The sequence below is a fragment of the Corynebacterium sp. TAE3-ERU16 genome, from assembly GCF_019209935.1.
In the GTDB taxonomy this organism is placed as follows: domain Bacteria; phylum Actinomycetota; class Actinomycetes; order Mycobacteriales; family Mycobacteriaceae; genus Corynebacterium; species Corynebacterium antarcticum.
Genome location: NZ_JAHUTN010000007.1, coordinates 1 through 57,671, shown reverse-complemented (window position 1 = coordinate 57,671; position 57,671 = coordinate 1). Strand labels below are relative to the sequence as shown.

At 68.1% G+C, this 57,671-nt stretch carries 53 protein-coding genes (1 of these 53 running past the window's edge); 33 read left to right on the top strand and 20 right to left on the bottom strand.

Translation table 11 applies throughout. From position 1 onward, the window contains the following. The 9 genes from pyrE to KRX55_RS08430 all read left to right on the top strand — a co-directional run. On the top strand, positions 1-43 hold the 3' end of the coding sequence (gene pyrE, locus KRX55_RS08470) for an orotate phosphoribosyltransferase (RefSeq protein WP_218407318.1). 506 nt of this gene lie to the left of the window's left edge; 43 of the gene's 549 nt are visible here — the last part of the coding sequence; its start codon lies off the left edge, out of view; it ends in the stop codon at positions 41-43. Further along, positions 36-734 carry a TrmH family RNA methyltransferase gene (locus tag KRX55_RS08465; RefSeq protein WP_255567696.1) on the top strand — a complete coding sequence of 233 codons (699 nt, stop codon included), beginning with the start codon at positions 36-38 and terminating at the stop codon, positions 732-734. The genes pyrE and KRX55_RS08465 overlap by 8 nt, the downstream gene beginning before the upstream one ends. A 90-nt stretch (positions 735-824) precedes the next feature. Beyond that, entirely contained in the window at positions 825-2,024 is a 1,200-nt protein-coding gene (locus tag KRX55_RS08460; RefSeq protein ID WP_218407381.1) for a glycoside hydrolase family 76 protein, read from the top strand. A 335-nt stretch (positions 2,025-2,359) separates the two neighbouring features. Continuing rightward, positions 2,360-3,394 (top strand): class II fructose-bisphosphate aldolase, encoded by a 1,035-nt coding sequence (gene fbaA, locus KRX55_RS08455; protein ID WP_200256416.1) that lies wholly within the window; start codon positions 2,360-2,362, stop codon positions 3,392-3,394. Between the two features lie 228 nt (positions 3,395-3,622). Next, complete coding sequence (locus tag KRX55_RS08450; protein ID WP_218407317.1) at positions 3,623-4,300, top strand: ABC transporter ATP-binding protein; 678 nt, start codon at positions 3,623-3,625, stop codon at positions 4,298-4,300. Beyond that, a complete protein-coding gene (locus KRX55_RS08445; RefSeq protein WP_218407316.1) occupies positions 4,297-5,367 on the top strand; it encodes an ABC transporter substrate-binding protein in 1,071 nt (356 codons plus the stop codon). The genes KRX55_RS08450 and KRX55_RS08445 overlap by 4 nt, the downstream gene beginning before the upstream one ends. Positions 5,368-5,382: 15 nt before the next feature. Continuing rightward, a complete protein-coding gene (locus tag KRX55_RS08440) occupies positions 5,383-6,162 on the top strand; it encodes an ABC transporter permease (protein WP_218407315.1) in 780 nt (259 codons plus the stop codon). 166 nt (positions 6,163-6,328) lie between these two features. After that, the gene (locus KRX55_RS08435; RefSeq protein ID WP_218407314.1) at positions 6,329-7,483 is read left to right on the top strand and encodes an FUSC family protein; all 1,155 of its coding nucleotides are present in this window, start codon (positions 6,329-6,331) and stop codon (positions 7,481-7,483) included. 213 nt (positions 7,484-7,696) lie between these two features. Further along, positions 7,697-7,888: a hypothetical protein gene (locus KRX55_RS08430; protein WP_218407313.1), complete on the top strand. Its 192-nt coding sequence runs from the start codon at positions 7,697-7,699 to the stop codon at positions 7,886-7,888. A 116-nt stretch (positions 7,889-8,004) separates the two neighbouring features. Here the strand turns inward: KRX55_RS08430 and KRX55_RS08425 are convergent, their stop codons facing one another. Further along, positions 8,005-8,907, bottom strand: coding sequence for a hypothetical protein (locus KRX55_RS08425; RefSeq protein ID WP_218407312.1), 903 nt, complete (start codon positions 8,905-8,907; stop codon positions 8,005-8,007). A gap of 106 nt (positions 8,908-9,013) precedes the next feature. Here KRX55_RS08425 and KRX55_RS08420 point away from each other — a divergent pair, with 106 nt between their 5' ends. Both KRX55_RS08420 and KRX55_RS08415 read left to right on the top strand, forming a co-directional pair. After that, positions 9,014-10,303, top strand: a complete 1,290-nt coding sequence (locus tag KRX55_RS08420) for an adenylosuccinate synthase (RefSeq protein WP_218407311.1) — start codon at positions 9,014-9,016, stop codon at positions 10,301-10,303. 213 nt (positions 10,304-10,516) lie between these two features. Further along, positions 10,517-10,951 carry a DoxX family protein gene (locus KRX55_RS08415; protein ID WP_218407310.1) on the top strand — a complete coding sequence of 145 codons (435 nt, stop codon included), beginning with the start codon at positions 10,517-10,519 and terminating at the stop codon, positions 10,949-10,951. Between the two features lie 61 nt (positions 10,952-11,012). Here the strand turns inward: KRX55_RS08415 and KRX55_RS08410 are convergent, their stop codons facing one another. The 3 genes from KRX55_RS08410 to KRX55_RS08400 form a co-directional block, all read right to left on the bottom strand. Continuing rightward, positions 11,013-12,590: a hypothetical protein gene (locus KRX55_RS08410; protein ID WP_218407309.1), complete on the bottom strand. Its 1,578-nt coding sequence runs from the start codon at positions 12,588-12,590 to the stop codon at positions 11,013-11,015. Beyond that, positions 12,587-13,438, bottom strand: coding sequence for an ABC transporter ATP-binding protein (locus KRX55_RS08405; RefSeq protein WP_218407308.1), 852 nt, complete (start codon positions 13,436-13,438; stop codon positions 12,587-12,589). The genes KRX55_RS08410 and KRX55_RS08405 overlap by 4 nt, the downstream gene beginning before the upstream one ends. A gap of 97 nt (positions 13,439-13,535) precedes the next feature. After that, complete coding sequence (locus KRX55_RS08400) at positions 13,536-14,048, bottom strand: phosphoribosyltransferase (RefSeq protein ID WP_218407307.1); 513 nt, start codon at positions 14,046-14,048, stop codon at positions 13,536-13,538. A 158-nt stretch (positions 14,049-14,206) separates the two neighbouring features. Here KRX55_RS08400 and purT point away from each other — a divergent pair, with 158 nt between their 5' ends. After that, positions 14,207-15,433 (top strand): formate-dependent phosphoribosylglycinamide formyltransferase, encoded by a 1,227-nt coding sequence (gene purT, locus KRX55_RS08395; RefSeq protein ID WP_218407306.1) that lies wholly within the window; start codon positions 14,207-14,209, stop codon positions 15,431-15,433. 126 nt (positions 15,434-15,559) lie between these two features. Then, positions 15,560-16,930 carry a glutamate decarboxylase gene (locus KRX55_RS08390; protein ID WP_218407305.1) on the top strand — a complete coding sequence of 457 codons (1,371 nt, stop codon included), beginning with the start codon at positions 15,560-15,562 and terminating at the stop codon, positions 16,928-16,930. A gap of 136 nt (positions 16,931-17,066) precedes the next feature. Here KRX55_RS08390 and KRX55_RS08385 read toward each other — a convergent pair whose 3' ends face one another. Both KRX55_RS08385 and KRX55_RS08380 read right to left on the bottom strand, forming a co-directional pair. Further along, positions 17,067-17,573 (bottom strand): GNAT family N-acetyltransferase, encoded by a 507-nt coding sequence (locus KRX55_RS08385; RefSeq protein ID WP_200256439.1) that lies wholly within the window; start codon positions 17,571-17,573, stop codon positions 17,067-17,069. A gap of 128 nt (positions 17,574-17,701) precedes the next feature. Continuing rightward, positions 17,702-19,066, bottom strand: a complete 1,365-nt coding sequence (locus tag KRX55_RS08380; protein WP_218407304.1) for an FAD-dependent oxidoreductase — start codon at positions 19,064-19,066, stop codon at positions 17,702-17,704. A gap of 479 nt (positions 19,067-19,545) precedes the next feature. Here KRX55_RS08380 and pta point away from each other — a divergent pair, with 479 nt between their 5' ends. Together pta and KRX55_RS08370 are read left to right on the top strand one after the other, a co-directional pair. Next, entirely contained in the window at positions 19,546-20,925 is a 1,380-nt protein-coding gene (gene pta / locus KRX55_RS08375; protein WP_370625800.1) for a phosphate acetyltransferase, read from the top strand. After that, positions 20,925-22,133, top strand: a complete 1,209-nt coding sequence (locus KRX55_RS08370) for an acetate kinase (protein WP_218407302.1) — start codon at positions 20,925-20,927, stop codon at positions 22,131-22,133. The genes pta and KRX55_RS08370 overlap by 1 nt, the downstream gene beginning before the upstream one ends. A gap of 204 nt (positions 22,134-22,337) precedes the next feature. Here the strand turns inward: KRX55_RS08370 and KRX55_RS08365 are convergent, their stop codons facing one another. From KRX55_RS08365 to fepB, 5 genes are all read right to left on the bottom strand, one after another. Next, complete coding sequence (locus KRX55_RS08365) at positions 22,338-23,246, bottom strand: siderophore-interacting protein (protein ID WP_218407301.1); 909 nt, start codon at positions 23,244-23,246, stop codon at positions 22,338-22,340. 63 nt (positions 23,247-23,309) lie between these two features. Continuing rightward, positions 23,310-24,194 (bottom strand): ABC transporter ATP-binding protein, encoded by an 885-nt coding sequence (locus KRX55_RS08360; RefSeq protein WP_218407300.1) that lies wholly within the window; start codon positions 24,192-24,194, stop codon positions 23,310-23,312. 4 nt (positions 24,195-24,198) lie between these two features. Further along, on the bottom strand, positions 24,199-25,257 hold the full coding sequence (locus KRX55_RS08355) for a FecCD family ABC transporter permease (protein WP_218407299.1): 1,059 nt from the start codon (positions 25,255-25,257) through the stop codon (positions 24,199-24,201). Next, positions 25,254-26,288, bottom strand: a complete 1,035-nt coding sequence (locus tag KRX55_RS08350; RefSeq protein ID WP_218407298.1) for a FecCD family ABC transporter permease — start codon at positions 26,286-26,288, stop codon at positions 25,254-25,256. Before KRX55_RS08350 ends, KRX55_RS08355 begins: the two co-directional genes overlap by 4 nt. 16 nt (positions 26,289-26,304) lie before the next feature. Then, entirely contained in the window at positions 26,305-27,333 is a 1,029-nt protein-coding gene (gene fepB, locus KRX55_RS08345; RefSeq protein ID WP_218407297.1) for a Fe2+-enterobactin ABC transporter substrate-binding protein, read from the bottom strand. 246 nt (positions 27,334-27,579) lie between these two features. On the opposite strand from fepB, the gene KRX55_RS08340 reads away from it, so the two are divergent. From KRX55_RS08340 to KRX55_RS08325, 4 genes are all read left to right on the top strand, one after another. Then, the gene (locus tag KRX55_RS08340) at positions 27,580-29,052 is read left to right on the top strand and encodes a helix-turn-helix transcriptional regulator (RefSeq protein WP_218407296.1); all 1,473 of its coding nucleotides are present in this window, start codon (positions 27,580-27,582) and stop codon (positions 29,050-29,052) included. A 296-nt stretch (positions 29,053-29,348) separates the two neighbouring features. Beyond that, entirely contained in the window at positions 29,349-32,612 is a 3,264-nt protein-coding gene (phoA, locus tag KRX55_RS08335) for an alkaline phosphatase (protein WP_218407295.1), read from the top strand. 12 nt (positions 32,613-32,624) lie between these two features. Beyond that, positions 32,625-33,470, top strand: a complete 846-nt coding sequence (locus tag KRX55_RS08330; protein ID WP_218407294.1) for a TIGR03943 family putative permease subunit — start codon at positions 32,625-32,627, stop codon at positions 33,468-33,470. Further along, a complete protein-coding gene (locus KRX55_RS08325; RefSeq protein ID WP_370625799.1) occupies positions 33,467-34,558 on the top strand; it encodes a permease in 1,092 nt (363 codons plus the stop codon). The genes KRX55_RS08330 and KRX55_RS08325 overlap by 4 nt, the downstream gene beginning before the upstream one ends. Before the next feature lie 365 nt (positions 34,559-34,923). On the opposite strand, the gene KRX55_RS08320 is transcribed toward KRX55_RS08325, so the two are convergent. From KRX55_RS08320 to KRX55_RS08310, 3 genes are read right to left on the bottom strand one after another with little or no spacing between them, the layout of a single operon-like run. Beyond that, positions 34,924-37,308 carry a serine/threonine protein kinase gene (locus KRX55_RS08320; RefSeq protein ID WP_218407293.1) on the bottom strand — a complete coding sequence of 795 codons (2,385 nt, stop codon included), beginning with the start codon at positions 37,306-37,308 and terminating at the stop codon, positions 34,924-34,926. Between the two features lie 2 nt (positions 37,309-37,310). Continuing rightward, positions 37,311-38,339 (bottom strand): glutamate ABC transporter substrate-binding protein, encoded by a 1,029-nt coding sequence (locus tag KRX55_RS08315; RefSeq protein ID WP_370625798.1) that lies wholly within the window; start codon positions 38,337-38,339, stop codon positions 37,311-37,313. Then, positions 38,336-39,772, bottom strand: coding sequence for a hypothetical protein (locus KRX55_RS08310; protein WP_218407291.1), 1,437 nt, complete (start codon positions 39,770-39,772; stop codon positions 38,336-38,338). Before KRX55_RS08310 ends, KRX55_RS08315 begins: the two co-directional genes overlap by 4 nt. A gap of 99 nt (positions 39,773-39,871) precedes the next feature. On the opposite strand from KRX55_RS08310, the gene KRX55_RS08305 reads away from it, so the two are divergent. The 8 genes from KRX55_RS08305 (at position 39,872) to KRX55_RS08270 (ending at position 45,690) form a co-directional block, all read left to right on the top strand. Further along, the gene (locus KRX55_RS08305; protein WP_218407290.1) at positions 39,872-40,408 is read left to right on the top strand and encodes an NUDIX hydrolase; all 537 of its coding nucleotides are present in this window, start codon (positions 39,872-39,874) and stop codon (positions 40,406-40,408) included. Then, positions 40,405-41,052 (top strand): thiamine phosphate synthase, encoded by a 648-nt coding sequence (gene thiE, locus KRX55_RS08300; protein ID WP_370625797.1) that lies wholly within the window; start codon positions 40,405-40,407, stop codon positions 41,050-41,052. Before KRX55_RS08305 ends, thiE begins: the two co-directional genes overlap by 4 nt. Further along, positions 41,049-42,128, top strand: a complete 1,080-nt coding sequence (thiO, locus tag KRX55_RS08295) for a glycine oxidase ThiO (RefSeq protein WP_218407289.1) — start codon at positions 41,049-41,051, stop codon at positions 42,126-42,128. The genes thiE and thiO overlap by 4 nt, the downstream gene beginning before the upstream one ends. Positions 42,129-42,137: 9 nt before the next feature. Further along, complete coding sequence (gene thiS, locus KRX55_RS08290; RefSeq protein WP_218407288.1) at positions 42,138-42,383, top strand: sulfur carrier protein ThiS; 246 nt, start codon at positions 42,138-42,140, stop codon at positions 42,381-42,383. A 2-nt stretch (positions 42,384-42,385) separates the two neighbouring features. Next, positions 42,386-43,150 (top strand): thiazole synthase, encoded by a 765-nt coding sequence (locus KRX55_RS08285; RefSeq protein ID WP_218407287.1) that lies wholly within the window; start codon positions 42,386-42,388, stop codon positions 43,148-43,150. Between the two features lie 447 nt (positions 43,151-43,597). Beyond that, positions 43,598-44,584 carry an ABC transporter ATP-binding protein gene (locus KRX55_RS08280; RefSeq protein WP_218407286.1) on the top strand — a complete coding sequence of 329 codons (987 nt, stop codon included), beginning with the start codon at positions 43,598-43,600 and terminating at the stop codon, positions 44,582-44,584. Positions 44,585-44,587: 3 nt separating this feature from the next. Beyond that, the gene (locus tag KRX55_RS08275; RefSeq protein ID WP_218407285.1) at positions 44,588-45,352 is read left to right on the top strand and encodes a multidrug ABC transporter permease; all 765 of its coding nucleotides are present in this window, start codon (positions 44,588-44,590) and stop codon (positions 45,350-45,352) included. Positions 45,353-45,489: 137 nt separating this feature from the next. Next, positions 45,490-45,690, top strand: coding sequence for a hypothetical protein (locus KRX55_RS08270; protein WP_218407284.1), 201 nt, complete (start codon positions 45,490-45,492; stop codon positions 45,688-45,690). Positions 45,691-46,397: 707 nt separating this feature from the next. Here KRX55_RS08270 and KRX55_RS08265 read toward each other — a convergent pair. Together KRX55_RS08265 and thiC are read right to left on the bottom strand one after the other, a co-directional pair. After that, the gene (locus KRX55_RS08265) at positions 46,398-46,598 is read right to left on the bottom strand and encodes a hypothetical protein (RefSeq protein ID WP_218407283.1); all 201 of its coding nucleotides are present in this window, start codon (positions 46,596-46,598) and stop codon (positions 46,398-46,400) included. A 134-nt stretch (positions 46,599-46,732) separates the two neighbouring features. Beyond that, on the bottom strand, positions 46,733-48,436 hold the full coding sequence (gene thiC, locus KRX55_RS08260) for a phosphomethylpyrimidine synthase ThiC (RefSeq protein ID WP_218407282.1): 1,704 nt from the start codon (positions 48,434-48,436) through the stop codon (positions 46,733-46,735). Between the two features lie 574 nt (positions 48,437-49,010). Here thiC and KRX55_RS08255 point away from each other — a divergent pair. After that, the gene (locus KRX55_RS08255; protein ID WP_218407281.1) at positions 49,011-50,231 is read left to right on the top strand and encodes a multidrug effflux MFS transporter; all 1,221 of its coding nucleotides are present in this window, start codon (positions 49,011-49,013) and stop codon (positions 50,229-50,231) included. Here KRX55_RS08255 and KRX55_RS08250 read toward each other — a convergent pair. Together KRX55_RS08250 and KRX55_RS08245 are read right to left on the bottom strand one after the other, a co-directional pair. After that, on the bottom strand, positions 50,212-51,693 hold the full coding sequence (locus KRX55_RS08250) for a phospholipase D-like domain-containing protein (RefSeq protein ID WP_218407280.1): 1,482 nt from the start codon (positions 51,691-51,693) through the stop codon (positions 50,212-50,214). The two genes, KRX55_RS08255 and KRX55_RS08250, sit on opposite strands and share 20 nt — an antisense overlap. Positions 51,694-51,698: 5 nt before the next feature. After that, positions 51,699-52,505, bottom strand: coding sequence for an exodeoxyribonuclease III (locus tag KRX55_RS08245; protein WP_218407279.1), 807 nt, complete (start codon positions 52,503-52,505; stop codon positions 51,699-51,701). Positions 52,506-52,590: 85 nt separating this feature from the next. Between KRX55_RS08245 and KRX55_RS08240 the strand changes: the two genes are divergently transcribed. After that, entirely contained in the window at positions 52,591-53,217 is a 627-nt protein-coding gene (locus KRX55_RS08240; protein ID WP_218407278.1) for an RDD family protein, read from the top strand. On the opposite strand, the gene KRX55_RS08235 is transcribed toward KRX55_RS08240, so the two are convergent. Together KRX55_RS08235 and KRX55_RS08230 are read right to left on the bottom strand one after the other, a co-directional pair. Then, positions 53,201-54,202 (bottom strand): N-acetylglutamate synthase, CG3035 family, encoded by a 1,002-nt coding sequence (locus tag KRX55_RS08235; protein WP_370625796.1) that lies wholly within the window; start codon positions 54,200-54,202, stop codon positions 53,201-53,203. The genes KRX55_RS08240 and KRX55_RS08235 overlap by 17 nt on opposite strands. 2 nt (positions 54,203-54,204) lie before the next feature. Continuing rightward, positions 54,205-54,888, bottom strand: coding sequence for a peptide deformylase (locus KRX55_RS08230; protein WP_218407277.1), 684 nt, complete (start codon positions 54,886-54,888; stop codon positions 54,205-54,207). Positions 54,889-54,922: 34 nt separating this feature from the next. Here KRX55_RS08230 and KRX55_RS08225 point away from each other — a divergent pair, with 34 nt between their 5' ends. From KRX55_RS08225 to KRX55_RS08210, 4 genes are all read left to right on the top strand, one after another. Further along, the gene (locus KRX55_RS08225; protein ID WP_218407276.1) at positions 54,923-55,177 is read left to right on the top strand and encodes a DUF3263 domain-containing protein; all 255 of its coding nucleotides are present in this window, start codon (positions 54,923-54,925) and stop codon (positions 55,175-55,177) included. An 11-nt stretch (positions 55,178-55,188) separates the two neighbouring features. Beyond that, a complete protein-coding gene (locus KRX55_RS08220) occupies positions 55,189-55,866 on the top strand; it encodes a LytR C-terminal domain-containing protein (RefSeq protein WP_218407275.1) in 678 nt (225 codons plus the stop codon). Between the two features lie 41 nt (positions 55,867-55,907). Further along, positions 55,908-57,038: a glutamate--cysteine ligase gene (locus KRX55_RS08215; RefSeq protein WP_218407274.1), complete on the top strand. Its 1,131-nt coding sequence runs from the start codon at positions 55,908-55,910 to the stop codon at positions 57,036-57,038. A gap of 245 nt (positions 57,039-57,283) precedes the next feature. After that, positions 57,284-57,487, top strand: a complete 204-nt coding sequence (locus tag KRX55_RS08210) for a hypothetical protein (protein WP_218407273.1) — start codon at positions 57,284-57,286, stop codon at positions 57,485-57,487. Positions 57,488-57,671 lie beyond the last annotated feature (184 nt).

Here is a 57,671-nt window from a genome sequence, read left to right as displayed (position 1 = left end):
GTACCGCTACCTGCTCGGCCTGTCGGATCTCGGCCTTGAGTGAGGGGCTGACCGACCCGCGGGGAGAACACGACGACGAGCGACCCGGCCCGACCGAGTGGGGGGCCGGGCGGGTCGGCGTAGGCCCCTGGGCCGAGGAGCATCCGGGTGAACCGGTGCCGGATGATCCACGATTCGATCAGGAACTCCTCGCGGAGGGCGACCGCCGCAACGTCGTCGACGCCTACCGGTACCTGACCCGGGATGCGATCGTCGCGGACATCGACACGCGCAGGCACCCACTGCACGTCGCGATCGAGAACTTCGAGAACGACGCGAACATCGGGACCGTCGTGCGCACCGCCAACGCCTTCGCCGTGGACACGGTCCACATCGTCGGTCGGCGCCGGTGGAACCGGCGGGGTGCGATGGTGACCGACCGGTACCAGCACCTGCTGCACCACCCGGACGTCGACACCCTCCTGAAGTGGGCCGCGGCCCGGGCCATCACCGTCGTCGCCGTCGACAACACACCCGGATCGGTGCCGCTCGAAACCGCCCGGCTGCCGGAGCGGTGTCTGCTGTTGTTCGGGCAGGAGGGCCCGGGTGTCACCGAGGCCGCGCGGAGGGGCGCGGTCATGACCTGTTCCATCGCGCAGTTCGGGTCGACACGCTCGATCAATGCGGGGGTCGCGGCGGGTATCGCGATGCACAGGTGGGTCACTCAGCACGCTGATCTGCGCCGGGCCTGGTAGGCGCACGGGCCCGGTGGAAGCACCGGTGCGGGTACGGTTGCTGAGGTGGGATAAGTAACATCCCGCTGACCGGGAGAGATGAACCTGAACGTGCAAGAAAAATGGGCCCACCGTGCTGATCTCGCTGAAGCCGCGATCGATGAACGGCACGCGAGTCGGCTGTGGCTGCTTCCCCGCACCAACCTGGCCGTGGTCGCGTGGCCTCCGACCACGCGCGACAAGGTCTTCCTCCGGTGGCACTACTGGTGGCAGGCGCACTACCTGGACTGCCTCGTCGATGCCGCCGTCCGGCGCCCCACCCCGGCCCGGCAACAGCGGATCCGGCGGACCCTGCGCGGTATAAGGATCCGGAATCTCCGCGGGCTCACCGCGAACCGGTACTACGACGACAAGGCGTGGCTCGCGTTGGCCGGTGCGCGTGTGAAGGAGGTGAAGAAGTTCCGCGTGCCGAAGTCGATCAGGCCGCTGGAGAGCAACATCATCGCCGGTGCGGACAATCTCACCGGCGTCCTGCCGTGGCGGACGAATGAGACCTTCTACAACGTCCCCACCAACGGCCCGGCCGCGATCATGATGGCCCGGACGGATCGCCTCGAGCGGGCGATCGGCCTCACCGACTGGATCTTCGACAACCTCATCAACGAGCAGGGCCTGGTCATGGACGGGGTCCGGTTGCGGATGCACGGACCGGAGATCGTCCGCGACATCCATCCCTACTGCCAGGGTGTCACCCTGGGGGCGTGTCTCGAGATCTCCGAGAAGCTGCGCGAACGTGCGGGCCTCGAACCCGGGCAGCCGATCACCGGGATCGATGACGCGGAGAAGGTGGAGCACCTCATGCTCTGGGTCACGCGCCTGCGGGAGCTGGTGCACGCGGTGGCCAAGGACATGGCGACGCCCGCCGGGGTGATCGACGCCCACACGGGTGGCGGGGACGGCGGCCTGTTCAAGGGCATACTGGTGCGCTACCTCGCGGAGGTCGCCCTCCGCCTGTCGGAGGACACCCCGCTGAATAGGGCGACCCGCAAGATCGCCGCGCGCCTGGTGCTCGCGTCCGCGGAGTCGGTGTGGAGGCACCGGCTCGAGATCGACGGATTACCTGTGTTCGGGGCGGACTGGACGACGGACGCGAACCTGCCCCGCAACGCAGGCGTGGTGGGTACCTCGATCGCCGGCGCGGTCCGCAGTTCCGAGATCCCGGAGCGGGATCTGTCCGTGCAGCTGTCCGGGTGGATGCTCATGGAGGCCGCGGCGAGGGTGTCGGCGGCCGGGTACACGTACAACGGCTGAGGTGCGCCGGGGCCGATGGAGGGGCATGATCTGCCCGCGGGATACCGGAGGGCGTGCCCGCCCGGTCGCCTGTTCGGACAGTGGTCGATCTCACGTCCCGGACGGGGGGTGGGCGTCAGTCTCACTACCTGCGAATTTACCTGAAACACACGACCGAAAACAGGCAAACGGGCATGAAAACACAAAATCGGGCACGGAGGGGCGGCGAGAAATCGCGGGTGGGGGCATAATTGAGGGCAGGACGACCGCACCGGCGGTCGCGGACCGCGGCACCGCGGTCGTGGCCCCACGGTGCGGTCGACACAGAGAACGTCGCACCACGTAAAGGAGAGCACATGCCCATCGCAACCCCAGAGGTCTACGCCCAGATGCTGGACAAGGCCAAGAAGGAAGGCTTCGCCTTCCCGGCCATCAACTGCACCTCCTCGGAGACCATCAACGCAGCGCTCAAGGGCTTCGCCGAGGCGGAGTCCGACGGCATCATCCAGTTCTCCACCGGTGGTGCGGAGTTCGGTTCCGGCCTGGCCGTCAAGAACATGGTCAAGGGCGCCGTCGGCCTCGCGGCCTACGCCCACGAGGCCGCCAAGAACTACGGCATCAACGTCGCCCTGCACACCGACCACTGCCAGAAGGAGAAGCTGGACACCTACGTGCGTCCGCTGATCGCCATCTCGCAGGAGCGCGTCGACCGCGGCGAGGCCCCGCTGTTCCAGTCCCACATGTGGGACGGCTCCGCCATCCCGATCGACGAGAACCTCGAGATCGCCCAGGAGCTGCTGGAGAAGGCCCGCAAGGCCCACATCATCCTGGAGCTGGAGATCGGTGTCGTCGGCGGTGAAGAGGACGGTATCGAGGCCAAGGCCGGTGCGCAGCTCTACACCTCGCCCGAGGACTTCGCCAAGACCGTCGACGCCATCGGCACCGGTGAAAAGGGTCGCTACCTGCTCGCCGCCACCTTCGGAAACGTTCACGGCGTGTACAAGCCCGGCAACGTGAAGCTGCGTCCGGAGGTGCTGCTGGAGGGTCAGCGCACCGCCGCGAAGAAGCTCGGTCTGGACGAGAACGCCATGCCCTTCGACTTCGTCTTCCACGGCGGCTCCGGCTCCGAGAAGGAGAAGATCGAGGAGGCCCTGCGTTACGGTGTCATCAAGATGAACGTCGACACCGACACGCAGTACGCGTTCACCCGCCCGATCGTCGGCCACATGTTCGGCAACTACGACGGTGTGCTGAAGATCGACGGCGAGGTCGGAAACAAGAAGGTCTACGATCCCCGCTCCTACCTGAAGAAGGCCGAGCAGGGCATGTCCGAGCGTGTCATCGAGACCTGCCAGGACCTGCACTCCGTCGGCACCACCGTCTCCAAGTGACACTTCTGAGGTAACGCCCGGACGGGCGTTCTGAACCCGTCTCCGTGAAACCCCGCCCGAACGGCGACATTCGTCCGGGCGGGGTTTCGCGCGTTTCCGTGGTCGACCACGCATGCGGGTGATTCGGCTCACGCCCGCGTCAGTTCGGTGACCCTACCCTTACATACTCGCCGTCCCCCGGGTAGCGTCTGAGGGGTGAACCCGGCCACGGACGGAAGGGGACGAGCGTTGAGTGCACCGACCCGCACCCGACCCCGCGGCAGCTGCCTGCGCCTGTCCGGGGTGACGGTGGCCCGCCGCGGCAGCGTCCTCATCGACGATCTGAGCCTGACCGTGCGCCCCGGGGAGGTGCTCGGGGTCTCGGGCCCCTCGGGATGCGGGAAGACCACCCTCCTGCGCATCATCTCCGGACTCACCACGGACTTCTCCGGCGACGTCATCCGACCGGAGGGGCGGATCGGGATGGTGTTCCAGGAGCCGCGTCTGTTGCCGTGGCTGACGGCCCGGGCCAACATCGAGCTCGTGCTACCGGGCCTGCCACGCGGGGAACGGACCGCGACGGCCGACTCCTGGCTCGACCGGGTCGGCCTCGGCGACGCGGCGGAGCTGCCGCCGGGTGCGATGTCGGGCGGGATGCGGCAGCGGGTCTCCGTGGCACGTGCGATGGCGACCGAACCCGCACTCCTGCTCGTCGACGAACCGTTCGCGGCACTCGACAAGCCGCTCGCCCGACGCCTGCGCCGACTGCTGCTCGACGTGATCACCCGGGACACCGTCACCGTCTGGGTGACCCACGACCCCGACGAGATCGCCGAGGTGTCCACCGCGCGCCTGGCCTTCGATCCTCCGGGGGAGATCTCCGTACAACCTCATCCACCGACCGCAGAAGGAAGCGGAACACCATGAGCCACACAATCAGGACACGCGTCACGGCGGTCGCCGCACTGGCCGCGCTCACGCTCGCCGGCTGCTCGTCGGAGCCGGAACCCACGACGGACGCCGGAGCCGCAACCGCATCCGCGGCCGCCGCGGCATCCGGGGGCGCCACGGACACCGACCGGGAGAAGATCCCGCGCCTGCGCGCCTACCTGCACAGCACCATGGCGTTCGGCGCACCGATGATCAACTTCGACAGGGACGGTGAACTTCAGGAGTACGCCGACGAGGTCGACGTCGACTACTGGGACAGCGTCGACCAGCTGCGCGCCGCGATGATGCAGGGCGACGCCCAGGTGGCGGCCACCCCCGCGTACACCGCCGCGAACCTCTACAACAAGGGGGTCGACGTCCGACTCATCGGTCAGGTCGTGTGGGGGATGCTCTACGTCCTCGGGCCCGACACCGCCGAGGAGGGCAACTGGGACGGCCTGAAGGGACAGAAGGTGGCGGTCGTCATGCCGGGGGAGATGGTCGACCTCGTGTTCAGCTACCTCCTGGCGGAGAACGGCCTGGACAAGGAAACCGACATCACCTACGTGCCGGTGAACGATCCGCGTCAGGCGGTCGGCATGCTCGCCAAGGGAGAGGTCGACTGGGCCGTGCTGCCGGAGCACCTCGCCACCGTCGCGTTGAAGAAGACCGCGGATTCCGGGAAGAACCTCAAGCGGGTATTCAACCTCCAGGAGGAGTACGGCAAGGCCACCGGCGGGCCGGCCCGGTTCCCCATGGCCGGCCTGATCATGCCCGGCGAGCTCGTCGACGCCCACCCGGAGCTCCCGGCCGCGGTCCTCGAGGAGGTAGCCGACACCACCGCCAAGGTCAACGACGGTGACGATGCCACGATCAGGGCGATCGCCGAACAGTACGAGATGCCCGAGCCGCTCGTCCGGGACATCATCCCGCGCCTCAACCTCGAGGTCGTCCCCGCGTCGGAGTCGCGGAAGCAGTACGAGGAGTTCCTGGAGGTCCTCGCCACCGTCAACCCGGACGTCTACGGCGGGACCCTGCCGGACGACCGCTTCTACGCCGAGTAGGCGATGAGCCCGGACATGACCCCGCCGACAGGTGCGCGTCACGCGGCCGCCTGGATCCTCGCGGGTGCCGTCGCACTGCTCCTCTGCTGGTACGCCGTGAGCATCGGTCAGCTCGAGTACGTTCTGCCGGGTCCGGTACGCACCGCCCGGGCGCTGGGCGGGCTCATCGCGGACGCAGATTTCTGGGCGGCACTCGGCCTGACCATGGCGCGGGCCGCGGGAGGACTCCTCTGCGGCGTCGTCGCCGGTCTCGTGTGGGGTGTTCTGGGAGGGGTGTGGATCCGGGCCTCCTGGTTCGGCCAGCCCCTGCTCCAGGTGCTCCTGGCCACCCCGCCGATCATTCTCGTGATCCTGGGACTCACCTGGTTGGGCGCCAACGGGTGGGTCGCGGTGCTCGTCGTCGCGCTCGTGACGACACCGCTGATCGCCGCGACGACGGAGGAGGCGATCCGGGGCATCGACCACGATCTCGTCGAGATGGCCCGCGTCTTCGGTCTCACCCGCGCGGAGGTCGTCACCCGGGTGATCCACCCGATGGTCGCGCCCCCGGTTCTGGCGGCGACGACGGTGGCGCTGGGGCAGGGGATCCGGGTCACGGTCATGGCGGAACTCCTCTCCACCGCATCCGGTGTCGGCGGTGCCGTGCGCATGGCGCAGATCAACATCGACACACCGATCATCTTCGCCTACGCGGTGGTGCTCACGGCCGTCACCTTCGTCCTCGACAGGTCGGTGGTCCAGCCGTTGCGGGAGCGGGCCAACAGTTACCGCGCCGCGTACGGGGTGGCGGTCTGACGGCGCGGGCACCGGTGCCCGGTCAGCGGTCGTGCGGCCGACGGCTGTGGTGGCGTAGAGTACAACCGGCCGTTCCACGACCGATCCCGTCGCCCGCCCCGCAGTCGCCGCATCGGACGGGATCCGACCGAGACACCGTCGACCCGAAAGAAACTATCCTGAACAGATGGCCAGGCGAACATCCTCCGTGCCCAATCCGGCAGCCGCGGTGAAGGAACTGCTGCGCCCCGGTGTCCAACGACTGCGACTCAGCTGGGTCTCGATCCTGCAGGGCGGCATAGCCGCGGGCCTGTCCTGGTGGGTCGCGGTGAATCTCTTCGGCCACGAGTCGGTGTTCTTCGCGCCGATGGCCGCGATCATCGTCATCGGGCTCACCGGCGGTGACCGGCTACGGCGCGCGGTGGAACTCAACATCGGCGTGCCCCTCGGCGTCGGGATCGGCGACCTCCTGGTCACCTGGCTCGGCACCGGGACCTGGCAGATGACGCTCATCGTGCTCCTCGCGCTGACGGTGGCCGTGCTCGTGGACAAATCGCCCCTCGTGTCCACGCAGGCGGCCATCGGCGTCGTGCTCATCGCCACGATCTTCCCGCCCGGGACCTCGGGCGGTATCGACAGGATGCTCGACGCTTTCATCGGCGGCACCGTCGGCATCATCGTCATCGCGCTGATCCCGAACTCCCCGCTGCGCGGGGGACGGCAGGAGATCGCCACCATCCTCACCATCGCCGGACACGTCCTCAAACAGGTCGCCGTCGACCTGGCCGACGGCAACACGAAGGGGATCAACGCCGCACTGCAGGAGGCGCGCGGCACCCAGGCGAACATCAACAACCTGATCGCCGCCGCGAAGACCGGCCGGGAGGCGGCGACTGTCTCCCCGCTGCACTGGCGGAACCGGCGCCGGGTGAAGTCACTCATGAGGATCCTCAATCCGGTGGACAACGCCATGCGGAACACGCGGGTGCTCGCGCGCCGGGCGCTCGTGCTCACCGAGGACGGGGACGACGTCAGTGCCCGGCAGATCGCGGTCCTCGAGGAGATCGCGGACGTCATGACGGCCCTCGGGGACCTGTTCGACCGCGGCGAGCGGGTCGGCACATCCGAGCGGATCCCGCAGCTCGTCCGGCGGCTCCGCGTACTGGGGGCGATGACCGGCCCGGAGGTCGCCGACCGGAAGGTGCTGTCCGCGCAGATGATCCTCGGCCAGTCGCGCTCGATCATCGTCGACCTTCTCCAGATCTGCGGCATGTCCCGTAAGTCGGCGCAGGCCGCGCTGGCGCCTACCAGCGCGCACCCGCACGTCGATCCCGAGGTGTAGCTCCATCCGGCTGCGCGGGGCACCGGGAGAGTCCGGCCGCCGTCCGGGGCCGACCGGACGGCGGCCGCACAGGGTTCCGGAGCGCGATACCCCGACATCGGTCATTTGGCGGCGGGAATGAAACCCTCGAAAGCCGGGTATGGCCCGATTATTATCGGTGTCAGAAATATCTCACCGTGCCCCGTGCAGGGGAGAGAGGCAAGTGGAACGATCATGGACCGAAGTGTCCTCCAGTCACGTCCCGTGTGGGCGGCCTCCGCCGCTCTGGTGCTCGTCCTCATCACCAACCTGCTGGTCAACGGCTGGCAGCTCACCGGCGGATTCGCCGTCCTGGCGGTCAGTACGGCGATCGTGCTCGTCGCCGTCATCGCCCGTGCGAAAAAGCAGGGGGATCCGGCCTCCTGAGTGTCGACGGGGTGCCGCCGCGAGGCCCGGACTCCGGGTTGTCGGCGGTGTCCCCGGGTCACGGCGGTTCCGGGACCGGGGTGACGGTGCAACCCCGCCGCCGAGTGTGGTGCAGGTCAGGGCTGCCGGACGATCTGCAGGTCCCGCAGGTGCCGGTAGAACGTCACCCGTTCCGCGGGGCGGGGACGGGAGACTCCGTCCACCGTGATCCGCAGGTCCGGTCCGCCGGCCTGCAGCGCCCGACCCGTACGCAGGGTGGAGGGATCCACTGTCCCCGACGGCCGCGCCCGCCGGAGGATCCGGTCGGTGAGGCCGCCGGACACCGGCTCGAGGGGGGTGTCGGCGACCACGGCGGCGATCCCCGGGGCGTCGAGCATGGGGACGAGCCGGGCGCCGTAGCGGCCGGTGCGGGGTGCTCTGCGGCCTGCCCTGTGGTTGAGCAGGGTGTCGTCGTCGACGATGACCTCACCGGTCATCTCCGCCGCGGGTTCGAAACAGGAGACCGTGGCGCTGCCGGCGACCGCGACCGCGGAATCGTCCCGGATCAGCGGAGCCGGATGGACGTGTCCGCCCAGTGCGAGGGCGAGGGCGTCGAGTGGATCGGAGGGGAGCCCGAAATTGGCCGCGGCCGGGGAACCGGGATCGACCGGAACGTATCCGACCTCGACCCACATCCGGTCCGAGCGCATCAACCGGGTCAGCACCGCCGAGAGGGCCGCATCCGTGCCGCAGACGACCACCCGCAGCACCTCCTCCGGTTCCTGGGGGGCACGTTCCGGGGCCCCCAGGTGGTCGACGTCGGGGCGCTTGGCGATCTCGTCCAGACCCGGGGTGGGGTCGACGGGGAGAACGGCGCGCGCCGCCTCGTCCAGGGGGGTGAGATCCCTGCGCGTCGGGACCTCGGGGAGCTCCAGCACCTCGAGGGTGTCGACGCCGTGGAGCCCCCGGACGTCGTCGAGCACGGACCGGTTGACCGGAAGATCGTCGCAGCCGCCACAGGCCAGGAAGAGCACTCGCATGGTCAGAGATGATACGCGCGTGGACGTGAGGGGTAGGATCGTGAGACGTCTGTGCCGCGCTCGCCGCGGCGAAGCTGTCGAGCTATCGGAAGAGGCGTGTTAGAACATGGCCGCAATTGTTGTAGTGGGCGCCCAGTGGGGCGACGAGGGTAAGGGCAAGGCCACCGACATCCTCGGATGCCAGGTCGATTACGTGGTCAAGCCGAACGGCGGGAACAACGCCGGTCACACCGTCGTCGTCGGTGGTGAGAAGTACGAGCTGAAACTCCTGCCCGCGGGTGTCCTGAGCGAGAACGCCGTCCCCGTCCTGGGCAACGGAGTCGTGATCAACCTGGAGGCCCTGTTCGACGAGATCGACGGCCTCGAGGCCCGTGGGGCGAACGCCTCCCGGCTGCGGATCTCCGCCAACGCCCACGTCGTCGCGCCGTACCACCAGGTACTCGACCGGGTGCAGGAGCGGTTCCTGGGTAAGCGTGCCATCGGCACCACGGGGCGCGGGATCGGCCCGACCTACGCGGACAAGGTCTCCCGCGTCGGCATCCGCGTGCAGGACATCTTCGATGAGTCGATCCTGCGCCAGAAGGTCACCTCGGCGCTGGACGTGAAGAACCAGATCCTGGTCAAGATGTACAACCGCAAGGCCATCGACCCGGAACAGATCGTCGACTACTTCCTGTCCTACGCCGACCGGCTCGAGCCGATGGTCATCGAGGCCGAACTCGAACTGAACCGCGCCCTCGACGAGGGCAAGCACGTGCTCATGGAGGGCGGCCAGGCGACGATGCTCGACGTCGACCACGGCACCTACCCCTTCGTTACGTCCTCGAACCCGAGCGCAGGCGGGGCGTGTGTCGGGTCCGGTATCGGCCCGACCCGCATCACGTCCTCCCTGGGCATCATCAAGGCCTACACCACCCGCGTCGGCGCGGGCCCGTTCCCGACGGAGCTGTTCGACAAGTGGGGTGAGTTCCTGCAGACCACCGGTGGCGAGGTCGGCGTGAACACCGGCCGCAAGCGCCGCTGCGGCTGGTACGACTCCGTCGTCGCGCGCTACGCCAGCCGGGTCAACGGCTTCACCGACCTGTTCGTGACCAAGCTCGACGTGCTGACCGGTATCGGTGAGATCCCGATCTGCGTCGCCTACGACGTGGACGGCACCCGTTTCGACGAGATGCCGACCAGCCAGTCCGACTTCCACCACGCCGAGCCCATCTACGAGACGATGCCCGCGTGGGAGGAGGACATCACCGGCTGCCGGACCTTCGGGGAGCTGCCGCAGCGCGCGCAGGACTACCTCAACCGCCTGGAGGAGCTGTCCGGCTGCCGCATCTCCTATGTCGGTGTCGGTCCGGGTCGGGACCAGACCATCGTCATCAACGACGTGATGGAGCCCTGAGCCGCACTCCGCTGAAGCGAACCCCGCACCTGTGGGTGCGGGGTTCCTTCCGTGTCCGGGGTCGATATCGTGCCTGCTCACCGGTTATTTTGTCACGGATCTCCGAGGTGGGGAATAGGGTCGGATGTTTTGTTGTTGTGTCAACAAGATGTGCCGAGTGCAGCATCACCCATCCCGCAACACGCCGATGGGACAACCGACCAAGGAGCAACCATGACCCGTACCCCGACCGATATCGGCCTGCTGATCATCCGCCTCGTCTTCGGCGGTATCCTCACCGCGCACGGCTTCCAGAAACTCTTCCTGACGGGCCCCGGCCAGACGGGCGCAGCATTCGCGAACATGTCGAGCCTCCCCGCCCCCGAAATCATGGCGTGGGTCGCCATCATCGTCGAGCTTCTCGGCGGTCTCGCGCTCATCGCAGGTGTCGCGACCCGCACCGCGGCGATCGCCGCCGCCGTCGTCATGGCGGGCGCGATGGTCACGGTGCACCTGTCCAACGGCTTCTTCAGCACCGACGGAGGCATCGAGTACACCCTGATGCTGTCGGCCATCGGTGTCGCGCTCGCGGTGACCGGTGCGGGACGCTACAGCCTGGATGCCGCACTCGGGCGCGCGGGACGTGGCATCCCCACAGACCGCATCTGACGAAGGCGCACCCAAACGTGAGGGGCCCCGATCCGACGACGGATCGGGGCCCCTCACTTTCTCAGACGTATCTGCGGACCTTCCCGAAGATCTCCGGCCACGAGCTGTCCAGCTTCCGGGCGGACACCCTGGTTCCCGCCACGTACACGACGGTGCTGATGACGACGATCCAGGCGATCCCGCCGAGGAACAACGGCGAACCGACGCCGTCACCCCGGCCGATCGCCATCATGACGATCCCCGGCACCAGTGGCAGCCAGACGCCGAGCAGACCACCGAACGTCGCGATGAACGCAGCACCGGAGTAGCCCGACCGGTCCTTCATCGGGTTCGTCCCGGGCCGGGCCGCGGGGAACGGATTGAACACGCTGAGCAGTGATCCGAAGCCGAGAGCCGCCGGGATGGCGCCGATCGTCGTCACCGTCGTCAGCACCCACAGCGGGGAGAACCCGCTGAGGACGCCGAGCGCCGTGTCGTAGAGCACCACCGCGGGGACGGAGATGGTCGCCGCCACCGCGGCCCGGGCCCGCACCATCACCCGCGCCGGGACACCGGCGGTCATGTGCACCCAGTTCGCCGGGCCGTCGTAACCGTAGGCGTTGGCGACGTACTGGACCGTCGCCGCGACCATCATGCACGCGCCGAACCACTCCACGGGGCTGTCCTCGTTGGTGGTCCCGAGAACCAGGAAGAACACAGAGAACAGTGGTAGCGAGACCAGGTTGTAGAGCAGCCGTGAGTCCCGCGTCCAGTACATCAGGCCCCGCGAGTAGACGGCCCCACCGACCGTCGCCGGCACTCCGGGCAGCATCAGCCGACCCCGCGACCGGGACCGGGAGCCCGTGGAGCTCTCGGTCACCTGGGTGAACGATCTGGTGAGCGCCCGGCGCCAGGCGCCCCAGAGCACGGGAAGCAGGACGATGCCGATGAGCGCCTGGAGGGCTGCGGTCCCCCAGGCGCCGTCGGCCAGGCTGCCCGCGGCGCCACCCGCTCCGCCGAAGGGGGTGTACCCGAGGATCCGGGTGATCCTCGCGGTGTCCACACCGATCGTCGAATTCACCACCAGATTGAAGCCGATGATGACGGCGATGAATGCCACGCCGCCGGCCATGGACAGCTTCTCCCGGCGGGAGCGGCCACCGGACAGCACGCCGAGAACCATCCACGCCTCAGCGCCGCAGAGGCTCAACCCGAGAGCGGCGACCACGGCCAGGAACCAGAACGGGATGACCCACGCGTGGCCGGTGAGCACCAGCCCGGCGGTGCCGAAGCCGAACGTGATCAACGAGTTGAGGACCACGAGGTAGCCGCGGGACTGGAGGAGCGCCGCCAGCATGAACCCCGGGAGCAGTTCCCGGGCCGCCACCGGCAGCGGCGCGAACCAGCCGGGGGTCAGCTGGTTCTCGCTGGACGGATAGATGAATGCGAGGACCCAGTACGCCAGCACACCCACCCCGAGTGACAGGGAGAGCGCGGCCTGGTTCCCGTCCAGCTGCTCGGCGAGGGTCAACCCGCCTAGAGACAGGGCCCCCATCAGACCGTAGATCCAGATGAAGATGATCATGAACCACTGCGATCTCTGCGCCTTCAGGGAGCGCTTCCGCAGGGTGCGGTGGAGCCGGAGCAGCGTGCGGGTCACCGGGCATCACCCGCGGCTCCGGTCCCGTCCGCGGACGGGGTCGAACCGAGCCAACCGAGGGTCCCCTCGTCGAGCTCGCCACCGCCGACGAGGTCGATGAAAGCGTCACCCAGCGATCCGGCGCCCCGGACGTCATCGACGGTCCCGGAGGCGACCACCCGGCCACCGGCGATCAGCGCGACGTGGTCGCAGATGGACTCCACGAGCTCCATGACGTGGGAACTCATCACGACGGTTCCGCCGCCGTGCACGAAGGCGTTGAGGATCGAGCGGATCACCCGCCCCGACACCGGATCGACGGCCTCGAAGGGCTCATCCAGGATCAGGATCTGTGGCCGGTGCAGCAGGGCACCCGCGAGCAGGATCTTCTTCGTCATGCCCGCCGAATAGTCGACGATGAGTTTCTCCCCGGCGTCGGTCAGGTCCAGGGCGTCCAGCAGGCCGTGGGCACGCTCGGCGATGGTCCCCGGTTCCATCCCCCGCAACCGACCGAGGAACTCGAGGTACTCGGCTCCACTGAGCCGGTCAAACGTGGGCAGGCCGTCGGCGAGCAGACCGTAGGACCGCTTCGCGTCGAGGGCACCGCCACCCCAGACATCGGCGCCACACACCCAGGTCGCACCCGTGTCCGGGCGGAGCAGACCCGTGGCGATGGTGATCGCCGTCGTCTTCCCGGCGCCGTTCGGGCCGACGATCCCGTAGAAACTCCCGTGGGGGATGTCGAGGGAGAGATCGGCGACGGCGGGCTTGTCCCCGAACCGCTTGGTGACACCGCGCCAGGCGAGCGCCACAGACGTCGGATCCGGGTTGAGGGGATCGAGATGGGCTGAATCGTCGGGAAGAGTCATGGAAACAGTGTGCGTCCCGCCGGAGCGTGGCCGCAAGGGTTTCCACCAGAATCAACCCGTGGGCTGACGGATGGCGCGAGACACCCGCCGCAACCGGCTAGTCCTCTTCGGTCGACGGAACCACGGGCTGCTCGGCCGACCACGGGAACACGATCCACTCGTCGGTGTGCTTCCAGACGAAGTCGGGCCGGATCACCGACTGGGACTTTCCGTACAGCACGGCGGAACGACACTCCGCGCCGGCCTTCTCCAGGATCTCGAGGACGAGGGCCAGGGTCCGCCCGGAATCGGCGACATCGTCGACGACGAGCAGTTTCCTGCCGGCGATGGCGGAGGTGTCCAGCAGGGGTTCCAGCAGCACCGGGTCGGGCAGGGTCTCGTGGACGTCGGTGTAGAACTCGACGTTCATCGTGTCGGCGAGCTTCACCCCCATCGCGTAGCTCAGCGCACCGGCCGGAAGGAGGCCGCCGCGGGCGACGGCGATGATGATCTCCGGGTCGAAGTCGCTGTCCACCACGATCTGGGCGAGTTCCCGGGACGCGGCACCGAAGCCCTCCCAGGTCAGAATTTCCTTGGTCTCGAGATCGGTCGAGTCTGCATGGTAGGCCATGGGTCGATGGTAGCGGTTCCGGTCCGCGGATGCCGTACCGTGTTCCGGTGGGCGACCGGCACGGCAGCAGGGAGCGCCCCATCCTCTCCCGCGGCGTCCGCCCCTGTGCGATACTGCACCACGAGAAGCGCCCGTAGAAAAACGTGAGGACACGGTAGATGTACACCCCAGAGATGATCGGAACACCGCAGACCGGCTCAGCCACCCGGGTCCTCCTGCTGGGGGCCGGGGAACTGGGCAAGGAGGTCACCATCGCCTTCCAGCGTCTCGGCGTGGAGGTGCACGCTGCGGACCGGTACGAGGGCGCACCCGCGGGGCAGGTCGCCCACACCCACCACACCCTGGACATGACCGACGCGGCGGCCGTCAGGGCACTCGTGGAGGAGGTCCGCCCGCACTTCATCGTCCCCGAGATCGAGGCGCTGGCCACCGACGCCCTCGCCGAGATCGAGGAGGAGGGCCTCGCGACTGTCGTCCCCACCGCGCGCGCCACCCGGCTCACCATGAACCGCGAGGGTATCCGCCGCCTGGCGGCCGAGGAACTCGGTCTGCCCACCAGCTCCTACGCGTTCGCCTCCACCCACGCGGAGTTCGTCGAGGCGGTCGGGGAGATGGGTTTCCCGTGCGTGGTAAAGCCCGTCATGAGTTCCTCCGGGAAGGGCCAGAGCGTGATCCGCGCCGCCGACGAGGTCGACCGTGCCTGGGAGTACGCCCGGGCCGGGGCGAGGGTCGCGGGAGACCGTGTCATCGTCGAGGGGTTCGTCGAGTTCGACTACGAGATCACGCTGCTCACCGTGCGCTCGACGGACCCGGCGACCGGACAACCGGCGACCTGGTTCTGCGAGCCCATCGGCCACCGTCAGCAGGACGGCGACTACGTCGAGTCCTGGCAGCCGATGCGGATGAGCCCCGCCGCGGCGGACAACGCCCGCTCCGTCGCCGCGCGCATCACCAACGCCCTCGGGGGGCGGGGGGTGTTCGGCGTGGAGCTCTTCGTTCTCGGGGACGACGTCTACTTCTCGGAGGTCTCGCCCCGGCCCCACGACACCGGCATGGTCACCATGGCGTCCCAGCGGTTCTCCGAGTTCGAACTCCACGCCCGCGCGATCCTCGGTCTGCCGATCGACGTCACCCTCATCTCACCGGGCGCCTCCGCCGTCATCTACGGCGGTGTCGATGCCCCGGCCGTGAGCTACAGCGGCCTCGGCGCCGCGCTCGCCGTCGCCGAGGCCGACGTCCGGATCTTCGGTAAACCGGAGGCGTTCACCCGCCGCCGGATGGGCGTCGCACTGGCCACCGCGGAGGACACCGGCACCGCCCGCGAGCGCGCCACCGCGGCGGCCTCCGCCATCGAGGTGCACGCACCGGGGGGGCCGACCCACTGAACACGGCCCCTCGGTTCCACGGTGCATTCCCGCCCTCGGGGTGGCGGCCCGTCCGGGGTGCCCGCCCGGTGCCGACGGAACGCTCATCTGCTGCACGAAACGATGACCGCTGTATAGAATTTGCGTATGGCAGACAACGACGACCACGACGACCGTACAGTGACCCCCGCCTACGCGGGCCGTTTCGGCGCCGGTGAGGTTCCCTCCCACCGGCTTCCGGACGATCCCATGGATCCTGACGCCACCTACCGTCTCATCCACGACGAGATGATGCTAGACGGCAACGCCAGGCTCAATCTCGCGACGTTCGTCACCACGTGGATGGAGCCGCAGGCCGAGAAGCTCATGGCCGAGGCGTTCGACAAGAACTCCATAGACAAGGACGAGTACCCCTCGACCTCGCGCATCGAGGAACGCTGCGTCGCCATCATCTCGGATCTGTTCCACGGCCCCACCGGTACCGGTGCGATCGGCACCTCATCCATCGGGTCCTCGGAGGCGGTCATGCTCGCGGGCCTCGCCATGAAGTGGCGGTGGCGGGCCCGTCGTGCCGCGCAGCTCGGTGTCGACCCCGGGGACGTCACCGAGCGCCCCACACTGGTCCTCGGAACCAACGTGCAGGTCGTGTGGGAGAAGTTCTGCCGCTATTTCGATGTCACACCCCGCTATGTGTCGATGTCCCCGGGCGACTACTGCGTGAAGCCCGATGAGGTCGCCGCCGCATGTGACGGGACCACGATCGGTGCCGTGGCGATTCTCGGCACCACGTACACGGGTGAATACGAGGACGTCGTCGGAATCTGTGCGGCACTGGACTCGCTGGCCGCGGCAGGGGGACCGGACGTACCCGTCCACGTCGACGCGGCCTCCGGTGGCTTCGTGGCTCCCTTCCTCGACCCCGACCTCGAGTGGGACTTCCGTCAGTCACGCGTCGTCAGCATCAACGTCTCGGGCCACAAGTTCGGGCTCACCTACCCCGGCATCGGGTTCTGTGTGTGGAGGGGTGCGGAGCACCTCCCCGAGGAGCTGGTGTTCCACGTCGACTACCTCGGCGGGGACATGCCCACCTTCACGCTGAATTTCTCCCGTCCCGGAAACCAGATCGTCGGTCAGTACTACAATCTTCTCCGCCTCGGACGCCGCGGATACACCGAGGTCATGACGGCGCTCCGCGACACGGCCACCTGGTTGGCGCGGGAACTGGGCGGGGATTCCGCCGCCGAGGTCGTCTCCGACGGCTCCGCCATTCCTGTTCTGACCTGGCGCTACCGTGATGTCAGTGCCTATCAGGTCTCCCATGAGCTGCGGTGCGACGGGTGGCAGGTACCGGCCTATCCGCCGCCGGAGGGCGCGGAGCAGGATCCCATTCTCCGTGTCGTCGTGAGGGAGGGCTTCTCCCGGGACATGGCGGAGTCCTTCCTCGACTCCGTGGATCGCGCGCTCGGGCGCATCCGTGATGCCGGGCCGGTGTCCGGGGAACGGTCTTTCGCGCACTAGGCGTCACAGCCCCCGCCCCGGTCACCTCGGACGACCATGGTCCCGGGGCGGGAGGTGATGGTGCGATCGTGTGACGGGTCCGGTCGATCCCGCACCACGACGTCGAGGTGCCCGTGCCCACGGTGTGTGGAGTGGATCAGTGTGCGGGGCGCAGCATCGGCAGATGCGTCATCCCGTCCCAGTCGAATTCGTCACCGCAGACCCGGAACCCGTAGCTCTCGTAGTAGTCCCGGAGCGCGGTCTGCGCGGTCAACGCGACGTCGGCGCCCGGGTTCTGCTCCTTCGCGAGCTTCAGTGCGTCCTTCATGATCTCGGCACCCAACCCGGTGCCACGTGCCCCGGGGGCCAGGCAGAACCGCCCGAACTGCCAGAGGACACGCTCGTCCCCGATGTCGACCCCGCCACCGCACTTCGCCCGGAACCCGGCACCGGTGTCCGGATGGATGCGGGCGTAGCCGGCCAGTGCACCGGCACGGTCGTTGGCCCGGATGTGGAGGGTGTCCGGCAGGGCGTCGGTGTCGTCGATCTCAGCGTAGGGGCACTGCTGCTCGTTGACGAAGACATCCACCCGCAGCTTGTAGATCCGGTGCACCTCGAGGGCGCTCATCTGGTTCAGATTGGACACGGTGAAGTAGGTGTTCATCCCTCAAGCATACTGTCAGCTGTCCGGGGCACCCCAGTCCCGGTGGGTGCCCCGGACACCGGGAGCCCCCGTCCCACCGTGGAGGCCACGGGCGGGGGACGGGGGCGGAGAAACCCGGGTGCATGGGGCTAGTCCTGCTTCGCCCTGGCGTGGGCGACCATGTCGTCCCACTCGACGATCTTCTTGCGCTCGCGGCCCTCGGCCTCGCCGGCCCTGCGCTCCGCGGCGTCGAGCCGGTGCCAGCCGTCCCACGTCGTGTACTCGATGCCCTTGCCGCTGAGGAACTCGAGGACGGCATCCTCGTCCGGGTTGGCGGCCGGAGCCAGGGTGCCGTTCGCCCAGTCGGCCAGCAGCATCTCGGTGGTCTCCTTGGCGTCGCCCTTGGTGTTGCCGATGAGGCCCACCGGGCCGCGCTTGATCCAGCCCGTCGTGTAGTAGCCGGCGATCGGTGCGCCGGACTCCGGGTCGAGGACGTGTCCGCCGTCGTTCGGGATGACGTTGCGGGAGGTGTCGAACGGGATACCGGTCACGGGATCGGAGCGGTAGCCCACGGCACGGTAGACGGCCTGGACGTCCCAGGTGGTGTACTTGCCGGTGCCGCGGACATTGCCGGTTCCGTCGAGTTCGGTGCGCTCGGTGGTGAACCCGACGACGTGGCCGTCCTCGCCGATGATCTCGACCGGGGACTCGAAGAAGTGGATGAACAGCTTGTGCGGAGCACCCTTCGGATCGCGGATCGCGTACTGCTCGATGACGGAGCAGACGAGGTCGGTGGTCTTCGAGTTGCGGCGGGCCTCGATGGAGGCCTCGTCGTAGTCGATGTCCTCGGGATCGACGACGACCTCGATGGTGTCGGAGTGGTCGAGCTCCTTGAGCTCCAGCGGGGTGAACTTCGCCTGGGCGGGACCGCGGCGACCGAAGACGTGGACCTCGGTGGCCTGATTGTTCTTCAGGCACTCGTAGACGTTGTCCGGGATCTCGGTGACGTGGAGTTCATCACCGGTCTTGGCGAGGACGCGGGCGATGTCTAGTGCGACGTTGCCGACGCCGACGACGGCTACGGATTTCGCGGACAGGTCCCACTCGCGGGAGAAGTCGGGGTTGCCGTCGTAGAAACCGACGAACTCTCCGGCGCCGTAGTGCTCGGGGAGGTCGGAGCCCGGGATGTCGAGATCCCGGTCGCCCGTCGCGCCCGTGGAGAAGACCACGGCGTCGTAGTACTCCTTCAGTTCCTCGACGGTGACGTCACTGCCGATGTCGACGTTGCCGAGGAGGCGCAGCTCCGGCTTGTCCAGCACCTTGTGCAGTGACATCACGATGCCCTTGATGCGCGGGTGATCGGGGGCGACGCCGTAGCGGATAAGCCCGAACGGCGCGGGCATGCGCTCGTAGAGGTCGATGGCGACATCGGTGTCGGACTTCATCAGCAGATCGGAGGCGTAGATGCCGGCTGGGCCGGCTCCGATCACGGCTACCCGGAGGGGACGAGACATATCAGTGGACATCCTTGGTGAAATCGTCGAGGACAGAACGGAAAATAGACAGCTCTGACTACTGTACGCGGTCGGTGCGGAATCATGCCAGGATATCCTTCACGCGCACCCATGTCGGTGGTCCGGGTCACGTTTTCCCGCCCAGTTTCCGTCCAGGCGTGTTCCGACGTCCGGAACGGGACCTCCGTGGGCGGGGGATTCGACCGGGGTCGCCCCCGTGGTTGGGGGTGTGGAACTTCACGCCGGGGCCCCGCGGGGCTGTGTACAGGGGTGTTCCCGGAGGTTTTCGGGTGAGACGTCGTTCCGGTGGCGCCCGGGTCACCGGTTTCGGGTGTCCGGCCGGGTTTCCGTGTCTAAACTATGTAGTGAATCACAGACAACGACAGAAGCCAGCCTGTGCCACAATGCAGGTGTCCCGGCCGCATGACGCGTCACGCTGTGGCCGCATGCGCCAGCGCGACACACAGAAAGGACTCCACGTGACTTCCTCCCCCCGCCCGGTGCTGCTCACCGCAGCCGGCCGCAACCTCAACGGGATCGACACCGCCCCCCTCGCAGAGCACCTGGGTCTGGAGGTTCGGCCGTTGATCGACGGGGAGGTGTCGGTGTCCGCTGTCATCGGGTCAGATCCGCTGGGGTCCGGCGCCGCGCTGCTCGTCGGAACCGGAAGCATTGACTTCGACTCCCGGTGTGCCGCGGCCCTCGGGGTGCCGCTGCTCATCGCCACCGGCCCGGACTCGACGCTCGCGGACCTCGCGGTCGCCGAGGCCGAGGCCCACGGCGCCAGCGTCGTCACGCTCACCGACCCGGCGGACGGAGCCGCGCTGGACGCCGCCGCGTCCGGTCTGCGTGCCGCCGCCCCGGAGCCGGTGATGAGCCCCGCGCTCTTCGAGCACTGGCTGCTCGGTCAGGCGCGCGCGAAGCGCACGCACATCGTCCTCCCCGAGGGCGAGGACGACCGGATCCTGACCGCAGCCCACCAGCTGCTGGCGGAGGACGTCTGCGAGCTGACGATCCTCGGCGACGTCGAGGACGTCCGGCGCCGCGCCGCGGATCTCGGACTCGATCTCTCCGCCGCACACCTGGTCGACCACCTGACCGACCCCGACGCCGAGGTGTTCGCCGAGGAATTCGCCGAGCTGCGCAAGGCCAAGGGCGTCACCCTCGAGCAGGCGCGCGAGACCATGCGGGACATCTCCTACTACGCCACCATGATGATCCACACCGGCCGCGCCGACGGCATGGTCTCCGGTGCCGCGCACACCACCGCGCACACCATCAAGCCGTCGCTCCAGATCATCAAGACCGCGCCGGGTGTGAGCTTCGTGTCCTCGATCTTCCTCATGGTGCTGCAGGGCAGGCTGTGGTCCTTCGGTGACTGCGCCGTCATGCCCAACCCCACCGCCGCAGAGCTCGGTGAGATCGCCGTGGTCTCCGCACGTACCGCCGCACAGTTCGGCATCGACCCGAAGGTCGCCGTCCTGTCCTACTCCACCGGCAGCTCCGGAAGCGGCGAGGACGTCGACCGCGCGACCCAGGCCGTCGCCGCCGCCCGGGAACTCGATCCGTCGGTCGCCGTCGACGGACCGCTCCAGTTCGACGCCGCCGTCGATGCCGGGGTTGCGAAGAAGAAGATGCCCGAATCCACCGTCGCAGGTCGGGCCAACGTCCTCGTGTTCCCCGACCTCGAGGCCGGGAACATCGCCTACAAGGCGGTCCAACGCACCGCTGACGCCCTCGCAGTCGGCCCCGTGCTGCAGGGCCTGAAGAAACCCGTCAACGACCTCTCCCGTGGCGCGACCGTGCGTGACATCGTCAACACCGTCGCCATCACCGCGATCCAGGCAGGAGCCAAGTAATGTCCGACCTCGCACTCGTCCTCAACTCGGGGTCGTCCTCCATCAAGTTCCAGCTGGTGGACCCGCAGCGGCACGCCACCGACGAACCCTTCGCCTCCGGACTCGTCGAGCAGATCGGCGAACCGGAGGGGCGCGTCACCCTGAAGTACGCGGGGGAGACCTACACCACCACCGCGCCGATCCCGGACCACAACGTCGGTCTGGACATGGCGTTCGAGCTGATGAACGAACAGGGCTGCGGCCCCGCCGAGGTGGAGATCACCGCCGTCGGGCACCGTGTCGTCCACGGCGGCATCCTGTTCTCCTCACCCGAGATCATCACCGACGAGATCCTCGGCATGATCCGGGACCTGATCCCGCTCGCACCCCTGCACAACCCGGCGAACATCAACGGCATCGAGGTCGCCCGCAGGATCCTCCCCGATGTCCCGCACGTCGCGGTGTTCGACACCGGCTTCTACCACTCCATGCCGCCCGCGGCCGCGCTCTACGCGATCAACAAGGACGTCGCAGCGGAGCACGGCATCCGCCGCTACGGTTTCCACGGCACCAGCCACGAGTACGTCTCCAGGCATGTCCCGGAGATGCTCGGTATGCCCGCCGGGGAGGTCAACCAGATCACCCTGCACCTGGGCAACGGTGCATCGGCCACCGCGGTCCGCGGCGGCCGCGCGATCGACACCTCCATGGGCATGACCCCGCTCGCGGGCCTCGTCATGGGAACCCGCTCCGGCGACATAGATCCCGGCATCGTCTTCCACCTGCACCGCTCCGCGGGCATGTCCATCGACGAGATCGACCGCCTGCTCAACCGTGACTCCGGTGTGAAGGGCATCTCCGGGGTCAACGACTTCCGCGCGCTCGGTGAGCTCATCGAGGAGCACAACGAGGACGCGTTCCTCGCCTACAACGTCTACATCCACCAGCTGCGCCGCTACATCGGCAGCTACATGATCGCCCTCGGCCGGGTCGACGCGATCACGTTCACCGCCGGCGTCGGGGAGAACGCCGCGAACGTCCGTGCGGACGCTATGGCGAACCTGGAGAACTTCGGCATCCGTATCGATCCGGAGCGCAACGCCGAGCGCAGCAGCGCCGCCCGGCAGATCTCCACCGACGACTCCCCGGTCAAGGTCTTCGTCATCCCGACGAACGAGGAGCTGGCCATCGCCCGCTACGCGGTCGAGCTGGCCAACCGCAGCCGCTGAGTGGTCGGGGTGGACGGGGACGCTTGACTGTCCCCGTCCACCCGTCATGTCACGGACCCGGTGCCACGACGGTGCGGCGGGGTGGGAACCGGCGTTCCCGGGCGCGCCACACATGCACCCCGGCCGCACCGCCCGACCCGCCCGGCCGGATGATCGGGCATCCGACGCCCGGACCGTCGCCTCTCCCGGTGCCGGCCCGGGGCCTCAGATGCCGACGTCGAGGTCGTTGAAGTCCTCCAGCTTCGCGCCCTCGGCGCGCTTCTTCTCGTAGAACCTCTTGCGCGCCCGGTCGATCTCGTCGTTGCCGACACCGATGCGCCAGTATCCGGCGACGCTGACCCGGGACTTGTCCATGCCGACCTCGTCGCGGAAGTAGCTGCGGATCGAGGCCATCTCCGCGCGCTCCCCGGCCGCCCACACGACGTACGAGGTGGGATTCTCCAGTGCCCTCGCGCACGTGGACAACGGCTGGGGATCTCCTGTGTCCTCCGGGTCGATGTGGGTCAGTCGGAGGTCACCGGGGAGCGTGATCTCGTTGACTGCGGCCCTGTCCCCGGCGACGAGATAGAGCTCGCCGGGGAGTTTCCCGGCGGTGCGGTCGAAGATGCTGACGAGCGCGGGAATGGCGGTGGCGTCCGCGAACAGTGCGACAGGTTCGTCCTGCTCGCGGGGTGGGATGGTGAAGTGCACCCTGGGGCCGGTGAGCGAGAACTCCATGCCGACGTGGGCGTCGCGGCTGAACAGCATCATCGGCGAGTCGTGCCCGTGCTGGACGATGTCGACGACCACCTCCCCGGTGTCCTCCAGGAAGTCGCGCACCGTGTAGACGCGGGTGTGGTCGCCGTACCGTTCGGACAGATACAACCGTATCGCCACGTTGGCGCTCCTCCACGCCGGATTGGCGCCCGCCCCGGGTATTCTCGCCGTGATCCGGACGATGGACGGGCAGGGTTCGGACACGGAGGTGATCACCGCGGTGTGGTCGTCGATGTCTCGGTCGTGCTCACTGTTGCGCAGGTGGACCGGGGGCTGCCCGGTGTAGAACCTGTTCGCGGCACCCGGTGCCGCCGGTGCCGTGGCGGGGGTCGCGGCGTCGTCGGGGTTGTTCGTCATGGGCTTTCATCCTCGAATCGTCTCTGGATCGTCTCGGTGGTGTCGGTGGCGTTGTGCGGTGGATCAGTTGCTCGCCGGTGGCCCACCTCCTGCGCCGCCGCTGCGGGCGCGGGGCACGATGAGGGGCCTGCCGGTGTCCGGATCCCGCAGGATGCGGGCGTCGAGGTCGAAGACCTCGCGGAGCACGTCGAGGGTGAACACGTCGTCGGGATTTCCCCGGGTGACGACGCGACCGCTCTTCATGGCGATGATGTGGGTCGCGTAGCGTGCGGCCATGTTCAGGTCGTGCAGGACCGCGACGAGTGTCCGGCCCCGCGAGTGCAGGGCGGCACACAGGTCGAGGACGTCGGTCTGTGTGGAGACGTCGAGGAACGTGGTCGGCTCGTCGAGCAGCATGACCCGTGTGTCCTGGGCCAGCACCATCGCGATCCAGGCCCGTTGCCGCTGCCCGCCGGAGAGCTCGTCGAGGCGTTCTCCGGCGAGATCCGCGAGCCCGGTGCGGATGAGGGCGTCGTCGACCGCGCGTTCATCGGCGGCGGAGAACTGGGACAGGATGTGCTGGTGCGGGTAGCGGCCCCTGCTGACGAGGTCGGCGACGGTGATGCCCTGCGGGTGGACCGGGGACTGGGGGAGTACACCGACGGCCCGGGCGATACGCTTCGTCGAAATCCGGGACATGTCCGCTCCGTCGAGGAGAACGCGGCCCCGGGTGGGTTTCAGCATCCGGGAGAAGGTCTTCAGCAGCGTCGATTTGCCGCATCCGTTGGGACCGATGATCGCGGTGAACTCCCGGTGCGGGAGATCCAGACTGAGGTCGCGGATGATGGCGTCCCTGTCGTAGCCGACGGTCACGTTCTCCAGCGCGAGGCGCACCGGTTCCGGCGGGTCCGTGTCCCGACCGTGGGCCGGCCGGTGGTCGGGGAGCGGGTGGTGTGGGGTGCGCGTCATCGTGTCACGTCCTCGTCGATGATCGGGTGAGCAGTATCAGGAGGTACGCGCCGCCGAGAACACCGGTGACGAGCCCGACCGGGGCGCGCAGGCCGATGTCGATGTGCTGGGTCGCGTGGTCGGCGAGCAGGAGCAGCACCGCGCCCGTGACGAAGGAGTGCAGGATCGTGACCCCGGGGATGCGGGTGATGAATCGTGCGATGTGGGGGCCGGCCAGCGCGATGAACGCGATCGGGCCGGCGACGGCCGTCGCGGTGCAGGCGGCCAGCGTCGCGAGGATGATCGCGGTGAACCGGGTGCGTTCCACCGGCACACCGAGGCCGGATGCCGCGGAGTCACCGAGCTCGATGGCGTCCACACCACGCCGCAGCACCGTCAGACCGGGGATGAGGACTACCGTCGCGAGAAGCACCGAGCGGGCGTGCTCCCAGCCGCGGCCGGACAGCGATCCGGCGCGCCAGTCCTGCACCTGTGTCGCGAGACGGATGTCCGCGGTCAGCAGCATGAGGTCCAGGACCGCCGACACCGTCGCGGCGACACCGATTCCGACGAGGACCAGCCGGATCCCGTTCGCGGATCCGCGGGTCCGGGCGAGCGTGTAGACGATCGCCGCCGTGAGCAGGCCGCCTGTCGCTGCGGCGAGTGCGACGGGTAGCACGTCGGGGGACACGAACAGGATGGTCAGGCCCGCGGCTGTGGCGGCACCCGCGGTGAACCCGATGATGTCCGGGGAGCCCAGGACATTGCGGCTCAGGGACTGGAACACCGCGCCGGACACACCGAGCAGGCCGCCGACGCACGCCGCCGTCAGCGCCCGGGGCAGGGCCCGTGACCGGACGGACCGGATCGATCGCGCGTCACCGTCGCCGAGGACGGCCCGCAGGGTCTGTTCGGGCGAGAGATCGGCACGGACGGACATCAGGGCGAAGAGGATGACGGCGGCGAGGACGACCAGTCCGAGTACACCGACGACGGCTGCCCTCGGGGAGTAGGTGACCGACACCGGACCGATGCGTACGGCGTGGATCACCGAGCCACTGATCCTCCGATCTGACGGACTCACAGGCCCACCGCCTTCCGCGAGCGCACCAGCGCGATGAACACCGGCCCGCCGAGCAGTGCGGTGGCGATGCCCGTCTGCAGTTCCGCGGGGGCGATGATCACCTTGCCGGCGACATCCGTGGCCACCAGCAGAGCCGGTCCGATCGCCATGATCGCCGGGATGAGAACCCGGTTGTCCGGTCCGGTCAGTCTCCGCGCGAGGTGCGGCGCAGCCAGACCCACGAAGGAGATCGGTCCGGCCGCGGCGGTCGCCGCGCCGGCCAGCATGACCACCGCGACCGCGGTGGTCAGACGGACCAGGCCGATCCGTACACCGAGGCCCACCGCGGACTCGTCCCCCAGACCCATGGCGTTGAGGGGGCGGGCCAGCAGGAGGGCGAGGGCACAGCCGACGGCGACGAACGGCAGCACGGCCGTCAGTACATCCGGTCCCCTGCCCTGGAGAGAACCGATCGCCCAGAACCGGAAGTGCTCGAAGATGGTGTAGTTGCTGAGCAGGATCATCGAGATGACCGAACTCAAGGCCATGGTGATCGCCGCGCCCGCGAGCGCGAGCCGCGCCGGGGACGCCGCGCCCCCGGGTACCGAACCCAGCAGGTAGACCACCACGGACACGACGCCTGCTCCGGCGAAGGCCCACCACACGTACCCGGACACGTCGGTGACTCCGACGTACCCGATGGCGACGCACACGGCCAGGGACGCCCCCGCGTTGATCCCGAGGATGCCGGGATCGGCGAGCGGATTTCGCGTCAGCGCCTGCACGAGTCCTCCGGCGAGCCCGAGGCACAGGCCCACGACCAGCCCCAGCGCGATCCGGGGAAGGCGCGATCTCACGACGATGAGATGGTCGGGGTCCGTCGGGTCGAAGGCGGTGACGGCACCGATGACCACGGACGGCTCAACCGGATGCGAACCGGTGAACAGTCCGGCGAGGGTAGCGACGAACATGACGGTGAGGCTTCCGCAGATCACGGCCCACATGCGGCCCCGGTGGGTACGGGGGCGGTCGTGCGGGAGGGGGATCGGCATGGTGGACTGTGCTGAACTAGCCGGTCAGCTGTTCGACGAGGGAGTCGATGGTGAGCAGCGCCGAGTAGTAGTCCAGGCGCCAGGAGTACTCGCCGAAGACGAAGACGTTGGCGTTCTCGACGGCGGGGGCCGTGGAAACCAGCGGGTCCCCGGAGAACGCGGCGACCGGTGACTCGGTTCCCGTCTGCATGAGGAAGACGCTGCCGACGTCGGCCAGCGCCGCAGCCATGTTCTCCCGGCTGACCATGCGCATGTCGGGTCGCACCTTCGTCGACGTCTCCTCGGGGACGTCGGTGACGGTGATACCCAGGTCCTGCAGGATCTGGCCGTGCTGGGTGTCCGGACCCGGAACCGCGAGCCCCTCCGCCGCGCGGTAGAAGCCCACGACCGCGGGCTCGGCGGGCGGGGTGATCTCGGCCGCGGCCCGCTCCACCTTCTCCTCGTAGTCGGCGATGAGTTCCTCGGCCTTCTCCCCGGTGCCCGTGACCTCCCCCAGCATGCGGGTCTGCTCCTGCCAGGACATGTCGAGGTAGTCGACCATCACCGTCGTCGTTATGTCCTGCAGCTGCGCGTACTCGTCGTTCACGGCGTCCCCGCCGACGACCGAACCGATGATCAGATCCGGATCGAAGGAGTCGACGGCGTCCAGGTTGATGTCGAGACGCGGGTACGCGACCTCCACCCCACGCTCGTGGGCGATCTCGGCCCACTGCATGAAGAATCCGTCGTCGTCGGTCAGATCCGTGACGGGTGCCGCGGCGGTGGCCACGACCGGAACCCCCAGCGCCAGCAGTGTCCCGGTCATCGACGGCGACGTCGAGACGATGCGCTGCGGCTTCTCCTCGATGGTGACCTCACCCCTGGCGTCGGTCACCGTGCGGGGGAACGCCGCCGCCTCCGCGGCCGATGCCCCGGAGCTGTCTGTCGTGCCCGAGGTCGCCGGTGTCGTGTCGGGCGTCGTGGCCCCGTCCCCTCCGGAGCATCCGGTCATGGTGGCCACACCCAGTGCCGCCACGGTGAGCACGGTGGTCGCGTGCCTGGCCATCTTCACCATCGGTTGATCACACCCCTGTCGTTGTCGAATTGGTCCTCACCCACCGTCTCCCGCGTCGGCGACGGGAAATGTGTCGGCACGGGGGGACGGACGGCGGGAAGTGAACGGAAGGTTGGCCTAACCTTAGGATGGGGTGTCGGGCTTCGGTCGGCTCGAGGCGTCAAGTTTTTAACATCGTCGTGGGGTCGTACCGCAGCTGGTGGTTGGTTCGGCGACGGACGGGGAGAGGAGGGGACGATGACGGTCCCGCAACGGGTCCGCAGAGGTCCGGTCGAGGGGAGCTCCCGGTGTGCCAGACGCGCGCTCATCGTGTGGGTCTACGCCGGAACCGCCGGTGTGGATACGGCGGTGGGGACGACCCGGTTGTCGGCCGGACAGGTGATGCTCATCGCCGCGGGTCTGCGCTACAGGATCCGTGGCGGCGAGGATGCTGTGGTCATCCCCGTCGAGCTTCCGGGAGAGCTGGCGGTCGCGGTGTCCACCCGAACCGCTGTCGCCGCTCTGCCGGAACAGCTCCGGCTGCGTCTTCTGTTCGAGTTCGCCCAGAACCTGGGGTATCTGAGGCCCGATGTGGAACGCACCGACTTCCTGCGGTGTCTCGTCGCGGAGATCATCGCCGCCCAGTCCGATGCGGTGCCGGTGCCCGTGGCTCCGCAACCGCTCTCGGCGGAGGCGACCGCCGTGGCAGGGACGGTCATGGCCGATCTCTCCGTCAACCACAGTGTTGCGCAACTCGCGGACATCGCCGGCGTGTCCGTGCGGACACTGCAGCGGAGATTCCGCGCGGAAACCACGTTGAGCGTCAGCCGGTGGATCACCCGGGTCCGGCTCAACGAGGCCGTCGCCCTCATCGCGCGTGGTCGTGGCCTGCAGTTCGCGGCCCATGCCACCGGATACCCGGGCGCGAGTGAACTCATCCGTGCCTACCGTGCCGAGACGGGGACCACTCCGGTCGCCGCACTCTCCGGGGGCGGACGGGCTTCCGTCGGTGAGATCAGGTTGGACGACCCCGGTGTGCCGGAAAATGAGACCTGGCTCAACATCAATGGTGGGGACATCGTCGTCTGGTTGGTCACCGGGCGGGCCACCGTCACCACGGACCGGTGCACCATCGGCATCGTGGAGGGCCAGGGGGTGGTGCTTCCCGCCGGCGTCGCGGTCCATGTGGCGATGGAGGCGGGCACACTACTACTCCCGCTCGGGTTCCGGTACCCCGACGGCAACGGGTCCGCCGGTGCGGCACGGGTGCCCACCGTCGTCGATTTCTCCGGCTTCGCTCCCGTCGATCTGCTGCGAACGGTGGTCTCCACGTACACGCACATAACGGTCGAGGGGGCCCGTCACGACGACATCTTCCGGAGTGTCCCCGGTGCCCGTGAGGAGCCACCTGCGGGGGAGATCAACCGATCCGGCCAGCGGGCGTGTGTCCGTGGCGACGGGGTCAGCCGTCAGCGCCACAGCTATGTCCGTCGGATGACCCTCGCCCGCATACTCCTGGCGCAGGGCAGGAGTCCCACGGAAACGGCGCGCACCCTGCGTTACTCCCATGCCGCCGCGTTCACCAGGGCGTTCCTCGCCGAGCACGGTATGACCCCCAAGCGGTACGCGCAATTGACCGGTGCCCGGCCGGGGCCCGTACTGGCGGACGAACCCGTCGTGGTCCCCGCCCGCCCCGGGCCGCCGGTTGATTCCCGGCCCCCGGATGCGTGAACCCGTAGTCGTCGTCCCCGTCCGGACGCGCCGCGCCACGTTCTGCACCGGTCACGGTGCGCGCCGGGGCCCGGAACGTGGCCAAACGGAGGATTATCGGGTACTGTTTTCAACAGTGTTCCGATGGTGGTCCTCCGGGCGTGCATTCTGCTGCTGTTCACGCGATGTTGGGTACCCGGATCCCGTGCCTTTTACGGTCGGTTAACCCTGGGGTGGTCGACTGATGGAGTCCCGAAACGACGAGAGATCCGCATCGTCCCTCAGTTCCGCCATCTCCGACACGGAAAGCCTGACACATGACCGCCAAGGAACGCCGAACACAGAAACAAGCGACACGCGCCGTCGTGGGGGCCCTCCTCACCGCGGCCCTCGCGGTCGTCCTCCCCGTCAGCGCGGGTGCAGACCCCGAGCGGGTCCCCGCCGCTGAGAAAGCTCCGGTCACCGGACCGGGAGGTCAGTACAACGGCCCGGAGAAGTGCAATCCCATCGCCGAGGACGGAACGGTCCGCGCACTGAAACCCGGCGAGTGCGCCCAGTTCGGAACCGTCGGGCAGAAACGGACCGAGAATCACGCCAGGAACGTCATCCTCATCATCGGTGACGGCATGGGGCAGCAGGAGATCACCGCCGCCCGCAACTATCTCAAGGGTGCCGCCGGCCGTTTCGAGGGGCTGGACGCCTTCACCTCCACCGGTGCCTACACCCACCACTCCGTGGACCGGGACGGCTCCTTCAACTACGTCACCGACTCCGCGGCATCGGCGACCTCCTGGACGACGGGCATCAAGACCTACAACGGCGCCATCGGCGTCGACCTCGAGCAGAAGCCGGTGGAGAACCTCCTCGAGAAGGCCAAGAAGGCCGGGATGCGCACCGGCAACGTCAGCACCTCGGAGATCGAGGACGCCACCCCGGCCGCATTCGTCGCCCACGCCTTCAACCGCAAGTGCTACGGTCCGCAGGAGGAGGAGAACTCCAAGGCCTGCCAGGGGGAGGCGTTCGCCGCCCAGTACCGGCACAACGGTGGACTCGGGTCCATCGCCGAACAGATCGTCGACGCCCGCCCCGACGTCACCCTCGGCGGTGGCCTGGCGGCATTCGACCAGGAGGTCATCCACGCGGGGGAGGGCAGATCACCGTTCCTGCCCACCACGACCACCTGGACCGCCGGAAAAACGGTGCTGGACAACGCCGCTGACAACGGCTTCACCGTCATCCGTACGGCAACGGAACTCGACTCCGTCACCGCCGCCGACCAGAACACCCCGGTGCTCGGACTGTTCGACGACGGAAACATGATCACCCGCTACGCCCCATCCAAGGCCACCGCCGACGGCGGATCCGGCCGCCCCATGGAGTGCGAGGCCCAGGACACCGGGGGACAGCCCGAACTCGTCGACATGATGACGAAGGCCATCGAGCTCCTCGATGATCCGGAGTCGGACAAGGGATTCCTGCTCCAGGTCGAGGCCGCCTCCATCGACAAGCGCTCCCACGCCGCCGACGCCTGCGGCATGATCGGTGAGGTCGAACGCCTCGACGAGACCGTGAAAGCCGCGCTCGACTTCGCGAAGAAGGACGGCAACACCCTCGTCGTCGTCACCGCCGACCACGCCCACTCCACCGAGATCATCTACGACGGACAGGACTCCGTCGCCGCGACCACACGCCTGCGCACCGGGGAAGGCTCCTCACAGACCATCGCCTACGGCAGCCTCCCGCTGCAGGAGCTCGCGGACAACCCGAAGGCTTCCCAGCAGCACAACGGCTCGCAGCTCCGCGTCGCCGCCTACGGGCCCGGTGAGGAGAACGTGATCGGACAGACCGACCAGACCGACCTCTTCTTCACCGTCGCCAACGCCCTGCGGATCAACGACGTCCCCACCATCGGGGCGTCCGTTCCCACGGAGAAATCCGCCACCACCTACAAACCGGGAACAGGCGACCGCAACACGCCGGCTGACCCCCTCGTCACCTGCTACAGGGTCGGCGACGACGGGTACGTCTCCGGCCCGGGCGACTGCGCCCAGTTCGCGAAGGAGGGACAGGGCCTCGACGACGAGAAGGCGAAGAACGTGATCCTGTTCATCGGCGACGGCATGGGGGACAGCGAGATCACCTCGGCCCGCAACTACCTCCATGGAGCGAACGGGCGGCTACCCGGGATCGATGCGCTGCCCTATACCGGCTACTACACGACGTTCGCGCTCGACCCCGAGCTCGGCGGTCCCACCTACGTCACCGACTCCGCGGCGTCGGCCACCGGCTGGGCCACCGGCACCAAGACCTACAACGGTGGACTCGGCATCAGGGTCGACGGCACCCCGGTGCCCAACATCATCGAGCTGGCCAAGGCGAAGGGACTGAAGACCGGCAACGTCACCACCGCCGAGATCCAGGACGCCACCCCGGCGGCGGTCGGCAGCCACGCACTCAACCGCAAGTGCTACGGACCGGAATACGACAAGAACAACAGGACCTGCCAGGGCGAGGGCTTCGAGAAGCAGTTCCGCGAGTACGGTGGCCTCGGCTCCATCTCCGAGCAGCTCATCGACACCCGGGCCGACATCACCCTCGGCGGCGGAGCGAAGTACCTCGAGCAGACCGTCCAGGCCGGTGGCGACTGGGACGGACACACCTGGACCAAGGGTGACTCCGTCCTCGACAACGCCCGCAGTCAGGGCTTCACCGTCGTCACCTCCGCCGACGAACTCGACGCCGTCAAGGAGGCCGACCAGGACGCCCCGGTCCTCGGCATCTTCGCCGAGGGCAACCTGCCCCGGGTCTGGGAGCAGAGCATCCCGACCGTCGAACCCGCCGTCGGGCAGGGTGTGCGCTGCACCGAGAACCCCGAACGCGGTGACGAGGTGCCCACCCTCGCGCAGATGACCACCAAGGCGCTCGACCTGCTGCGCAACGACAACGGATTCCTCGTCCAGATCGAGTCCGCGTCCGTCGACAAGGCCGACCACGACGCGGACATCTGCGGCCAGATCGGCGAGGCGCAGCAGCTCGATGACGCGATCCGGGCGGCCCGCGACTGGGTCCGGGAATCCGGCGAACCGACCCTCATCATCACCACCGCCGACCACGCCCACACCTCGCAGATCACCGCGAACGACCGGGCGACCGCCGGACGCACCACCAAGCTGGTCACCGCCGACGGTGACGAGATGACCGTCAACTACGCCACCGCCAAGTCGAACGACGACGAAGAGGCACTCGGTTCCCAGACCCACACCGGGGCCCAGCTGCGGGTAGCCGCCGAAGGCCCCGGGGCCGCCAATGTCGTCGGGCAGATCGACCAGACCGACATCCACTACGTCATCGCCAACGCCCTCGACCTGGACACCGACGGTGCCGGAATCAACCTCGCCGGACGCTGGGAGGCGACCGAAACAGACGCCCCCGACACCTCGACGGAGGCACAGGAGACAACCGGCACCCCCACCAGCTCCTCCACCAAGATGTGGATCGCCCTCGGCTTCCTCGCCCTGGTCATCCTCATCGCCGTCACCGCTTTCGTCACCGGCCGTCGACGCACCAACGCCCGGGGCTAGAAGGGAAACGACATGGACGGAAACCCGGATCGGACCGACCACCACGGCCACGAGCACGATGAGCGCATCGACGGTGGCCCGGTGACCGGTCCGGGTTTCGCGGCCCAGATCATCGCGGTCCTGTGGCTGCTGACCGGGGCGCTCGTCCTCGCGCTGCTCGTGAGCGGCCGGATATCCACCTACATCAGAACCTTCTGGCAGCCGCTCACCCTCACCGTCGGACTCCTCATCACGGCACTCGCGATCTCGGTCCTGTGGCTCGGGGCGCGGCGGGAGAACCACGGGGGCGGTGGACGGGCGGCGGTGTCACCGATCGCCTGGCTCGTGTTCGTCCCGTTCCTGCTCGTCGTCATCGGGGCCCCCTCCCCGCTCGGCGCGGCGATGCTCGACAACACCGCCAGCGGAACCGAACGTGACGCGGCACTCGCCGGGAACGGGGGCCGGGTGGACGTCGCACGTGGGGGCGTCACCTTCGAGCCGCTGTCCGACAGCGGGGTCAACGAACTCAACCTCGACGACCTCCACAACCGGTACTCCTACGGCGAACTGGCGGATCTCGGGGGAAAGCGCATCAAGGTCCTCGGATTCATCTCCCACGGCGGGGCCGCCAGCTTCGACGACAGCGGGCGGGAGGCTTCCACCGACGGACAGAAGGTGATGGTCAACCGCTACAAGATCTTCTGCTGCGCCGCCGACGCTGTCGCCTACTCCGCCACACTCGCCGGTGGCACGGATCTGCCCGACGACACGTGGGTCGAGGTGGTCGGCACGGTCGACACCGACGCCTCCACCTCACACCTCGTCCTCGACCCAGAATCGATCACCGAGACCAAGGAACCGAGGATCCCGTACCTGTGAGCACCACCACCACACCGAAAGCCGCGGACACCGGCCGGGCCGGCCGCGTCACCCCCAGGCAGCTCGCGCTCTGGGAATTCACCGCACTCGGGCTCATCGTCGTGCTGTGGACCCAGTTCGGCACCGGTCCGACCAGCGCCGTCGACCCGCTCTGGAACATGGGTGGCGCCGTCGAATCCTGGGCCGCGATCACGGTCGCCGTGGCGATCCAGGCGCTGCCGTTCCTCGTGCTCGGGGTCACCGTGTCCGCGGTGATCGCGGCGTTCGCGCCACCCGGTTTCCTGCAGCGCATCACCCCGCGCAACAGTTTCCTCGCCGTGCCCGTCGCCGGCTCCGTCGCCATCGCCCTGCCCGGATGTGAGTGCGCCTCCGTGCCCGTCGCCCAGTCCTTCATGCGCAACGGGGTGTCCGGAGCCGCGGCGCTCGTGTTCATGCTCGCCTCCCCGGCGCTCAACCCGGTGGTCATCGTCTCCACGGCGGTGGCGTTCAACGCCCTGCCCGAGATGGCCTGGGCCCGGTTCATCGCGTCCTTCCTCGCGGTCCTCACCGCGGGCTGGCTGTGGATCATCCTCGGCCGCGACGACGAGATCCGGGTCACCGCCCCGGACGGCGCCGGCTTCGGCGGCTGCGCCGACGACCACTGCACCCACGACGCCACCGGGTCCGGGAAGCGGAGCTGGCAGTGGCGCCGGTTCCAGATGACCGCGCTCCACGACCTCACCCAGGCCGGGGGATTCCTCGTCCTGGGCGCGATGGTCGCGGCACTCATCAAGGTCACCGTCCCCGCCTCCTGGTTCGCCGACATCTCGCAGACCCCGCTGCTCGCCGTCCTCGTCATGGTGGGGCTCGCGATCCTGCTCTCCCTCTGCTCCGAGGCGGACGCCTTCGTCGCCGCGTCGTTCACCGCGGTCTCCCCGACCGCGCAACTCGCGTTCCTCGTCGTGGGCCCCATGGTCGACATCAAGCTGATCTCCATGCAGGCCGGTGCATTCGGGACGCGGTTCGTCCTCCGGTTCGTCCCCATGGTCCTGATCTGCGGTGTCCTGTCCGCGGTCGCGGTGGGCGCGGTCATCTTCGGGGTCCTGTGAGGCGGCATCGTTTTCCGGGACGTCCGGTGACGCGGCAGATCCCGTGTCACCACCGGTCACAGCGGGTCCGCCCGACGGAGACAGGTGTACCCCGGAACCGGCACGCCGCGTTCTCTTCCGCACGACGACGGCGCGGGTTTCCCCACGTCCGGACCCGTCACCGTCCCGGACGTGCTGGGTGAGTCGGTGCGGGACGGCGAGGTGGCCGGAGCTCCGCCGGACGCCGCGACGCCACGCCCGCGGCTGAACCGGCACCGCCGCCACCGACCGCCCGGTGGGGACGGCGTCCCGGCGTCCCGCCGCGCGCCATCGTCCGGAGGCGCCACACCGCGGTAACGCCCCGGGAACCGTGGGGAGAGGTGCGGTCAGAACCAGGTCGGCGGGCGAACCGCATTCGCCATGTCGACGAGGCTGTACCGGTGCCGCGCGAACGGAGCCATCCGCGCCTGACTGCGCAGGGTGTCGGCCAGTGCCGCACGCAGTCCCCGCTGGGAGAACGGGAAACCGAACAGGGTGTTGGGGCTGGCGGAGCAGTCCAGGCCGGTCGACCGCAGCCAGTTCAGTCCCGCGCTGATCACACCGATCCTGATCTGCAGGAGACGTGGTTCGTTGTTCGGGATCTCCTCCAGGCGGCGGGCCGCGCGCCGGATCCTCGATTCGGTGAGCTTGGCCGGGTCCCCGGAGACCAGCAGCAGGATCGTGGTCAACTTGGCCATCCGGTGGTGGCGGGAGGGCTGGGGAACCTTGTCGAGGGCGTTCACCGCGAGTTCGACCTGCTTCTCCGCCATGAGCTGGCGGGCCATGCCGAACGCGGAGGACACCGTCGTCGGGTTCGTCGCCCACACCAGCGCGTAGAGGCGCATCGAGTGGAACCGGAGGGCGACCGGATCGGAGGTCAGGTGGGACCAGCTCTCCCCGAGCGTCGACAGCACGTCCATGTGGAGCGCCGCATCGGTACCGGCGGAGTGCGCCGCGGTGTGGATGGCGTCCTGGTCCAGCAGCGGGCGGTGGGTGTACCCGAACTGCTGCAGGAGCATCTCGTCGACCGCCGCGAGGGCGAGTTTCGGCGCGGCCTCGCCGGGCACGATGTTGAGCACGTTGTTGAAGTGGTCCTGCGCGGCCACGTAGTCGTCCAGCAGCAGATCGGTGACCCCCGAGTACCACTGGTGTCGCCAGTCCAGACCGAGGCGCTCCGACAGGGAATCCAGCCACTGCTTCGCCTCCAGGGTGAAACCCAGGTCCAGAAGGGCCCGCACGACGCCGAGCGGGATCTCCGCGGACGCCGAGTACTCCTCGGTCTGCATCGCCTGGCGCATGGTCTCCAGGGCCTCGAGCGGCTCCGCGTACGACGATCCGGACAACAGGCCCGCGCCGACGTCGCTGCGGTCGATGAGGGGGACGGGGAGTGCGGCGACCACCTCGGGCGCGGTGATCCGGACCTCCCGCTCGATGCCGTCGATGAGCTGGTCGGTACGGAACACCTGGTGCTTGGTTCCGAACGTCGTACGCTGCGGGGAGAACAGGGAGTGCTGCGCCGGGAACTGCTTGCCGTCACGGATCGCGAGGATCTCCCGGAGCACCCCGTAGAGCTGGGTGGACAGTTCGGTGACATCACGGAAGCGACGGGCCGGATCCTCGTGGGTCGCACGGAGCAGCAGGCGGTAGAACGACAGATGCCTGCGGAGCACCGGCTCCCCGGCGGGGGAGGGGATGCCCGGGGCGTAGGCGTCGTCGACGACGGGGAGGTTGCAGGTCATGGCGGCGAGGGTGCGGCCGATGGTGTAGATGTCGCTGGCCACACTCGGCCCCTGGGTCGGGACCTCTGGGGCCTGGAACCCGCGGGTGCCGTAGATGAACCCGAAGGCGCCGATGCCGCTGACCGCGCCGAGGTCGATGAGCTTGACCTGGTCCTCGGTGACGATGATGTTGTCGGGTTTGAGATCGTTGTAGACGACACCACGGGAATGGAGGTAGTCGAGGGCGGGCAGGATCTCCAGGATGTAGCCGATGGCGAGAGCGACGTCGAAGACACCCCCCGACTGCCGTCGCCGGCGGTCGCGGAGGGACGGGCCACCGACGTACTCCATGACGATGAAACTCGTGTCGCTGTGCGGGTCGTCGATGAAATTGAAGATCTTGACGATCCCCGGGTGGGTGATGTCGGCGAGGAACTCGCGTTCGGCCTCGGCGACGGACCGGTGCCGGTTGTCCGGATCGGAGATCATCCCCTTCAGCACGACCCACCGCCCGGAGACGTTCCGGTCCTGCGCGAGATAGACCCAGCCCATTCCACCGTGCGCGAGCACGCCCGCGACCTCGTACTGCCCGGCGACCATGTCCCCGGGGGACAGGGAGGGGGGCTCGATGCCCCTGGCGATGTCCTCCGCCGGATCCGTGATCGCCTCCATGGGATCCCGGAGGCGGATGAAGGGCAGCTGCACCATCCCGTCGGCGACGAATCGGCCCCTGCGTGTGGACGAACGGCGCTCACGGAACGTCGACAGTGCCTGCTGTCGGGACCGGGTCCCGGCGTCTTCTGCCGGGGGCGGCGACGTAGTCGTGTCGGCGGGACCCGGCGCGGGAGCCGTACCGGTGACGGCCGCGGGGGAGGTCGCCGTCAGGGTGGCGGCGTCATCACGCATGCTCCCGAGGTCGTCGAGCAGCGCGTGGATCGTGTCGTCGTCCTCGTAGTCGTCGTCCTCGAAGGGATTGTAGGGGACCGCCTCGGTGCCCATCTCGTACTCGGCCATCGCTACGCCTCATCCTCCTGCTGGGTTTCCCTGTCAGGTTCGGGCCGGTAGTCGAGAGGTGGGGGCCCGTCGGTGGACTGGTACGGGCCGAACCACCGGTTGTACAGGCGCCACCAGGTGCCGTCGTCACGGACCCGCTCGATGGTGGAATTCACCTGCCGGATCAGGCCGTCCGTGTCGTGCCGGTAGCCGGGGGAGGCGATGCCCACCCCGTAGTGTTCCTCGCCGAGGGATGGGCCGACCAGCCGGGTGTAGGGATCCTGCTCGGCGATGCCCGAGAGGATCGCGTCATCCGACAGCACCGCGTCCGCCTGGTACTGCTGCACCGCGACGAGGCAGTCGGCCCAGTTCCGCACCAGCAGCAGATCCGCCTCCGGGGCGAGGGTCCGCGCGCGTTCGGCCGCCGTCGACCCGTTGGTGACGCACACGGTGCGGCCCTCCAGATCAGCCAGCGACGAGATGTTCGACGACTCCATAGCGAGAATCCGTGTTCGCGCCGTGAAATACGGGGTGGAGAACGCGATCTGATCCTGTCGGCTCCGGGTGATCGTCATGGAGCGCACCACGATGTCCACGGCCCCCTCCTCGAGCGCCATGACCCGGTCGGAGGAGTCGACGAAGCGGAAATCCACCCTCGACGGGTCACCGAAGATGTCCCGGGCCATCTCCCGGGCGAGATCGACCTCGAAGCCCTCCAGCTCCCCGGTCGTCGCATCGCGGAAACTCAGGAGGTTCTGCGACTGATCGACTCCGACGATCAACCGGCCACGTCTGAGGATCTCAGGCACCCGTTCCTCGACACTCTCGTTCCCGGGGCGCCGGGAACCCAGCAGTCCCTCGACCAGGATGGGCTTACCGGGGCTGCTGCCCGCCTTCTCCACCGTTGCACCGGGCGGGAGCGGGAGGGGCGAGTCGGTCGCGGAAACCCACGCCGGCTGGGGCTCGTCGTGATTCGGCTGGGCGCACGAGGCCGTGGTGAGGGCGGTGGCGAGGAACACGGCCGCGGAGACCGGACGACGGTGACGCATCACAGGTACTCCTGGAGTCGGGGCCGGATGCCCGCCACCGTGGCGACCATCGCCAGCAGGCTCAGCAGAAGCACCATGGAGGACACCCGGGTCGTCGCGTTCAACCCGTCGGCTATGTAGCTGCGCAGGGAGGCCCGGGCATCGTCGATGAGTGAGGACAGTGCGGAATCCAGCGAATCGAAGGCACTCGCCGCGGTGCCGTCACCGGGGGAGCGCTCCACGCCGCGGACACCGAGGGCGGTCTCCAGGGCGGCCGGATAGTTACCGGCGGCCTGATACTCGGTGAGGGAGGAGTGGGCGCTACGCCAGTAGACGAGCGACTGCCGGGCGATCTCGGAGTTAGCGGAGTTGACGTCCGCCTTGCTCAACACGGAGTTCTCGTAGGCGTCCAGCGCCTGGTCTATGGCCCGGGTCTCGGTGAGGAAACCGGCCTTCCCGCTGGAGCTCTGCCGTCGCACGAGCGCCAGGGTCTCCTCGGTCCGGGCCTTCTGCGCGGCGATGCGGGCGTTGGTCAGCGACTCGAGCGGCTGCGAGGCCTCCTCGAAACCCCTGGTACCGGCGTTCCAGGTGACGAGGTTCGCGCCACCGACCCACAACAGGGCGACGGTCATCAGGACCGTCGCCGTGACGAAACCCTTGTTCAGCCAGCGTCGCGTCCGGACCGCCAGCCACCGTTGCCCGAGCAACAGCAGCAGGAGGGCGGCGGCCAATCCCGACAGGGGGACCCACTGCGGTTCGGTCAGCTGCGACTGCTGCTGGCGGACCTCCTCCGACGTCTGCTCGAACAACTCCGCCGCGGCGGGGAGGATCTCGGTGCGCATGAGCGCGGAGGCCTCCGCCAGGTATGCGGCACCCACCGGGTTTCCCGCCCGGCTGTTTGTCCGCGCGGTCTCCACCAGCCCCGTGTACACCGGCAACTGGCGCTGGATCTGGGAGATGAGCTGGCCCGGTCTGCTGTCCAGATCGGCGACGCCCGCGGCGGCCCTGGATGCGGCGATGCTCGCCCGCCGGACCGAGTCGTTGTACGTCTGCCGGGTCTGCGGCGACTCCACACCCGCCTGCGCGAAACCGGTGGTCGCCGCGGTGTCCGCCACCGACAGTGAGGTGTAGAGATTGTGCGCCGCGTAGGACGTCGGTTCGGTGGTGGTGATCAACGTCCCGAGGGCGTCCTTACGGGCGGCCGATGACTGGGACATGGAGAAACCGGCTGCGAAGATCGCGACCGTGATGATCAGGGTCATCGCCGTCATCTTCCCCGGAGAGGTACGCAGGAAACCGAACGTCCTGCGCAGCCAGTGGAAGGGCTGGCCGAAGGTGTCCTGGGCGAACGCCAACAGCGGATGCCGGTGACGCTGCCGGTCCATTCCGCTGACCCGGTCCAACCAGTGGTCCTGGGTGTCCTCCGGGATCGCGGTGGACTGAGGGGCGCCGGTCATTTCACAAGAATAACCGACCTTCGCGACTTTCACTGCTGCTGTGCTGATGCCGCCGACCGGTCACCCCCGGAGGTGGCCGCGGGACTAATGTTGGGGGCTATGAAAGGTGACGGAAACGGTTGGTCAGCCGGTCCCCGGGGTGCGCGCTGCTGGGGAGTTCACGGTGCCGCCGGGCTACTGCTCGTCGCGGACGGTTCCGATTCTCCCGGAGGAACGGGGAGCACCCCGCTCCGCATTCTCATGCAGCACCGCGCCGAATGGACCGCGGACGGAGGAACCTGGGCGCTACCCGGCGGCGCCCGCGACTCCCACGAATCAGCCGCGGAAGCCGCCCTCCGGGAGACGGAGGAGGAGTGCGCCATCGACACCGACCGCGTGGAGATCCTCGGAGAGCTGACCACCGCGGGACCCCACCGTGCCGATCCCGAACGCCCGGAACTCGCGGGCGGGTGGACCTACACCACAGTCATCGGACGGGTCGGCCAACCTCTGCCCACCCGGGCGAACCGGGAATCCGTCGAACTGCGGTGGGTCGCTCTCGACCGGATCACGGACCTGAACCTGATGCCCGCGTTCGCGGCCGCCTGGCCGCGTCTGCGGGAGGAACTCGACCGACTCATGGGAGATGACCGGTGAAAACCATCGATGAGGCGCGCCTCTACCTCGTGACCGACGCCCGATTCCGCGACGACGGAACCTCCGGGTTGCTCGAGCTCGCCGAGAGCGCCTGTAGCGCCGGAGTGGACATCATCCAGCTCCGGCAGAAGAACCCCCGGATCGAGGCCGCCGAGGAACTCGATCTCCTCGCCGCCCTCCGGGAGGTCTGCGAACGGTACGGCACCCTGCTCGCGGTGAACGACCGCGCCGACATCGCCCGCGCCGCCGGCGCCGACGTCCTCCACCTCGGCCAGCGGGATCTGCCCGTCGCCGTGGCCCGACAGATCGTCGGCCCCGACGTCATCATCGGAAGGTCCTGCCACGATCCCGGACAGGTCGACGCCGCCATCGCGGATCCCGACGTCGACTATTTCTGCACCGGCCCGGTGTGGGCGACACCCACAAAACCCGGCCGTGCGGCGACGGGCCTCGATCTGGTCCGGTACGCGGCGTCCACCGGAACGACCCGACCCTGGTTCGCGATCGGCGGCATCGATCCCGGGAACGCGGGCGACGTGGCCGCGGCCGGCGCCCGGCGGCTCGTGGTGGTCCGCGCCATCGCGGACGCCGACGACCCGGCGTCGGCGACCCGCGCCCTCAGGACGGCGGTGGACGGGCGGTGACCTCAATCGACGGCACTCCCGTCAGCGTCATCGGCGGATCCGTCATCGGACTGGCCTGCGCCTTCCGACTGGCCCACGCCGGAGCCGACGTCACGCTGTACACCCCCGCGGCGAGCCCCCGCGACGGGGCCGGATGGGTCGCAGGCGGCATGCTCGGCGGACTCACCGAAGCCTGGCCCGGCGAGGAGACGATGCTCCACCTCGGGGTCGCGTCCCTCGACTCCTGGGAACACCTGCTCACCGACCTCGCCGACGGAGGGGTGGACGACATCGTCACCGGGACGGGCACGATCCTCACCGGCGCCGACGACGCGGACGCCAGCGACATCGAGCGCACCTTCGGATTCGTTGAATCGCACTACCCGGGGCGACTCAGCCGGATCAGCCGACGGGAGATGCGGCAACTCGAGCCCGCGCTGCGCCGCGGACTGCGCGCCGGGATCCTGTGCCCGGAGGAACACGCCGTCGACAACCGCGTCCTGCTCCAACGGCTGACCGAGGCCTGCGAACGGCTCGGCGTCCGGCGGGTGGAACAGACGGTCACCGATCCTGACTCGGTCCCCGGTGAGCGTGTCGTCGTCGCGGCGGGCGCCGGTGCGCGCGAACTGCTCGGGCTCGACGTCCGTGAGGTGAAGGGAGAGGTCGTGCGCCTGCGCCGGCAACCCGGATCGCAGTCCGCCCCGGAACGCACGATCCGCGCCCGTGTGCACGGCCGGCCCCTGTACCTCGTGCCCCGTGCGTGGGGCGTGGCCGTCGGCGCCACCGAATACGAGCACGGCCACGACACCGCCTCCACGGCGGGTGGGGTCCGGCAGCTGCTCGACGATGCGGCACTCGTCTTCCCCGGAGTCGACGACTACGTGTTCGACGAGGTGATCGCCGGACTCCGGCCCTACAGCCCCGACAACGTCCCGGTCATCGGCCCCGTCGGCGACGGCCGCGTCATCGCCGCCTGCGGACACGGACGCAACGGGATCCTGCTCTCCGCCGTCACCGCCGACGCCGTCCTCGCCGAGGTCCACGGCACACCACTCGACATCACCCGGCTCACCCGACCGGACCGACCGACCCTCTAGGAGCACCCCATGAGTCAGTTCACCGAACGCACACCCGGTGGTCACGGACCGAGAACGGTCACAGTCAACGGGCAGGCCCGCGAGCTCGGACCGGAGACCACCATCCGCCAGCTCGTCCGCGAACGCTCCGAATCCGACCGCGGCTTCGCCGTCGCCGTCAACGGGCTGGTCGTCCCGGCGGCCCGCTGGGAAGAGACCGTCGGACAGCTGGAAGCGGCGCAGATCGACATCTTCACCGCCGTTCAGGGAGGGTAGAGGTGTCCGAGCAACTGGTCATCGCCGGCAAGACCCTCACCTCACGTCTGATCATGGGTACCGGTGGCGCGGCCAACCAGCAGGTCCTCCGCGAGGCGCTCGTCGCCTCCGGCACGGCGATGACCACCGTCGCGATGCGCCGGGTCGACGCCGGCGGGCACACCGGACTGCTCGCCCTGCTCGACGACCTGGGTATCACCGTCCTGCCGAACACCGCGGGCTGCCGGACCGCCGCCGAGGCCGTCCTCACCGCCCGGCTCGCCCGGGAGGCACTGGACACCAACTGGATCAAGCTCGAGGTCATCGCCGACGACCGGACCCTCCTGCCCGACGGTGTGGAGCTCCTCGACGCCGCCGAGCAACTCGTCGACGACGGCTTCGTCGTGCTGCCCTACACCAACGACGACCCCATCCTCTGCCGCCAGCTGGAGGAGGCCGGGTGCGCCGCGGTGATGCCGCTGGCCGCACCGATCGGCACCGGGCTGGGGATCCGCAACGAACACAACCTGGAGATGATCACCTCCGCCGCCGGTGTCCCGGTGATCTGCGACGCGGGCATCGGCACCGCCTCCGACGCCGCCCGCGCGATGGAGCTCGGCTGCGCCGCCGTTCTCCTCGCCACAGCGGTCACCCGGGCAGATGATCCCGTCACCATGGCGCGGGCCATGAAACTCGCCGTCGAATCCGGACACCTCGCACGCACCGCCGGCCGCATCCCGAAGCGATTCTGGTCGCAGGCGTCCTCGCCGACCGAATCACCCGTCTGACGGCCCCGCCACGGTCCCGGTCACCGGTGGGTGGCCGAAACCCGGCCGCGCCCCCGTCTGTCGGTGGCGCGGACACGCGGGAAGCCGGCACCCCGGGCAACGTCCGCGACCGGGGGACCCGGAGCCGAAACCCCCTGCGGGAGCGGTCGGTGACCGTCGGAATTCGCCGGGATGTGCGCGGAGGCAGCAGTCGTCCCCGGCTCGGCGGACCCGACAGGTCTCCCCCCGGACAATTCCCCCGAACTGGACGCGGAATGGGGGCGGGGCCCGGTGCCTTTCGGCGGCCTGAGTCGGTGGTCCGCCCGGAAATGCCGTCCCCGTCCGGTTTCCGGGGTCTCCGTGCTCGGGAGGTGTGACCTGGTGGGGCTCATGGCGTCGGGTGTGACCTTTGGGGGCTTCTGGGGGCTGCACGCGCCCGCTCCCGCGTCCTGTGCCACACTAGTGGGCATGATTGAAGTTTCCGGCCTGACCAAGAGGTACCGCCAGGTCCGTGCCGTCGATGATCTGACCTTCTCGGTCAACCCGGGGGTGGTCACGGGTTTCCTCGGACCGAACGGTGCGGGTAAGTCGACGACGATGCGGATGATTCTCGGGCTCGACAAGCCCACCGCGGGTACCGCGACCATCAACGGTGTCCCCTACCGCAAGTTGAAGAACCCGCTCCGGGAGGTCGGAGCGCTCCTCGACGCCAAGGCGACCCACCCGAACCGCAGTGCCGCGAACCACCTGAAGTGGATCGCGAAATCCAACGGGATCCCGAAGAGCCGGGTCGACGAGGTTCTCGGCCTGGTCGGACTGTCCGATGTGGCGGGCAAGAAGACCGGCGGATTCTCGTTGGGCATGGGGCAACGCCTCGGTCTCGCGACGGCGCTGCTGGGCGATCCCGGAGTACTGCTCCTCGACGAGCCGGTCAACGGCCTGGACCCGGAGGGCATCCGGTGGGTGCGTGACTTCCTGAAGGCCCTCGCCGCTGAGGGGCGGACCGTGCTGGTCAGTTCCCACATGCTGTCCGAGATGGCGCTGACGGCGGACCATCTCATCGTCATCGGTCGCGGAAAGCTGGTCTCCGATTCCTCCACGTACGACTTCATCAAGGAGTCCTCGAAGACCTCGGTCGTCATGCGTACGGAACAGTACAAGGAGTTCACCCAGGTTCTCGATGAGGAGAACATCTCCTACCGGGAGGACATCGACCAGGAGAAGCGGCCCCAGCTCATCATCGACGAGAGGACCACCGACTTCATCGGTGCTCTGGCCTACTCCACCGGAATCATGGTCACCGAGCTCACGGAGCGTAAGGCATCTCTCGAGGAGGCATTCCTCCAGATGACCGGACACGCCCAGCAGTATCAGGCGGGTGAAGCTCCCGGGCAACCCCAGATCCCCGGATCGACGACGGAACCCACCGAGCAGAAGCTGAACGAGGAGAACTGACACATGTTTCCGAGAATTCTCGCCGCAGAGTGGATCAAGCTCTATTCCACGAAGGCCTTCTGGTGGACGTCTGTACTCTTCCTGTTCTTCAGCATCGGTACCTCCGCGCTCTTTGTCTTCGGTGCGCAGAGACTCGACGGGCAGGAGAATGGACTACTCCCGCCGGATATGCTCGTCACGGGGATCGCATCCTTCGGCTTCCTCGTCCTCATGATCCAGTCGGTCATGGTTGTCACCGGTGAATACCGGCACTCGGTCGTCCAGTCGACGTTCCAGGCGTGCCCGAACCGGACGCTGGTCGTCATAGCGAAACTCCTGTTGTACACCGTCATCGCCTCAGCTCTGACATTCATAGGCGTGCTCGGGGCCTTCTATGTCGCCAAGCTCGTCGCCACCGACGCCTCCGCAGCCACCCTGGACATCTGGGGAGGAGAGCAGTCCCGCCGCATCATGTGGGCGTACCCGCTCAGTGCGGCGCTGCTGATGGTGTTCTCCCAGTCCATCGGGTGGATCGTCCGTCAGACAGCCGGTGCCATCGCGATCCTCTTCCTCTGGTACTTCGCGCTGGAGGGGATCATCAACGTGGCGATTCCGAAGGTCGGCGAGGACATCTACAAGTTCGCCCCCTTCAACAACTTCAACGCCTTCGTGCAGAACCAGGCGACGGAAGCTCCCTGGGGTGTCACCGGGAGCGTCTGGTACTTCGCGGCCTGGGCGCTCGGTCTGCTCGTCATCGCCACCGTCCTGGTGAATGTGCGCGACGCCTGACCCTGATTCCGGATACTCATGACCCGCTGTGGGCGGCACACGTGTGCCGCCCACAGCGGGTCATCTTCTATCGTGGAGGTGCACCCTCGCGACAGCGGCAGGGTGGAGACACGAAGACGGAGAGGACGGTCACGACCGTGGACAAGATCAGGACGATGTCCGACCGTGCGCTCACCGCACAGATCCTGGTGCTCGTGCTGTGCGTCATCGCACTGGGCGCCATCCTGTTCGCCGTGCCCGACGGCAGGTGGGCCGCGCTACCCTTCATCATCTGTGTCGCCGGGCTCCTCGGTTTCTGCGGGGAGGGCTACCGGCGCTGGAGTATCCGACGTCGGTGACGTTCACCGGCCGTCATGTCGTTGGGGGAGACCCTGCGGTGTCTCTGGCGGTGTGATCGTGTGGCCGAGTTGTCTCAGAGCGTCGACAGCCACTTCGGGGGAGTCGCGGACAGCCGCTCTGCACTGCGTGTCGAGCCACTCTCGGCGCGTGGAAAGCAACGTGGCCTCCCAGTTTTCTTTTGCGCGGAAGCCACATTGGTTGATTGTGAAATAGAGGAAATCTTCCATCGAAGGTCGGAATCGGTGGCCGCCCACGGGGAGATGAAGGGACTGCCAGTCGCCGTTGCGGACCCCTTTCTTCCCGTTCCGCATGAGCCCCGGGCTCAACAGACCACCGACCCCGTGGACATGGATACGAGCGGCAGGCACTGAGGTCTTGTTTCGCTCATACTCGAATCTCACGGCCGGAGATTTGGCTGCACGGATCTGGAATGAGGAGTTCTCGATGACCGGAAAGGTTGCAGAACGGTCTGGACCGGCCTGGTAGGTGATCTCGGCACTGTACAGATCGCTGCCGGGGCAGGTCGATTCCGAGTCCACGGGGAGGGCCGGGCCGCTGTAGGCCAGTTCCACCTCCAAAAACACCGCTGGCCGTCAACTCATCCTCGTTGACCTCGACCACGCTTTTCGGTGTGAAGGGTAGAACCCGCACGAGGAGCTCTTCGCGCTCTTGGAAGAACCTCTCGGCCCAGGTATAGAACTCGGTGCTATCCACGACGCTGCATGCCGAGGAGGAACTCCGTTTTCTGGAGCTCCTCGTAGACCTGCATGTCCTCGGGGGACAACAGACCCAATCGCGCCAGATCACGGTAATCCCGGTACGTCATGCGAGCTTCGAGGTTGTCGGTCAACTCTCGTCGACGCTTCTGGAGTTCTGCATTGTTGGTCTTCCTGATCGTGATGGCCACGGTGGCAGCTCCCTCCTCGATTGCTCTGGTCGTTTACCTGAATATTCCACCACAGTCACCGGACGGGTTACCCCCATCTGTTCGAGAAGCCCGGGTCGGTGTGCCGGAGGTGGCGCCCCGGATCCCGCCCGCCGCTACGTCGCGCTGATCGGCAGATAGACGCGTCCGCCCGCTTCGGCGAACTCCCTCGACTTCTCCTGCATCCCGGCCTCGATGGCCTCCACGCTGTCCAGCCCGTGCTGCTTCGCGTACTCGCGCACGTCCTGGGAGATCCGCATGGAACAGAACTTCGGACCGCACATCGAGCAGAAGTGGGCAGTCTTCGCCGGTTCCGCGGGCAGGGTCTCGTCGTGGAAGTCGAGGGCGGTGTCCGGATCGAGTGCGAGCGCGAACTGGTCGTGCCACCGGAACTCGAAGCGTGCGGTCGACAGGGCGTCGTCCCGTTCCTGGGCGCGTGGATGCCCCTTGCCCAGGTCCGCTGCGTGGGCGGCGATCTTGTAGGTGATGACACCCGTCTTCACGTCATCCCGGTTGGGCAGTCCGAGGTGTTCCTTCGGGGTGACGTAGCAGAGCATCGCGGTACCGGCCTGGCCGATGATAGCGGCGCCGATCGCCGAGGTGATGTGGTCGTAGCCGGGGGCGATGTCGGTTGCCAGAGGGCCGAGCGTGTAGAAGGGGGCCTCCTCGCACCACTGCTCCTCCCACTCCACGTTGACCGCGATCTTGTGCATGGGGACGTGACCGGGGCCCTCGATCATCACCTGGCAGCCGCGCTCCTTCGCCACCTTCGTCAACTCGCCCAGCGTGCGCAGCTCCGCGAGCTGCGCCTCGTCGTTCGCGTCCGCGATCGATCCCGGGCGCAGCCCGTCGCCGAGGGAGAAGGTGACGTCGTACTTCGCGAGAATGTCGCACAGCTCCACGAAGTGCGTGTACAGGAAGGACTCCTCGTGCCGGTTGAGGCACCACGCCGCCATGATCGACCCACCCCGGCTCACGATCCCGGTGACCCGGTTCGCCGCGAGCGGAACATAGCGCAGCAGGACCCCCGCGTGCACGGTCATGTAGTCCACGCCCTGCTCGCACTGCTCGATCACGGTGTCCCGGTAGATCTCCCAGGTCAGCTTGGTGGGATCGCCCTTGACCTTCTCCAGTGCCTCGTAGATGGGGACGGTGCCGACCGGGACGGGGGAGTTGCGCAGGATCCACTCGCGGGTCTCGTGGATGTCCCGCCCGGTGGACAGATCCATGATGGTGTCCGCCCCCCAGCGGGTCGCCCACACCATCTTCTCCACCTCCTCCGCGATGGAGGAGGTCACTGCGGAGTTGCCCATGTTGGCGTTGACCTTCACCGCGAACTTCTTGCCGATGATCATCGGTTCGATCTCGGGGTGGTTGTGGTTCGCGCAGATCACGGCACGCCCCGCGGCGACCTCCTCACGCACGACCTCGGGATCGAAGCCCTCGCGGTGGGCGATGAACGCCATCTCGGGGGTGATGATCCCGGCGCGGGCCCACGCCAGTTGCGTGCGCACCTTCAGCTCCGGGTGCTCGGCGGAGGCGGGCACGGCATCGGGGTGGGGCCAGGAGTCGCGGGTCTTGGCCAGCCCCTCCTTCAGGTTCAGATCCGGATCGGTGTGGGTGTAGATGCCCGAGGTGTCGTAGACGTCGAAGTGGTCCCCGTTGGTCAGGTTGATCCGGCGGGCCGGAACCCGCAGTGTGGTGCCCTCGAAGTCGATATCCTCGTAGACCTTCTCGCTCCGGTAGATCGGGCCCGTGGTGACCTGCCCCTCGGTCGGAGGTGCGGTCTTCGGGTTGACGCTGGGCGTACGTGAGCGCATGGCTGTGTTTCCTCTCCCTACGCCGGCATTATCCGGACAGGTTCGAAACGGTCGGCACCCCCTGATGATTCAGGTGCCCTCTCAGCGTGGTTCGGGCCACGCTCCCGCGGTTGACAGGTTGTGCGCACGAGTCTAACAAGCGTCAGGCGACATCGCGACGGATTGGGCGGGCTCTTGGGTGGGGGTACGGTCTCGACGCAGGTGGGGCGGGGAAGCGGGTGAAAGCGCACGGAAACGCGCGGAGGGCCCGGATCCGGAAACGGGCCGTTCACTTCCCTTGTGGGGTGGGACCCGGGGTGAGCCCTCGGTCGCAGGGGTCCCGCCGTCGCTTCACCGCTGCTGCTGCAGGTGGAGTGGGCGTCGTTTCGATTCGTGGCGCAGGTGGCCGGGCAGACGGTCGGGATCCGGAGATGCTCATGCTGTGCGACGGTGCGCCGCCAACCGACCGGGAGCCGGTGCAGGGCCGGGTTCGGAGGATTGCCCGGCCACGGCCGGAGTGGAATACAACCACCCAGCGTACGACGTTAGACTGTCGCGGTGACGATAACCGGGACGGATGGAAGAGACTGACGGTATGAGACGTGTTCCCGCCCCGCGCCCGGAACTGGGGGCGGGGCTGCTCGCCGCCCTGGCGCTGATGATCTCGGCGGGGCCCTTCGCCATCGACATGTACCTGCCCGCCCTGCCGACGCTGCGTGACGATCTCGGTGCGACGACCGTCTGGGCGCAGCTGACGCTGACCACGTTCATGGTCGGCATGGCGGTGGGGCAGCTCATCACCGGGCCGCTGTCCGACGTGACCGGGCGCCGTCCACCGCTGGTCGCGGCGACCGTTCTCTCCGTGGTGTGCGCCGTCGCCTCCGCTCTCGCCCCGTCCGTCGGCGTTTTGGTTGCTGTCCGTGCGGTGATGGGACTCGCGAACGGGGCGTGCGTGGTGCTGGCGCGGGCCATCGTCGCGGATCTCGCGGAGGGGCGTCGTGCCGCGCAGGCGTACTCCCTGCTCATGGCGATGATGGGGATCGCGCCCGTCATAGCTCCCCTGATGGGTGGTCTCCTCGTCGAGCCGATCGGATGGCGGGGCCTGTTCTGGATCCTCGCCGCGATCGCCGGTGTGCAGGTGACCGTCGCGCTGCTGGTCGTCGGCGAATCCAGACCCAGGGTCCCGGGTGGCGGCGGGGGCTGGAGCACATTCACCCACGGTGTGCGCGCGGTAGCGTCCACCCGGTTGTTCACCGCCTACACCGTGAGTTTCGCGGCGGCCGCCGGCGTGCTCTTCGGCTACATCGCCGCAGGCCCGCTCGTCTTCATCGACCATTTCGGGATGAGCCCCCGGACCTACTCGATCGTGTTCGCGGTGAACTCCGTCGCGCTCGTCACCGGGTCTCTGGTCAATTCCCGCCTGGTCCGACGGTTCGAGCCCGCGTCGGTTCTACGGGTGGCGGGGTGCGTCGTGCTCTGTTGCGGGCTGGTTCTGCTGGGCGACGCCCTGCTGTCCGGGGGGCATCTCCCGGTGGTGCTGGCGGCACTGTTCATCGCACTCGGGCACATGCCCGGGATCTTCGGCAACGCCACCGCTCTCGGGGTGTCCACGGTCCGGTCCCACGCCGGACTCGGGTCGGCGGTCATGGGGTTCTGCCAGTTCCTGGTCGCCGGTGCGGTGAGCCCTCTGGTCGGACTGGGCGGTGATCCCGTGGTGGCGCTCGGGCTCGTGGTGACCGTGAGCGTCGGCCTTTCACTGTGCGGCACCCTCGTCGCCGGTGCCCTCACCCGGAGGATCACTGGAGAGCAGCCGTGAGCCGCATCGCGTTGTCCAGGTAGCGCTTTCCGAGTCCCCGCCGCGACCACTGTTCGTGGGTGAGCTCCGTGCACCGGTCGAGGTAGACCGCGGCGAGTTCGGTGAGCTCCCTGGAGATCTCCCCGGAGACCACCATGAGGGTCACCTCGTAGTTCAGGCCGAAACTGCGCATGTCCATGTTGGAGGATCCGAGGACACCGATGGTGTCGCCCTCCGGGTCGGCGAGCGCGAACTTGGTGTGCAGGATCATCGGAGCCGGGTAGCGGTGGATGTGCACGCCGGCCTCCATGAGCATCTTGTAGTAGCTGGCCTGGGCGTGGCCGACCATGAACTGGTCGGAGACCTCGTTGACCAGCAGATCGACCCGGACCCCGCGGTAGCAGGCCGTGAGGATCGCCTCCATGAGTGAGTCGTCCGGGATGAAGTAGGGGCTGCACAGGATCAGGTGTTCCTTGGCGTGGTGCACCATCGAGTTGAACAACCGCAGATTGGGTTCGGTGGCGTAGCCCGGCCCCGAGGGGACGAGCTGCACGATCTCGTCACCGGCGCACGGACCGGTGTCCGACCTCGCGGGGAGTTCGATGATGGTGTCCGTCTCCTGGTACCAGTCGACGGCGAAGATCATCTCCATCGCCTCGACGACGGGCCCCGAGAGCTTGACCATGATGTCCACCCACTCCCGGCCGGAACGGTGGTTTCTGCGGGACAGGTAGCCGGGTTCGATCATGTTCTGGGAGCCGATGAAACCGGTGTGCCCGTCGATGATCAGGAGCTTGCGGTGGTTGCGCAGATCGGGGCGGCGGAACCTCCAGTGGAACGGCTTCAGGGGCATGGTCAGGTGCCAGTCGATGCCCGCCTCGGTCAGGCGTCGTCCGAGTTTCCGGTAGCCGGGGTACTTCCAGCTGCCCACCTGGTCGAACAACAGGCGGACCGCGACGCCGCGGGCGGCGGCGCGGCGGCAGGCGCTGAAGAACACGTCCGTGGTCTCATCCCACGCGACGATGTAGATCTGGGCGTGGACCGTGTTCTCCGCGGCGTCGACCGCCGCCGCCATCGCGGCGATGGACCCGTGGTAGTCGGGGTAGAGGCCGTGGAACCGGGAATACACCGCGGGGAGGTCGGTCAGCGTGTCGTTCAGTCGTACCACCGACGCGACCTCGTCGGAGAGTTCGGCGCCCTCCGGGATCGCAGGCATCTCCGCCATTGGTGTCCCCACCATCGCCTGCGCCTCCATCTGGATACGGTGACGGCGTCGGTTGATGTAGGGGCTGCCCATCATCAGGAACAGGGGCAGTCCGATGACCGGGACGAAGAGGATCGCGAGCAGCCACGCGGAGGAGGAGCTGGGTTTCCGGTCCTGGGCGACGGTGCCGACGGCGATGATCTTGACGACGTAGTCGAGCACGAGGCCCGCGGACCGCCACCATTCGAGTGACGTCAGTGAGGAGAGGACATCGGTCATCCGGTCTAGTCCTCGTCGACGGCGTAGTCCACGACCACGGGGGCGTGATCGGAGGCACCGTCACCGGCGCGTTCCTCCCTGTCGATGAATCCCGCCCGCGCGGTCTCCGCCAGGGCGGTGCTGGCCAGGTGGAAATCGATCCGCATGCCCTCGTCCCGGCCGAAGCGCATCGCCTTGTAGTCCCAGTAGGTGTATTCACCGGGCGTGAACCGCCTCGTCGTCTCCACCAGACCGGATTCGGTGAGCTGCTGGAAGAACGCCCGCTCCGGCTCGGTGACGTGGGTCTTGCCGTCGAAGAAGCGGCGGTCCCACACGTCCGCGTCGGTGGGGGCGATGTTGAAGTCGCCGGTACAGAGCAGTTTCGCCGAGGGATCGTCGGCGAGCACCCCGCGGACGTGGGCCGAGAACGCATCGAGCCAGCGGAGCTTGTACTCGTAGTGGCGGTCGGCGATCTCGCGACCGTTCGGGACGTACAGGCTCCACACCCGGACCCCGCCGCACGTCGCCCCGATCGCGCGTGCCTCCACCGCCTGTTCGTCGGCCACGTTCCTGGCGAATCCGGGCTGCCCGGGAAAGTGGTCGGCGACGTCCTCGAGACCGATCCGGGAGATCAGGGCGACCCCGTTCCACTGGCCGTAGCCGACGTGGGCGACCTCGTACCCGGCTTGCTCGAAGGGCAGGTGGGGGAACTGGTCATCCCGGCACTTCGTCTCCTGTACAGCCAGGACGTCCACGTCGTGACGCGTCAGGAAGCCGACCATCCGGTCGGCCCGGGCCCGGGCCGAATTGACGTTGAACGTGGCGATGCGCATACACACGAGGTTAGCTGTGAACGGGCTCGCCGGGAACCTGGCGTGGTGGTGGCGCGTTCATCAGGTGAGAGAGGTGGACGACACGATGACTTTCCCCGACGGTACATCTCCGGCCGGTCGCCGAGATGACGTACCCCGGCCCCGGGCGAGGATCCGGATCCCGGAGGTCGTGGACCGCGTGCAGCGGACGGGAGCCGTGATCCGGACCCCGTTCACCGTTCCGGTGGAACATGACCAGATGGAACGTTTCAGCGCCTTCACCCCGGGGCTGAACAGCGGGCCCCGGGACCTGCTCAACGCCCCGGTCCGCTCGCGGGCGGCGGCGTTGGCGTTGGATGCCGCGATCTTCTCCGCCCTCTACCTGATTCTCACCGTGACCGTCGCCATCGGCACCGGAAACGCGCTCTGGTACCTCACCTTGCTGGCCGGGCCACTGCCGTTCTGGATCTGGCGGGTCCTCGGTGACACGAGCGGTGGTGGCCCGGGAAAGAGGATGCTCGGTCTCCGGGTCACGGGGCCCGCGGACTGCCCGGTCGAGGTGGGGCAGGCCGTGCGGCGCAACCTGTGGCTCCTCATTCCCGCGATCCCCGTCGCGGGGCCGGTCGCCGCGCTCGCGGTCGGCATCTGGCTGGCTGGATCAGCGAAGCTCGACGCCTACGGGATGGGGCCGCACGACCGCTTCGCCCGCACCCGGGTCACCGTCCGGGAGTGACCCGTGGGTCGAGTTCCGCGTAGCGGTGCCGGTGGTGTTCGATGAACCCCAGTTTGTCGTAGAGACCGATCCCGGCGGTGTTGGCGGCCAGTACCTGCAGGTACGCCATCTCCGCCCCGTTCCGTGCGCCCCAGTGCAGCATCGCGGTCCCGAGCTGGGTGCCTAGCCCCCGTCGCCGGTGATCGGCGACGACCTCGACGGCGGAGTACCCCAGCCAGGTCCGTCCGTCGCCGGACTCCGTGATCGTGCCTCTGGTGATGGCGAGGGTCCGCCCGGTCGCGTCGAGCAGCCTGCCGAATCCCATGTGGCCGTCGATGCGTGTGCGCAGGAGGTTCAGCGCATGCTCGGGAAGTGGTCGGCCCCGGAAGTGGTAGAGCGCCAGCCACTCCTCATCGGGCTGTTCATCGACCCTGTGCGTCACCCCGTCGGGCAGATCCGGTGTGGGGAGGTCGTGGAGCGGCCGGGTCATCACGACGATGTCCGGTCCCGTGCGCCACGCGGGGCCCGCGCAGACCGTCCGTGCCGGATTCCCGATCCGGTCGGGGATGAGGATCCGCACCGGTAGGTCGTGTTCGGCGTAGAAGGCCTCGATCTCGCGGAGCGGGACCTCGCTCAGCCCGGCGGAACGACCGAGCGGAGCCGCGGAATTGGAGCGTTCGGTGATGCCGTCGCCCGCGCGCAGCAGCCACTGGCCGCACCAGCGGTGCTCGATGCCGGGGAAGGCGGCCGCGGTCGCCGTCTCCACCGCCCGGATGTCGCTGTTGCGGACCCGGCGGGGCGGCAGGACCTTGCACACCTGGACGAGCTCATCCGGGATCGTCACGGCCTCGGCGTCGGAGGGCAGCCCGCCGACGGACTGGGGGCGCACCACCAGCGGGTCCAGGGAGACGACGTGCCCGATGACATCGGTCAGGTGGCCGGGGGTGTCCGGGATGCGGCGCCTGACAATCACCCGGTCGCCGGGGCGCGGGGCGCGTCGTTGCACGGTCAGTCCGTGTTCTTGCGCAGCGCGGGCGGGATGTCGGGGTCCTCGGCCGGGGCGGGGTCATCGTGTCCGAACGGGTCCTCGTCCGCGCCGGGCATCCAGGTCAGGCCCGCTTCCGTCCATCCGTTGCGCTTGATGGTCTTCTTCGCCGCGCGCCGGTGCCGGCCGATGAGGGTGTCGGTGTAGAGGAACCCGTCGAGGTGACCGACCTCGTGCTGCAGGCACCGGGCGAACAGCCCGTAACCCTCGATGCTGATCTCGTTGCCCTCGGCGTCGGTTCCGGTGACGCGGGCCCAGTCGGCCCGGCCCGTCGGGAACGTCTCGCCCGGGACGGACAGACAACCCTCGTCGTCCTCGCCGTCGTCGCGCGGCATGGACAGCGGGATCTCGGAGGTCTCGAGCACGGGGTTGATCACGCAGCCGCGGCGGACCGGTCCACCGTTGGCCTCGATCTCCTCCTTCGGCTTCTCCGAACCGTTCGGTCCCTCGATATCGGGGCAGCTGTAGACGAACAGCCGCTTACCCACGCCGATCTGGTTCGCCGCGAGACCGACACCGTGGGCTACGTCCATGGTCTCGTACATGTCGTGGATGAGTTCCCGCAGTTCCGCGGGGGACTCGGTGACCGGTGCGGTCGGGTTGTGCAGCACCGGGTCGCCGTGGATAACGATGGGTCGGACAGTCATACCCGGGAGTTTAGTTCACCTCTAGACTGAAGCCATGTCCGCCTCCTCACCGCTGTCCGAGTTCGACGCCAGACTGCTGGAATTCGCGGAGACAGCCCCCCGTTCGCCGGGTGCCAGGGAGGAGGCGATCACCCGTACGCTGGGGATCAGTGCGGTGCGTTACCATCAGCGACTCAACAGGCTCCTCGACGATCCCGCCGCCGCGGCGGCGCATCCCACACTCGTCGCCAGGCTCCGGAGGATGAGAGATCAGCGAGCCGAATCACGGCGGAGAGCGAAAAGCGGCTAAGATCACTCTCTGTGTCCCCCAACAAACACGATGACGAGTCCCGGGCCCGCGAAGGCCACCCCGAAGACGCCGCCGCTGCCGCCGCGCCGGTGAGTGAGGCGCGGCAACTGCCGCTCCGGGGGCTCGCCATGATCCTGGCCGCGGTCGCTGTACTGCTCGCGGCCTGGGCACTGTTCGCCGGTCTCCGTGGCGACGACTCCGACAACACCCCCGTCGCAGGCGAAGGAACCAGTTCGGCCGCAGCCACCAGTACTGAGGTCAGCCCGGCCGCACCCGCCGCCACTCCGCGGGACCAGAAGGCCCCGCAACCCGACCCCGCAGCGCCCGCAACCGATCCCGGGACGGCGTCAGCGGCACCCGCACAGCCCGCCACGCCGCCAGCTACCGCAGGCGATCCGCGGACGGTGACCGTGCACACGCTCAACAATTCGACGATCCAGGGCCTCGCCAATCGGGTCGCCGACAAGCTCACAGGACAGGGCTGGAAGGTGGGGGAAGTGGGCAACCTCGCGGAAACCTACCTCCCGGCTTCAGCCGTCTACTACACCGCCGGAAACCCTACGGAAGAAGCCGCGGCCCGTGAAGTCGGCGCCGCACTCGGTATCCCCGCGAATCCGCGGACCCCGGAACTCGGGTCCGCGCCCGCCGGCGGTGTCGTCGTCGTTCTCACGGGTGACGTCAACCTCTAGACGGGTATCTCTTCTTCCGTTCCGTCCCCCAAGGAGCCGACATGGCTGATCACATGAACTTCAACCGTTCCCCGGAGCCGACGCTCGGGGTGGAATGGGAGATCGGGCTCATCGACCCGGAGACCCGCGATCTCACCCCACGGGCGGCGGACATGATCAAGCTCATGTCCGCCCGCCGCCCCGACCTGCAGCTCGAGCCCGAGTTTCTGAAGAACACCGTGGAGATGGTCACCGGGGTCTGCCACACGGTCCCCGAGGCCGTCGCGGAACTGAGCTCCGGACTCGACTCCCTCCGGGAGTGCGCCGATGAGATGGGTGTCCGACTGTGGTCCGCCGGATCCCATCCCTTCTCCGACTGGCGGGAGCAGGAGGTCTCCGACAAGAGCCCCTACACCGAGATCATCCGGCGGACCCGGTTCTGGGGTCGGCAGATGCTGATCTGGGGCCTGCATGTCCACGTCGGCGTCAGCCACGAGGCGAAGGTCTGGCCGATCATCAACGCCCTGATGACCAACTATCCACACCTCCTGGCGCTGAGCGCCGGCTCTCCCGGATGGAACGGGTTGGACACCGGGTACGCGTCCAACCGGACGATGCTCTACCAGCAGCTGCCCACCGCGGGAGCGCCCTACGGCTTCAACACCTGGAGCCAGTGGACCGAGTATCTGCGGCAGCAGGACAAGTCCGGGGTCATCGACCACACGGGTTCCATGCACTTCGACATCCGTCCCTCAGCGAAGTGGGGAACAATCGAGGTCCGCGTGTCCGACGCGCCGAGCAACCTCCGGGAGTTGGCTGCGCTCACCGCGCTCACGCACTGTCTCGTGGTGTACTACGACCGCGCCTTCGAGGCCGGGGAGACTCTGCCGTCACTGCAGCCCTGGCATGTCCGGGAGAACAAGTGGCGTGCCGCCCGGTACGGGATGGAGGCCGACATCATCTGCTCCCGGAACACCGACACGGTGAGCGTCGTCGATGACATCCGGCGGATCGTCGGTGTACTGGAGCCGCTCGCCGGGGAACTGGGCTGCGCGGCTGAGCTCGACATGGTCCACGGGATCATCGACAGGGGTGCGGCCTACCGGCGTCAGCGGAAACTGATGGAAAAGACGGGCGACTGGCGTGATGTCGTCGATCTGACCTGCACCGAGCTGGTCAACGGTCGGCCCTGACCCGCCGGTGTGTGAACGCATTCACTCTGGTCGGGTGGACGACTGATCGGACACGTCGGTGTCCGTAGGCAGGTGTCGCCATTCACTGAATTTGCAGCTCAGGAGTTTGTTTAGTCAATCGAGCGCGTTTTCGCCGGGTTTTTGCTCGAGTCCGAACTGGTCTACATTTACCCAATGTAAAAGCGTTCAGAAGTGAACGGATACATTCGGACAACGTCGCCACCGCGCGGCGGGAAAGCACCATCGTGAGCGACGCCCGTATCAGCCCCTACTCGAAGGCAGTTCTCATCGGTTTGGTGGGTCTGCTCGTGGCCGTCACCGGCGGCCTGTTCCTCGCCCCCGACTGGCAGATGTCGGCGGTCCTCGGCGGTTGCGCACTGGTACTCACGGCGTTCGTGACCGCAGGGGTTGAGGCCGTTCTGTCCCCTGTGGCGCCCAGACGGCACTGATCGGGGCCGGGGACACCCGCGGGAATCCGATGAGGGGTGCACCACCCGAACCAAACCGGGGTGCACCCCACCCCGCGCGACCCGGGGTCGAGGGCCAGCGGGCCCCCACCGCGATTAAATTAACGTAGTTGGGAGCCTCCATCACGGAAACCGCGCCAACCAAATCGCAGGAGCTGGGGGTGAT

What these genes read in the sequence shown, in the direction of transcription:
- fbaA (WP_200256416.1), top strand. Translation starts at nt 2,360, where the DNA reads ATGCCCATCGCAACCCCAGAGGTCTACGCCCAGATGCTGGACAAGGCC.
- KRX55_RS08445 (WP_218407316.1), top strand. Translation starts at nt 4,297, where the DNA reads ATGAGCCACACAATCAGGACACGCGTCACGGCGGTCGCCGCACTGGCC.
- KRX55_RS08440 (WP_218407315.1), top strand. Translation starts at nt 5,383, where the DNA reads ATGACCCCGCCGACAGGTGCGCGTCACGCGGCCGCCTGGATCCTCGCG.
- KRX55_RS08435 (WP_218407314.1), top strand. Translation starts at nt 6,329, where the DNA reads ATGGCCAGGCGAACATCCTCCGTGCCCAATCCGGCAGCCGCGGTGAAG.
- KRX55_RS08430 (WP_218407313.1), top strand. Translation starts at nt 7,697, where the DNA reads ATGGACCGAAGTGTCCTCCAGTCACGTCCCGTGTGGGCGGCCTCCGCC.
- KRX55_RS08425 (WP_218407312.1), bottom strand. Translation starts at nt 8,907, where the DNA reads ATGCGAGTGCTCTTCCTGGCCTGTGGCGGCTGCGACGATCTTCCGGTC.
- KRX55_RS08420 (WP_218407311.1), top strand. Translation starts at nt 9,014, where the DNA reads ATGGCCGCAATTGTTGTAGTGGGCGCCCAGTGGGGCGACGAGGGTAAG.
- KRX55_RS08415 (WP_218407310.1), top strand. Translation starts at nt 10,517, where the DNA reads ATGACCCGTACCCCGACCGATATCGGCCTGCTGATCATCCGCCTCGTC.
- KRX55_RS08405 (WP_218407308.1), bottom strand. Translation starts at nt 13,438, where the DNA reads ATGACTCTTCCCGACGATTCAGCCCATCTCGATCCCCTCAACCCGGAT.
- KRX55_RS08400 (WP_218407307.1), bottom strand. Translation starts at nt 14,048, where the DNA reads ATGGCCTACCATGCAGACTCGACCGATCTCGAGACCAAGGAAATTCTG.
- purT (WP_218407306.1), top strand. Translation starts at nt 14,207, where the DNA reads ATGTACACCCCAGAGATGATCGGAACACCGCAGACCGGCTCAGCCACC.
- KRX55_RS08390 (WP_218407305.1), top strand. Translation starts at nt 15,560, where the DNA reads ATGGCAGACAACGACGACCACGACGACCGTACAGTGACCCCCGCCTAC.
- KRX55_RS08385 (WP_200256439.1), bottom strand. Translation starts at nt 17,573, where the DNA reads ATGAACACCTACTTCACCGTGTCCAATCTGAACCAGATGAGCGCCCTC.
- KRX55_RS08380 (WP_218407304.1), bottom strand. Translation starts at nt 19,066, where the DNA reads ATGTCTCGTCCCCTCCGGGTAGCCGTGATCGGAGCCGGCCCAGCCGGC.
- KRX55_RS08370 (WP_218407302.1), top strand. Translation starts at nt 20,925, where the DNA reads ATGTCCGACCTCGCACTCGTCCTCAACTCGGGGTCGTCCTCCATCAAG.
- KRX55_RS08365 (WP_218407301.1), bottom strand. Translation starts at nt 23,246, where the DNA reads ATGACGAACAACCCCGACGACGCCGCGACCCCCGCCACGGCACCGGCG.
- KRX55_RS08360 (WP_218407300.1), bottom strand. Translation starts at nt 24,194, where the DNA reads ATGACGCGCACCCCACACCACCCGCTCCCCGACCACCGGCCGGCCCAC.
- KRX55_RS08350 (WP_218407298.1), bottom strand. Translation starts at nt 26,288, where the DNA reads ATGCCGATCCCCCTCCCGCACGACCGCCCCCGTACCCACCGGGGCCGC.
- fepB (WP_218407297.1), bottom strand. Translation starts at nt 27,333, where the DNA reads ATGGCCAGGCACGCGACCACCGTGCTCACCGTGGCGGCACTGGGTGTG.
- KRX55_RS08340 (WP_218407296.1), top strand. Translation starts at nt 27,580, where the DNA reads ATGACGGTCCCGCAACGGGTCCGCAGAGGTCCGGTCGAGGGGAGCTCC.
- phoA (WP_218407295.1), top strand. Translation starts at nt 29,349, where the DNA reads ATGACCGCCAAGGAACGCCGAACACAGAAACAAGCGACACGCGCCGTC.
- KRX55_RS08330 (WP_218407294.1), top strand. Translation starts at nt 32,625, where the DNA reads ATGGACGGAAACCCGGATCGGACCGACCACCACGGCCACGAGCACGAT.
- KRX55_RS08320 (WP_218407293.1), bottom strand. Translation starts at nt 37,308, where the DNA reads ATGGCCGAGTACGAGATGGGCACCGAGGCGGTCCCCTACAATCCCTTC.
- KRX55_RS08310 (WP_218407291.1), bottom strand. Translation starts at nt 39,772, where the DNA reads ATGACCGGCGCCCCTCAGTCCACCGCGATCCCGGAGGACACCCAGGAC.
- KRX55_RS08305 (WP_218407290.1), top strand. Translation starts at nt 39,872, where the DNA reads ATGAAAGGTGACGGAAACGGTTGGTCAGCCGGTCCCCGGGGTGCGCGC.
- thiS (WP_218407288.1), top strand. Translation starts at nt 42,138, where the DNA reads ATGAGTCAGTTCACCGAACGCACACCCGGTGGTCACGGACCGAGAACG.
- KRX55_RS08280 (WP_218407286.1), top strand. Translation starts at nt 43,598, where the DNA reads ATGATTGAAGTTTCCGGCCTGACCAAGAGGTACCGCCAGGTCCGTGCC.
- KRX55_RS08275 (WP_218407285.1), top strand. Translation starts at nt 44,588, where the DNA reads ATGTTTCCGAGAATTCTCGCCGCAGAGTGGATCAAGCTCTATTCCACG.
- thiC (WP_218407282.1), bottom strand. Translation starts at nt 48,436, where the DNA reads ATGCGCTCACGTACGCCCAGCGTCAACCCGAAGACCGCACCTCCGACC.
- KRX55_RS08255 (WP_218407281.1), top strand. Translation starts at nt 49,011, where the DNA reads ATGAGACGTGTTCCCGCCCCGCGCCCGGAACTGGGGGCGGGGCTGCTC.
- KRX55_RS08250 (WP_218407280.1), bottom strand. Translation starts at nt 51,693, where the DNA reads ATGACCGATGTCCTCTCCTCACTGACGTCACTCGAATGGTGGCGGTCC.
- KRX55_RS08245 (WP_218407279.1), bottom strand. Translation starts at nt 52,505, where the DNA reads ATGCGCATCGCCACGTTCAACGTCAATTCGGCCCGGGCCCGGGCCGAC.
- KRX55_RS08240 (WP_218407278.1), top strand. Translation starts at nt 52,591, where the DNA reads ATGACTTTCCCCGACGGTACATCTCCGGCCGGTCGCCGAGATGACGTA.
- KRX55_RS08230 (WP_218407277.1), bottom strand. Translation starts at nt 54,888, where the DNA reads ATGACTGTCCGACCCATCGTTATCCACGGCGACCCGGTGCTGCACAAC.
- KRX55_RS08225 (WP_218407276.1), top strand. Translation starts at nt 54,923, where the DNA reads ATGTCCGCCTCCTCACCGCTGTCCGAGTTCGACGCCAGACTGCTGGAA.
- KRX55_RS08215 (WP_218407274.1), top strand. Translation starts at nt 55,908, where the DNA reads ATGGCTGATCACATGAACTTCAACCGTTCCCCGGAGCCGACGCTCGGG.